Annotated in this window: 49 protein-coding genes; 31 read left to right on the forward strand and 18 right to left on the reverse strand. The window is 73.8% G+C overall.

Features of this window, described 5'->3' with window-relative positions; translation table 11 throughout:
* The first annotated feature begins 286 nt into the window (after positions 1 to 286).
* Positions 287 to 922, forward strand: coding sequence for a hypothetical protein (locus tag ACH499_RS31740; RefSeq protein ID WP_399020216.1), 636 nt, complete (start codon positions 287 to 289; stop codon positions 920 to 922).
* 104 nt (positions 923 to 1026) lie between these two features.
* Here ACH499_RS31740 and ACH499_RS31745 read toward each other — a convergent pair whose 3' ends face one another.
* Together ACH499_RS31745 and ACH499_RS31750 are read right to left on the reverse strand one after the other, a co-directional pair.
* Positions 1027 to 1815, reverse strand: a complete 789-nt coding sequence (locus tag ACH499_RS31745; RefSeq protein WP_356202278.1) for a hypothetical protein — start codon at positions 1813 to 1815, stop codon at positions 1027 to 1029.
* Positions 1816 to 1989: 174 nt separating this feature from the next.
* On the reverse strand, positions 1990 to 3690 hold the full coding sequence (locus tag ACH499_RS31750) for a PucR family transcriptional regulator ligand-binding domain-containing protein (protein WP_356202277.1): 1701 nt from the start codon (positions 3688 to 3690) through the stop codon (positions 1990 to 1992).
* 284 nt (positions 3691 to 3974) lie between these two features.
* On the opposite strand from ACH499_RS31750, the gene ACH499_RS31755 reads away from it, so the two are divergent.
* The 5 genes from ACH499_RS31755 (at position 3975) to ACH499_RS31775 (ending at position 10716) form a co-directional block, all read left to right on the forward strand.
* Positions 3975 to 4862, forward strand: coding sequence for a xanthine dehydrogenase family protein subunit M (locus ACH499_RS31755; RefSeq protein WP_356202276.1), 888 nt, complete (start codon positions 3975 to 3977; stop codon positions 4860 to 4862).
* Complete coding sequence (locus ACH499_RS31760; RefSeq protein ID WP_399020219.1) at positions 4862 to 5464, forward strand: (2Fe-2S)-binding protein; 603 nt, start codon at positions 4862 to 4864, stop codon at positions 5462 to 5464. Before ACH499_RS31755 ends, ACH499_RS31760 begins: the two co-directional genes overlap by 1 nt.
* Before the next feature lie 2 nt (positions 5465 to 5466).
* Complete coding sequence (locus tag ACH499_RS31765; RefSeq protein ID WP_399020221.1) at positions 5467 to 7851, forward strand: xanthine dehydrogenase family protein molybdopterin-binding subunit; 2385 nt, start codon at positions 5467 to 5469, stop codon at positions 7849 to 7851.
* 197 nt (positions 7852 to 8048) lie between these two features.
* Positions 8049 to 9515 (forward strand): NCS2 family permease, encoded by a 1467-nt coding sequence (locus ACH499_RS31770; protein ID WP_356202270.1) that lies wholly within the window; start codon positions 8049 to 8051, stop codon positions 9513 to 9515.
* Positions 9516 to 9567: 52 nt separating this feature from the next.
* Positions 9568 to 10716 carry an XdhC family protein gene (locus ACH499_RS31775; protein WP_399020223.1) on the forward strand — a complete coding sequence of 383 codons (1149 nt, stop codon included), beginning with the start codon at positions 9568 to 9570 and terminating at the stop codon, positions 10714 to 10716.
* 16 nt (positions 10717 to 10732) lie between these two features.
* Here ACH499_RS31775 and ACH499_RS31780 read toward each other — a convergent pair whose 3' ends face one another.
* The 4 genes from ACH499_RS31780 to ACH499_RS31795 all read right to left on the reverse strand — a co-directional run bounded on the left by ACH499_RS31780 (position 10733) and on the right by ACH499_RS31795 (position 15373).
* Complete coding sequence (locus ACH499_RS31780) at positions 10733 to 11173, reverse strand: SRPBCC family protein (RefSeq protein WP_356202266.1); 441 nt, start codon at positions 11171 to 11173, stop codon at positions 10733 to 10735.
* 157 nt (positions 11174 to 11330) lie between these two features.
* Positions 11331 to 14039, reverse strand: coding sequence for a M4 family metallopeptidase (locus ACH499_RS31785; protein ID WP_399020225.1), 2709 nt, complete (start codon positions 14037 to 14039; stop codon positions 11331 to 11333).
* Positions 14040 to 14187: 148 nt separating this feature from the next.
* Positions 14188 to 14469, reverse strand: a complete 282-nt coding sequence (locus tag ACH499_RS31790) for a hypothetical protein (RefSeq protein ID WP_399020227.1) — start codon at positions 14467 to 14469, stop codon at positions 14188 to 14190.
* Positions 14470 to 14569: 100 nt separating this feature from the next.
* A complete protein-coding gene (locus tag ACH499_RS31795; protein ID WP_399020229.1) occupies positions 14570 to 15373 on the reverse strand; it encodes a polysaccharide deacetylase family protein in 804 nt (267 codons plus the stop codon).
* A gap of 129 nt (positions 15374 to 15502) precedes the next feature.
* Between ACH499_RS31795 and ACH499_RS31800 the strand changes: the two genes are divergently transcribed.
* The 12 genes from ACH499_RS31800 (at position 15503) to ACH499_RS31855 (ending at position 28474) form a co-directional block, all read left to right on the forward strand.
* Positions 15503 to 16480 carry a UDP-glucuronic acid decarboxylase family protein gene (locus ACH499_RS31800; RefSeq protein ID WP_399020231.1) on the forward strand — a complete coding sequence of 326 codons (978 nt, stop codon included), beginning with the start codon at positions 15503 to 15505 and terminating at the stop codon, positions 16478 to 16480.
* 154 nt (positions 16481 to 16634) lie between these two features.
* On the forward strand, positions 16635 to 18275 hold the full coding sequence (locus tag ACH499_RS31805; RefSeq protein WP_399020233.1) for a carbamoyltransferase: 1641 nt from the start codon (positions 16635 to 16637) through the stop codon (positions 18273 to 18275).
* Positions 18272 to 19291 (forward strand): glycosyltransferase, encoded by a 1020-nt coding sequence (locus tag ACH499_RS31810; RefSeq protein WP_399020235.1) that lies wholly within the window; start codon positions 18272 to 18274, stop codon positions 19289 to 19291. The genes ACH499_RS31805 and ACH499_RS31810 overlap by 4 nt, the downstream gene beginning before the upstream one ends.
* Positions 19288 to 19884, forward strand: a complete 597-nt coding sequence (locus ACH499_RS31815; protein WP_399020237.1) for a D-glycero-alpha-D-manno-heptose-1,7-bisphosphate 7-phosphatase — start codon at positions 19288 to 19290, stop codon at positions 19882 to 19884. Before ACH499_RS31810 ends, ACH499_RS31815 begins: the two co-directional genes overlap by 4 nt.
* Entirely contained in the window at positions 19881 to 20870 is a 990-nt protein-coding gene (locus ACH499_RS31820; RefSeq protein WP_399020239.1) for a glycosyltransferase family 9 protein, read from the forward strand. Before ACH499_RS31815 ends, ACH499_RS31820 begins: the two co-directional genes overlap by 4 nt.
* Positions 20867 to 21817, forward strand: coding sequence for a glycosyltransferase (locus ACH499_RS31825; RefSeq protein WP_356202250.1), 951 nt, complete (start codon positions 20867 to 20869; stop codon positions 21815 to 21817). Before ACH499_RS31820 ends, ACH499_RS31825 begins: the two co-directional genes overlap by 4 nt.
* Positions 21814 to 23031, forward strand: a complete 1218-nt coding sequence (locus tag ACH499_RS31830; RefSeq protein ID WP_399020241.1) for a glycosyltransferase — start codon at positions 21814 to 21816, stop codon at positions 23029 to 23031. The genes ACH499_RS31825 and ACH499_RS31830 overlap by 4 nt, the downstream gene beginning before the upstream one ends.
* The gene (locus ACH499_RS31835) at positions 23031 to 23630 is read left to right on the forward strand and encodes an SIS domain-containing protein (protein ID WP_356202246.1); all 600 of its coding nucleotides are present in this window, start codon (positions 23031 to 23033) and stop codon (positions 23628 to 23630) included. The genes ACH499_RS31830 and ACH499_RS31835 overlap by 1 nt, the downstream gene beginning before the upstream one ends.
* Before the next feature lie 8 nt (positions 23631 to 23638).
* The gene (gene rfaE2, locus ACH499_RS31840; RefSeq protein WP_399020243.1) at positions 23639 to 25009 is read left to right on the forward strand and encodes a D-glycero-beta-D-manno-heptose 1-phosphate adenylyltransferase; all 1371 of its coding nucleotides are present in this window, start codon (positions 23639 to 23641) and stop codon (positions 25007 to 25009) included.
* Positions 25010 to 25635: 626 nt separating this feature from the next.
* Positions 25636 to 26634, forward strand: a complete 999-nt coding sequence (locus ACH499_RS31845; RefSeq protein ID WP_399020295.1) for a glycosyltransferase family 9 protein — start codon at positions 25636 to 25638, stop codon at positions 26632 to 26634.
* On the forward strand, positions 26631 to 27581 hold the full coding sequence (locus ACH499_RS31850; RefSeq protein ID WP_399020245.1) for a glycosyltransferase family 2 protein: 951 nt from the start codon (positions 26631 to 26633) through the stop codon (positions 27579 to 27581). Before ACH499_RS31845 ends, ACH499_RS31850 begins: the two co-directional genes overlap by 4 nt.
* Complete coding sequence (locus ACH499_RS31855; protein WP_356202240.1) at positions 27578 to 28474, forward strand: glycosyltransferase; 897 nt, start codon at positions 27578 to 27580, stop codon at positions 28472 to 28474. The genes ACH499_RS31850 and ACH499_RS31855 overlap by 4 nt, the downstream gene beginning before the upstream one ends.
* A gap of 70 nt (positions 28475 to 28544) precedes the next feature.
* On the opposite strand, the gene ACH499_RS31860 is transcribed toward ACH499_RS31855, so the two are convergent.
* The gene (locus ACH499_RS31860) at positions 28545 to 29468 is read right to left on the reverse strand and encodes a polysaccharide pyruvyl transferase family protein (protein WP_399020247.1); all 924 of its coding nucleotides are present in this window, start codon (positions 29466 to 29468) and stop codon (positions 28545 to 28547) included.
* Positions 29469 to 29692: 224 nt separating this feature from the next.
* Here ACH499_RS31860 and ACH499_RS31865 point away from each other — a divergent pair, with 224 nt between their 5' ends.
* Positions 29693 to 30799 carry a winged helix DNA-binding domain-containing protein gene (locus ACH499_RS31865; RefSeq protein ID WP_399020249.1) on the forward strand — a complete coding sequence of 369 codons (1107 nt, stop codon included), beginning with the start codon at positions 29693 to 29695 and terminating at the stop codon, positions 30797 to 30799.
* Positions 30800 to 31479: 680 nt separating this feature from the next.
* Here ACH499_RS31865 and ACH499_RS31870 read toward each other — a convergent pair.
* Together ACH499_RS31870 and ACH499_RS31875 are read right to left on the reverse strand one after the other, a co-directional pair.
* Positions 31480 to 34296 (reverse strand): AAA family ATPase, encoded by a 2817-nt coding sequence (locus tag ACH499_RS31870; protein ID WP_399020252.1) that lies wholly within the window; start codon positions 34294 to 34296, stop codon positions 31480 to 31482.
* Between the two features lie 159 nt (positions 34297 to 34455).
* Positions 34456 to 35292, reverse strand: a complete 837-nt coding sequence (locus tag ACH499_RS31875; RefSeq protein ID WP_356202232.1) for a helix-turn-helix transcriptional regulator — start codon at positions 35290 to 35292, stop codon at positions 34456 to 34458.
* A 124-nt stretch (positions 35293 to 35416) separates the two neighbouring features.
* Here ACH499_RS31875 and ACH499_RS31880 point away from each other — a divergent pair, with 124 nt between their 5' ends.
* The 3 genes from ACH499_RS31880 to gcl all read left to right on the forward strand — a co-directional run bounded on the left by ACH499_RS31880 (position 35417) and on the right by gcl (position 40725).
* Positions 35417 to 37090, forward strand: a complete 1674-nt coding sequence (locus ACH499_RS31880) for an AMP-binding protein (RefSeq protein ID WP_356202230.1) — start codon at positions 35417 to 35419, stop codon at positions 37088 to 37090.
* A complete protein-coding gene (locus ACH499_RS31885; RefSeq protein ID WP_399020255.1) occupies positions 37087 to 38694 on the forward strand; it encodes an AMP-binding protein in 1608 nt (535 codons plus the stop codon). The genes ACH499_RS31880 and ACH499_RS31885 overlap by 4 nt, the downstream gene beginning before the upstream one ends.
* Before the next feature lie 246 nt (positions 38695 to 38940).
* Positions 38941 to 40725, forward strand: coding sequence for a glyoxylate carboligase (gcl, locus tag ACH499_RS31890; RefSeq protein ID WP_399020257.1), 1785 nt, complete (start codon positions 38941 to 38943; stop codon positions 40723 to 40725).
* Between the two features lie 97 nt (positions 40726 to 40822).
* Here the strand turns inward: gcl and ACH499_RS31895 are convergent, their stop codons facing one another.
* From ACH499_RS31895 to ACH499_RS31915, 5 genes are all read right to left on the reverse strand, one after another.
* Positions 40823 to 41422 (reverse strand): TIGR04222 domain-containing membrane protein, encoded by a 600-nt coding sequence (locus tag ACH499_RS31895; protein WP_399020259.1) that lies wholly within the window; start codon positions 41420 to 41422, stop codon positions 40823 to 40825.
* 86 nt (positions 41423 to 41508) lie between these two features.
* On the reverse strand, positions 41509 to 41745 hold the full coding sequence (locus tag ACH499_RS31900; RefSeq protein ID WP_365604022.1) for a hypothetical protein: 237 nt from the start codon (positions 41743 to 41745) through the stop codon (positions 41509 to 41511).
* Positions 41746 to 42395: 650 nt separating this feature from the next.
* Positions 42396 to 43859 carry a catalase gene (locus tag ACH499_RS31905; protein ID WP_356202220.1) on the reverse strand — a complete coding sequence of 488 codons (1464 nt, stop codon included), beginning with the start codon at positions 43857 to 43859 and terminating at the stop codon, positions 42396 to 42398.
* A gap of 174 nt (positions 43860 to 44033) precedes the next feature.
* The gene (locus ACH499_RS31910; RefSeq protein WP_356202218.1) at positions 44034 to 44924 is read right to left on the reverse strand and encodes a 2-hydroxy-3-oxopropionate reductase; all 891 of its coding nucleotides are present in this window, start codon (positions 44922 to 44924) and stop codon (positions 44034 to 44036) included.
* 30 nt (positions 44925 to 44954) lie between these two features.
* Entirely contained in the window at positions 44955 to 45794 is an 840-nt protein-coding gene (locus ACH499_RS31915; RefSeq protein ID WP_399020262.1) for a TIM barrel protein, read from the reverse strand.
* A gap of 139 nt (positions 45795 to 45933) precedes the next feature.
* Here ACH499_RS31915 and ACH499_RS31920 point away from each other — a divergent pair, with 139 nt between their 5' ends.
* The 8 genes from ACH499_RS31920 to ACH499_RS31955 all read left to right on the forward strand — a co-directional run bounded on the left by ACH499_RS31920 (position 45934) and on the right by ACH499_RS31955 (position 53173).
* On the forward strand, positions 45934 to 46185 hold the full coding sequence (locus tag ACH499_RS31920; protein ID WP_356202214.1) for a hypothetical protein: 252 nt from the start codon (positions 45934 to 45936) through the stop codon (positions 46183 to 46185).
* On the forward strand, positions 46182 to 46550 hold the full coding sequence (locus tag ACH499_RS31925; protein ID WP_356202212.1) for a helix-turn-helix domain-containing protein: 369 nt from the start codon (positions 46182 to 46184) through the stop codon (positions 46548 to 46550). The genes ACH499_RS31920 and ACH499_RS31925 overlap by 4 nt, the downstream gene beginning before the upstream one ends.
* A 149-nt stretch (positions 46551 to 46699) precedes the next feature.
* Positions 46700 to 47206 carry a 2-oxo-4-hydroxy-4-carboxy-5-ureidoimidazoline decarboxylase gene (gene uraD / locus ACH499_RS31930; RefSeq protein WP_356202210.1) on the forward strand — a complete coding sequence of 169 codons (507 nt, stop codon included), beginning with the start codon at positions 46700 to 46702 and terminating at the stop codon, positions 47204 to 47206.
* Between the two features lie 48 nt (positions 47207 to 47254).
* On the forward strand, positions 47255 to 47656 hold the full coding sequence (gene uraH, locus ACH499_RS31935; RefSeq protein ID WP_356202208.1) for a hydroxyisourate hydrolase: 402 nt from the start codon (positions 47255 to 47257) through the stop codon (positions 47654 to 47656).
* A 7-nt stretch (positions 47657 to 47663) separates the two neighbouring features.
* Entirely contained in the window at positions 47664 to 48599 is a 936-nt protein-coding gene (pucL, locus tag ACH499_RS31940; protein WP_399020265.1) for a factor-independent urate hydroxylase, read from the forward strand.
* 64 nt (positions 48600 to 48663) lie between these two features.
* Positions 48664 to 50076: a nucleobase:cation symporter-2 family protein gene (locus ACH499_RS31945; RefSeq protein WP_399020267.1), complete on the forward strand. Its 1413-nt coding sequence runs from the start codon at positions 48664 to 48666 to the stop codon at positions 50074 to 50076.
* Positions 50077 to 50145: 69 nt separating this feature from the next.
* The gene (locus tag ACH499_RS31950) at positions 50146 to 51534 is read left to right on the forward strand and encodes an 8-oxoguanine deaminase (RefSeq protein WP_399020269.1); all 1389 of its coding nucleotides are present in this window, start codon (positions 50146 to 50148) and stop codon (positions 51532 to 51534) included.
* A gap of 250 nt (positions 51535 to 51784) precedes the next feature.
* Complete coding sequence (locus ACH499_RS31955; RefSeq protein WP_356202200.1) at positions 51785 to 53173, forward strand: nucleobase:cation symporter-2 family protein; 1389 nt, start codon at positions 51785 to 51787, stop codon at positions 53171 to 53173.
* 139 nt (positions 53174 to 53312) lie between these two features.
* Here the strand turns inward: ACH499_RS31955 and ACH499_RS31960 are convergent, their stop codons facing one another.
* The 3 genes from ACH499_RS31960 to ACH499_RS31970 are packed head-to-tail and all read right to left on the reverse strand — an operon-like array spanning position 53313 to position 55074.
* On the reverse strand, positions 53313 to 53738 hold the full coding sequence (locus ACH499_RS31960; protein WP_356202198.1) for an acyl-CoA thioesterase: 426 nt from the start codon (positions 53736 to 53738) through the stop codon (positions 53313 to 53315).
* A gap of 53 nt (positions 53739 to 53791) precedes the next feature.
* Positions 53792 to 54436 carry a hypothetical protein gene (locus ACH499_RS31965; protein ID WP_399020272.1) on the reverse strand — a complete coding sequence of 215 codons (645 nt, stop codon included), beginning with the start codon at positions 54434 to 54436 and terminating at the stop codon, positions 53792 to 53794.
* A 38-nt stretch (positions 54437 to 54474) separates the two neighbouring features.
* On the reverse strand, positions 54475 to 55074 hold the full coding sequence (locus ACH499_RS31970) for a histidine phosphatase family protein (protein WP_356202194.1): 600 nt from the start codon (positions 55072 to 55074) through the stop codon (positions 54475 to 54477).
* A gap of 165 nt (positions 55075 to 55239) precedes the next feature.
* Between ACH499_RS31970 and ACH499_RS31975 the strand changes: the two genes are divergently transcribed.
* Entirely contained in the window at positions 55240 to 56904 is a 1665-nt protein-coding gene (locus ACH499_RS31975; RefSeq protein WP_399020274.1) for a multicopper oxidase family protein, read from the forward strand.
* Positions 56905 to 56950: 46 nt separating this feature from the next.
* Here ACH499_RS31975 and ACH499_RS31980 read toward each other — a convergent pair whose 3' ends face one another.
* Entirely contained in the window at positions 56951 to 57619 is a 669-nt protein-coding gene (locus ACH499_RS31980) for a 1,4-alpha-glucan branching protein (protein WP_356202190.1), read from the reverse strand.
* Between the last annotated feature and the right edge of the window lie 52 nt (positions 57620 to 57671).

Genomic DNA, 57671 nt, shown 5'->3' on the forward strand with positions numbered 1-57671 from the left:
CCCGGGCCTGTACCCCGCCGGGCCGGCCCCGCCCGGGGCCCGGCGGCCCCCCCCCCCCCCCGCCCCCCGCCCCGCCCCCCCCCCCGGGGGCGGGGGGGGGCCCCCCCCCGCGCCCCGGGCCCGGGGGCGGGCACCGGCCCACCGACTCCGCCCCGCGCCGGCGCTGTCGCGGGGCGGATCCTCGCCCACCGGCGGGACCAGCCGCCCGCCGCCCACCGCCGTGCGATGCCCCCCCGGCACCGCACGGCCCCGCCCCGGCTGCCCGGACCCTGGAAGGAGGCACACCGTGGCCGGCGAGATACCGCAAGCCCAGCCGCCCCCGGAACCCGGACCCCGGCGGCATCCGTACGTCGCGCTGTGGCGGTGGCGACGCAACCCCCTGCGCCGGCGCACCGACCGGATGCAGGCGTGGATCGCCCTCGGGCTGCTGCTCGCCGTGCTGGCGGCGGCCCCGGCGGCGATGTTCGTCGTCGGCGACACCGCGTACCGGCACTACCGTGACACCGCGGCGCGCCAGGAAAGCACCCGGGACCACCTCCCGGCCGTCCTCGTGCACGACGCCCCGCGCCATCCCGAACCCGGCTCGGAGGAGGCGGAGAAGACCCGCTACCCGGTCGAGGTCCGCTTCACCGGCCCCGACGGCAGGCCCCGCACCGGGAAGGCCGACGTCGAGCCCGGACTGACTGCCGGAAGCACCGTCCACGTCTGGGCGGACTCCGCGGGCAGGATCACCGAGCCGCCCCTGGACACCGGGCAGATCCGCAGCCGCACCATGGGCTGGGCGATCCTCGCCTTCCTCGGCGTCGTCCTCACCGGTCTCGCCGTGCACGCGGTCACCGGCCTGGTGCTGCACCGGCGCAACCTCGCCCGGTGGGACGAGGCCTGGGCCACGACGGCACCGCGCTGGAGCAGGTTCCCGTGACCGGCGCGACCGGCGCGACCGGCGTGGACGAGGCACGCGATGCGACCGGTGCGGCCGGCACGGCTTCCGCGACCGCCGCCGGGCCCCGCCGCCCGGTCCGGCGCTCAGGCCGTCGCCGCACCCGCGGCGGGCGGCGCCAACTGGCGTGCCAGCCACGTCGGTACACCGCCGAGCAGGCGCAGCAGGCGGCGGGCCTCCTCCCGAAGCCGGGACGCCTCCGGCTCGGACTCCGTGTCGGCGAGCGACACCAGGGCCGGTGCCGTGCCGACGAGGTAGCCCAGTTCCTCACGCAGCCGGAGCGACTCGGCGAATCCGTGCCGCGCCTCCGTCAACTCGCCGTCCCTCAGGGCGAGTCCGGCAAGGTGCCGCCAGGTGGAGGACTGGAGCAGCGGATCGCCCTGCGCGGTCGCCCCGGCATGGGCCCGCCGGTACGCGGCGCGGGCGGCCTGCGGCGAGCGGGTGAGGTTCTCCGCGACCAGCCCGCGCCGGAAGTCCAGCAGCGCCCGCCCCCGCGAACCCGGCGCGATCAACGCCGCCGCGCGGCCCAGCGCGGCCCGCGCCTCGTCGGCCCGGTCGCGCACGCCGTGCACGGTGGCGGCGTAGGCGAGCTGCCCGCGTTCGCAGGCGGCGGCCCCGCGCTCCTCGTCGGTGTGGGCCAGCGCCTCGGCCGTGCGCAGCGCGTCCTCCGCCTCGGCCCAGCCCTGCTCGGTGTAGAGGCACCGTTCCACCAGCAGCGCCGCCCGCTGGAGCGCGACGGCCGCGCCGGCCGGTTGCAGCAGGGCCACCGCGTCGGCCCAGCAGGCGCGTGAGCGCAGCCGCCACACCGCGGTCTGGAGCGGATCGTCACCCTCGTTCGTTCCCCAACCAGCACCAGCCATGGCGGAATGCGCCACGTCGCCCTCCCCTAGCACGCCGTCGAGCCGTCGAGTGGTGGCGGCATCTCAGCATGAAACGGGGGCCCGGCCAAGGGGATGGGTGAAAAAATTCACAAAGTCGGGGGACTTCCGGCCGCGAACGCGGGGCGCGCGGCGCGCTGCCCGCCCCGCGCCGCGCGCCCTCTTCGCGCCTCAGCTCATCCGCAGCGCCAGGAAGAAGTCGAGCTTGTCCTCCAGGCGCGACAGGTCACGCCCCGTCAACTGCTCGATCCGCCCGACGCGATAGCGCAGCGTGTTGACGTGCAGGTGCAGCCGGGTCGCGCAGCGCGTCCAGGAGCCGTCGCAGTCGAGGAACGCCTCCAGGGTCGGGATCAGCTCGGCGCGGTGGCGGCGGTCGTAGTCGCGCAGCGGGTCCAGCAGCCGGGCGGTGAAGGCGCGCCGCACGTCGTCGGGGACGAAGGGGAGCAGCAGGACGTGCGAGGCCAGTTCCTGGTGTCCGGCCGCGCACACCCGGCCCGGGCGTGCCGCGGCGACCCGGCGCGCGTGCCGGGCCTCCTCGAGCGCGCCGCGCAGCCCCTCCGCCGAGTGCACGGCCGCGCTGACGCCGAGCGTGACGCGCCCGTCGCCGTCGAGGCCGGCCTCCAGCGGGTCCCGTACGGCGGCCAGCAGGGCGTCGGCGTGGATCCCGGTCTCGGAGCCGTCGTGCTCGGCGGAGACCGCGGGCAGCGGCACCAGCGCGACGGCCTCGTCGCCGGTGTGGGCCACGGCTATGCGGTCGGAGTGCTCGGGTCCGCTGGCCTGCGGGTCGACGAGGATCTCCTCCAGCAGCCGCTGGGCGACCTGGCCGTCCTCGCCCTCGCCGTCGTCCCACTCCACGCGGGCCACGACCACCTGCCAGTGCGGGGCCGCGCCGAGGCCCGGCAGCAGCACCGGTGCCGCGACCCGCAGCCGGGCCGCGATCTCGGCGGGCGCCGCGCCCGTCTGCACCAGTTCCAGCACCTCCTGCGCGAGCCGCCGGCGCACCGTGCGCGCCGCGTCCCGCCGGTCCCGCTCGACCGCGATGAGCTGCGTGACGCCCTGGAGCAGGTCGAGCCGCTCCTCGGGCCATTCCCCGGCGTCCGCCGACACGACCAGCAGCCAGTCCGACAGCACGGACGCGCGCACGTCGCGCAGCGTCGCCGGGGTCCGGCCCGCACCGGCCACCGCCGGGCGCGGACCGCCGCCCCGCACCGGGAAGAGGCTGTACGTCGTCGTGCCCAGCGTCACCCGGTGCGGGGCCCGGCGGCCCGCGCGGGTCGCGGCCAGATGCTCCGCGGCCAGTCTCGCGCACACCTCGGCGGGCAGCGCGGGGCCCGAGTCCTTGGGGCCCGCGACCGGCCGCCCGGTCGGCGACAGCACCCACGCCCGCAGGTCCAGGTCGGAGCCGAGCAGGTCCAGCACCACGTCGGGGCCGCCGCCCGCCGGGCCGGAGGTCATCATCCTGCGGTGCCGGTCCACCACGGCCGCGAGGTCCCCGGCGCGCTCGCCGGACACCTGCCGCACGACGTGCTCGGTGATGGTCGCGAACGCCACCGACTCGTGCACCGCGAACAGCGGCAGCCGGTGCCTCGCGCACGCCGCCACCAGATCGTCGGGCACGCTCCCCAGCTCGGCCTCACCGGCGGCGAGGGCGGCCACCCCGGCCTGCACCAGGATCCGTACGAACGGCTCGGAGTCGGCGGTGTCCCTGCGCCAGGCGAGGCCGGTGAGGACCAGCTCGCCGCCGGAGAGGTAGCGGCTCGGGTCCCGAAGGTCGGTGGTCATCACCCCCCGGACCGAACGGTCCAGCTCGTCCTCGCCACCGAGCAGCCTGAGGCCCAGCGCGTCGGTGTCCAGCAGTGCGCGCAGCCGCATTCTCGTCGCCGCCGTTCTTTGTCTCGAAGTGTTCCAGGTCACGCGGCTGTGTCGCCCGTTTCCGGAGGAAAGCGCGGAGGCCACTGAGGACTCCCGTTCATACGAATCTACAAGATGCCCGCCCTGGCCAGCCAACTCCTTCATGGTTTCTGCGACTGACCCTGGTGGAGCACCGGACGGTGTACTGAGCCCACTTCACGTAAACAGCACATGAACGAGCCGGGCCCGCCGCACACGGATTGGCTCAATCTGCATGCCCCACGAGACGAAGAAGAGAGCCGGTCATGGACTTCCTTCGCCCCGCCAGCTGGGAGGAGGCGCTCGCCGCCAAGGCCGAGCACCCCACCGCAGTGCCGATCGCGGGCGGCACCGACGTGATGGTCGAGATCAACTTCGACCACCGTCGGCCCGAGTACCTGATGGACCTCAACCGCATCGGCGAGCTGACCGAGTGGGAGACCGGCGAGGACTCCGTACGGCTCGGTGCCTCCGTGCCCTACACCAGGATCATGGAGAACCTGAGCACCGAGCTGCCGGGTCTCGCCCTCGCGTCGCACACGGTCGCCTCCCCGCAGATCCGTAACCGCGGCGGCGTGGGCGGGAACCTCGGCACCGCCTCCCCGGCCGGCGACGCCCACCCGGCGCTGCTCGCCGCCGGCGCCGAGGTCGAGGTCGAGTCGGTGCGGGGCAGGCGCCTCATCCCGATCGACGAGTTCTACAAGGGCGTGAAGCGCAACGCGCTGGAGCCCGACGAGCTGATCCGCGCGGTGCACATCAAGAAGGCCGACGGCCCGCAGCAGTTCTCGAAGGTCGGCACCCGCAACGCCATGGTCATCGCCGTGTGCGCCTTCGGCCTGGCCCTGCACCCCGAAACGCGTACCGTCCGCACCGGCATCGGCTCGGCCGCGCCCACCCCGATCCGGGCCACGGCCGCGGAGGAGTTCCTGAACGCGGCGCTCGAGGAGGGCGGCTTCTGGGACAACGGAAAGATCATCACCCCGTCGGTCGCCAAGCAGTTCGCGGACCTGTGCTCCGCCGCCTGCAACCCGATCGACGACGTCCGGGGCACCGCGAGCTACCGCCGCCACGCGGTCGGCGTCATGGCCCGCCGGACACTCACCTGGACCTGGGAGTCGTACCGCGGCGCCCGCCGCACGGAGGGAGCTGCGTAATGCGCGTCAACTTCACTGTCAACGGACGTCCGCAGGAAGCCGACGACGTCTGGGAGGGCGAGTCCCTGCTGTACGTGCTGCGCGAGCGGCTCGGCCTGCCCGGCTCCAAGAACGCCTGCGAGCAGGGCGAGTGCGGTTCCTGCACCGTCCGGCTCGACGGAGTGCCGGTCTGCGCGTGCCTGGTCGCGGCCGGACAGGCGCAGGGCCGCGAGGTCGTCACGGTCGAGGGCCTCGCCGACTACGCCAAGCAGCGCTCCGAGGGCTGCGCCACCGGCGCCTGCGGCGGCGCCGAGGGCAGGGGCGAGGGCACGACCCTCGACCAGGCCAAGCGCTGGCAGGCCAAGGGCACCGACTCACAGACCGGCGAGGCCGCCGAACTCGCGCCGATCCAGCAGGCGTTCATCGACGCCGGCGCCGTCCAGTGCGGCTTCTGCACGCCCGGACTCCTCGTCGCCGCCGACGAGATGCTGGAGCGCAACCCGAACCCGACCGACGCGGACATCCGCGAGGCGCTGTCGGGCAACCTGTGCCGCTGCACGGGCTACGAGAAGATCATGGACGCGGTCCGCCTGGCGGCCGCGCGTCAGTCCGAGGGGGTCTGATCATGGCTGCCAACGGCGCACCCACCAAGATCACGCAGGGTTCCAAGACCAAGGGCGGCATCGGCGAGTCCACGCTCCGCCCGGACGGCACCCTCAAGGTCACCGGCGAGTTCGCGTACTCGTCCGACATGTGGCACGAGGACATGCTCTGGGGCCAGATCCTGCGCTCCACGGTCGCGCACGCCGAGATCGTCTCGATCGACACGAGCGAGGCCCTCGCCATGGCCGGCGTCTACGCCGTCATGACCTACGACGACCTGCCCACCGACGTACGGCACTACGGCCTGGAGATCCAGGACACCCCCGTCCTCGCCCACGGCAAGGTCCGCCACCACGGCGAGCCGGTCGCCATCGTCGCCGCCGACCACCCGGAGACCGCGCGCCGCGCCGCCGCCAAGGTCAAGGTCGAGTACAAGGAGCTGCCCGTCATCACCGACGAGGCCTCCGCGACCGCCCCCGACGCGATCCTCGTCCACGAGAACCGCGACGACCACCACAGCGGCCACGTCCCGCACCCGAACATCGTGCACCGCCAGCCGATCATCCGCGGCAACGCCGACGAGGCCGCCAAGCGGGCCGACGTCATCGTCAAGGGCGAGTACTACTTCGGCATGCAGGACCAGGCCTTCCTCGGCCCGGAGTCCGGCCTCGCGGTGCCCTCCGAGGACGGCGGCGTCGACCTCTACATCGCCACCCAGTGGCTCCACTCCGACCTGCGCCAGATCGCGCCCGTGCTCGGCCTGCCCGAGGACAAGGTGCGGATGACGCTCTCCGGCGTCGGCGGTGCCTTCGGCGGGCGCGAGGACCTGTCGATGCAGATCCACGCCTGCCTGCTCGCGATGCGCACCGGCAAGCCCGTGAAGATCGTCTACAACCGCTTCGAGTCCTTCTTCGGCCACGTCCACCGCCACCCCGCGCGTCTGTACTACGAGCACGGCGCCACCAAGGACGGCAAGCTCACGCACATGAAGTGCCGGATCGTCCTGGACGGCGGCGCCTACGCCTCCGCCTCCCCGGCGGTCGTCGGCAACGCCTCCTCGCTGTCGGTCGGCCCGTACGTGATCGACGACGTGGACATCGAGGCCGTCGCCCTCTACTCCAACAACCCGCCCTGCGGCGCCATGCGCGGCTTCGGCGCGGTCCAGGCGTGCTTCGCCTACGAGGCGCAGATGGACAAACTGGCGAAGAAGCTCGGCATGGACCCGGTGGAGTTCCGGCAGCTCAACGCCATGGAGCAGGGCACGATCATGCCGACGGGCCAGCCCGTGGACTCGCCCGCCCCGGTCGCCGAACTCCTGCGCCGCGTCAAGGCGATGCCGCTGCCGCCCGAGCGCCAGTGGGAGTCCAGCGAGGGCGCCGACGTGCGCCAGCTCCCCGGCGGCCTGTCCAACACCACGCACGGCGAGGGCGTCGTCCGCGGCGTCGGCTACGCGGTCGGCATCAAGAACGTCGGCTTCTCCGAGGGCTTCGACGACTACTCCACCGCCAAGGTGCGCATGGAAGTCATCAACGGCGAGCCCGTCGCCACCGTGCACACCGCTATGGCGGAGGTCGGCCAGGGCGGCGTCACCGTCCACGCGCAGATCGCCCGCACCGAGCTGGGCGTCACCCAGGTGACGATCCACCCCGCCGACACCCAGGTGGGCTCGGCCGGCTCGACCTCGGCCTCCCGGCAGACGTACGTCACCGGCGGCGCCGTGAAGAACGCCTGCGAGCTGGTCCGCGAGAAGGTGCTGGAGATCGGGCGCCGCAAGTTCGGCTCCTACCACCCGGCCTGGGCGACCGCCGAACTCCTGCTGGAGGGCGGCAAGGTCGTCACCGACGGCGGCGAGGTCCTGTCCGACCTCGTGGACGTCCTGGAGGGCGAGACAGTCGAGGTCGAGGAGGAGTGGCGGCACCGGCCGACCGAGGCCTTCGACCTGCGCACCGGCCAGGGCAACGGCCACGTCCAGTACTCCTTCGCCGCGCACCGCGCCGTCGTCGAGGTCGACACCGAGCTGGGCCTGGTGAAGGTCATCGAGCTGGCCTGCGCCCAGGACGTCGGCAAGGCCCTCAACCCGCTCTCCGTCATCGGCCAGATCCAGGGCGGCACCCTCCAGGGCATGGGCGTCGCCGTGATGGAGGAGATCGTCGTCGACCCGAAGACGGCGAAGGTCAGGAACCCGTCCTTCACGGACTACCTGCTCCCCACGATCCTCGACACGCCCACCATCCCGGTCGACGTGCTCGAACTCGCCGACGACCACGCCCCCTACGGGCTGCGCGGTATCGGCGAGGCACCCACCCTGTCGTCCACGCCGGCGGTCCTGGCGGCCATCCGCAACGCGACCGGGCTGACGCTGGACCGCACGCCGGTCCGACCGGAGCACCTCACCGGTACGGCGTAGTGACTCTCCGGGCGGCGCACGGAACGTCACACACTCCGCGCCGCCCGGAGCCTTTCCAAGTTCCGCTCCGCTCGCGGTCCTTGAGCACCATCACCATGCGTTCGTCTCGGGCCGTCCCCCGGGTCGTGCACATCCCAAATCCCGCAGCCGCAAGGGCGGCTGACCGGGTGCCCCTTTGAACCTTGGGAGACGGCACCATGACCCAGCAGTCAGTGGAGCCCACGACCACCGCCGAGGACGCGGGTGCGGGTTCCCGCATCCCGGCCGGCCGGTCGTGGCTGGACCGCTACTTTCACATATCCCACCGGGGATCCACGGTCGCGCGTGAAGTGCGCGGCGGCGTCACCACCTTCATGGCGATGGCGTACATCCTGCTGCTCAACCCCGTGATCCTGTCCGGCGAGGACGTGGCCGGACACAGCCTGGGCCAGGAGGCCCTGATCACGGCGACCGCGCTCGGCGCGGCCTTCACCACCCTCCTGATGGGCTTCGTCGGCAAGGTGCCGCTCGCCCTGGCCGCCGGCCTCTCCGTGTCCGGCGTCCTCGCCGGCCAGGTCGTGCCCAACATGACGTGGCCCCAGGCCATGGGCATGTGTGTGGCCTACGGTGTCGTGATCATGCTGCTGGTCGTCACCGGCCTGCGTGAAATGATCATGAACGCGATCCCCTTGCCGCTCAAGCACGGCATCACCATGGGCATCGGCCTGTTCATCGCCTTCATCGGCCTCGTCAAGGCCGGTTTCGTCGGCCGCAACCCGGCGCCCGGCGGCGGTCCCGTCATCCTGGGCCCCGCGGGTGAGCTGGCCGGCTGGCCGGTGCTGCTCTTCGCCGGCACGCTTCTGCTGATCTTCGCCCTCCAGGCCCGCAACGTCCCCGGCGCCATCCTCATCGGCATCATCGGCGGCACCGTCGTCGCCGCGATCCTGAACGCCGCCGACGTCATCAACGCCAAGCAGTGGGTGAACGGCGCTCCGGAACTGCACGGCAGCCCCGTGTCGATGCCCGACTTCTCCCTCTTCGGCGACGTGTCGTTCAGCGGCTGGGGCGACGTGGGCGTCATGACCGTCTCGGTGGTCGTCTTCACCCTGGTCCTCGCCGGCTTCTTCGACGCGATGGCCACCATCATCGGCGTCGGCACCGAGGCCAACCTCGCCGACGACAAGGGCCGTATGCCGGGCCTGTCCAAGGCGCTGTTCATCGACGGTGCCGGCGGTGTCGTCGGCGGTGTGGCGGGCGGCTCCGGCCAGACCGTCTTCGTCGAGTCCGCGACGGGCGTGGGCGAGGGGGCCCGTACGGGCTTCTCCTCCGTCGTCACCGGCCTGTTCTTCGCGGCCTGCCTCTTCTTCACTCCGATCACCGCGATCGTGCCGCAGGAGGTCGCCTCGGCCGCCCTCGTCGTCATCGGTGCCATGATGATGATGAACGCCCGCCACGTCGACTGGGGCGACCGCGCCACCGCCATCCCGGTCTTCCTGACCGTGGTGATCATGCCGTTCACGTACTCCATCACCCCCGGAGTCGCGGCCGGCGTCATCTCCTACGTCGTCATCAAGGCCGCCCAGGGCAAGGCCCGGGAGATCGGGGCCTTCATGTGGGCCCTCACGGCGATCTTCCTGGTCTACTTCGCCCTCAGCCCCATCGAGAGCTGGCTGGGCGTGCACTAGCCGCTCCCACGGGAACCCCTTCCATATCACCGCTGGACAAGGAGACCGACACATGCTGGACATCGCCGAAGAGCTGCACCGGTGGGTCGAGCAGGGACGCGACTTCGCGGTGGCCACGGTCGTGGCCGTCGGCGGCAGCGCGCCCCGCCAGCCCGGCGCCGCCCTCGCGGTGGACGCGGAAGGCACGGCGATCGGGTCGGTCTCCGGCGGTTGTGTGGAAGGGGCCGTCTACGAGTTGTGCCGACAGGCGCTGGAGGACGGCGAGAGCGTCCTCGAGCGCTTCGGCTACAGCGACGAGGACGCCTTCGCCGTGGGCCTGACCTGCGGCGGAGTCATCGACATCCTCGTCACACCGGTCCGGGCGGACGGTCCCGCCCGGCCGGTGCTCGCCCCCGCGCTCGCCGCCGCCGCCCGTGGGGAGGCGGCGGCGGTGGCGCGGGTGGTGAGCGGTCCGGCGGAGCTGATGGGCCGCGCGCTCGTCGTCCGGCCGGACGGCTCGCACACCGGAGGCTTCGGCGCCCACCCCGAGCTGGACCGCACGGTGGCCGCGGAGACGGGCGCCTTCCTGGACGCCGGCCGCACCGGCACGCTGGAGATCGGAGAGCAGGGCTCGCGTTGCGGAGCACCGCTCACCCTGCTGATCGAGTCCTCCGTACCGGCCCCGCGCATGATCGTCTTCGGGGCGATCGACTTCGCGTCGGCGCTGGTCCGCGTCGGCAAGTTCCTCGGTTACCACGTCACGGTGTGCGACGCGCGCCCCGTCTTCGCCACCGAGGCCCGCTTCCCGGACGCGGACGAGATCGTCGTCGAATGGCCCCACGAGTATCTGAAGCGCACGGAGGTCGACGCGCGCACGGTGCTGTGCGTGCTGACCCACGACGCCAAGTTCGACATACCGCTCCTCGAACTCGCCCTGCGCCTGCCGGTCGCGTACGTCGGCGCGATGGGCTCCCGCCGCACCCACCTGGACCGCAACGAGCGTCTGCGCGCGGTCGGCGTCACGGAACTGGAGCTGGCCCGGCTCAGGTCGCCCATCGGCCTGGACCTCGGCGCGCGGACGCCCGAGGAGACGGCGCTGTCGATCGCGGCGGAGATCGTCGCGGCCCGGCGCGGCGGCAGCGGCGTCTCGCTGACCGGCGCCCACACCCCCATCCACCACGACGCGTCCTCGCCGGCCGGGCGGATCGGCTCCGTGGCCTGAGCGGGCCGGAGCCCGGTCAGGGGTGCCGGAGCAGACGGTTCACCGCCCGCCCGAACACGAACCGCCCCGACCGGCGCAGCAGGGGGTCGCACAGGCGCGGCAGCGCACGGACGCCCAGTTCCTCGCGCCACACGACGCGGGCCCGGCCGCCGGGCCCCGTCCCGACCTCGATCTCGGCCCACCCCCGCACCAGCCGGCCCCGCTTGTCCAGCCGGCACCGGCCCGGGGCGCCGTCGCGCGGGGGCTGCCAGACGGTGACCTCCATGGGGTCGGCGAAGGCGAGCGGGCCCAGTCCCGTGCGGGCGACGACCACCGTGCCCACGCCGGTGGGCGGGGGAGTGGACACGGTCACTCTGGTCAGCGGCACCGCGTCGCCGTGGCGGTGCCATGCGGTGAGCCGGCGCCATGCCTCCTCGGGGGAGAGCGGCGCGGTGCGCTGGAGCGAGAAGACGGCCACGTGACGATCGTAGGCGTGCGCGGCCGTCCGGCGCCGCACGCGGAGGCGCGGCCCGGCCGGGCGAATCGGCCGACTCGCCGTCGCCCACCGGGCCGTGCTCCGTTCCGCCGTCGTCCTCGTCAGGGACCGACGCCGGCCGAAGGGGCCGGGTACCCCGCTAGTCGCAGGTGCCCGCGAAGGTGTCGCGGGTGACGACGTCCGTCGCGGCGGCGGTGGTGTCGAGCCACACGATCCGCCGGCCGTCACCGAGGGACGGGGCCAGCTGGGAGCCGGAGGAGCAGGAGACGCGGATGAAGTCGTTCCCACCGGCCAGCACGTCGGAGGTCTTGGCGACCTTCACCTTCGTGGGGCCGCTCCAGGACCCGAGGGCGCCCCAGAGGTCGTACGTCGAGTACGCGAGGTAGGCGTCGCTCACGGAGAACTGGGCGACGAAGAGGCCCGTGGGGTGGCGCAGGTTCGCCATCCGGGTCACGTCGTCGGCGGGCGCCGAGCCCAGCGTGGTGCTCGGGATCAGGAAGCCGCCGGTCACACGGTAGAAGACGCGGTCCGAGGTGAGCTGGATGTCCGAGATGTAGTTGAACAGGAAGCCGGAGATCCGCTTGTTCTGCGTCGTGCCGGTCGCGATGTCGTGGACGTGGAGGTACGTCCCGTCGCCGCCGGCCCAGGCGATCGTGCCGTTCCTCATGGCGAGGCGGGACGCCTTGGTGCCCGGCTCGGGCGTCACCTCGACCGTGGTGCCGTCGGCCCTGCGGAGCATCACGTCCTGTTCGTCGTCGGGCGTGGTGCGGATGTAGGCGAGGGCGCCGTTCTCGGTGACCGGCTCGGTCTCGTCCGCGCCCGGTTCGTCGACCAGCCGCTTGATCTCGCCCTGGCCCTTGTCGCCGGCCTGGTAGACGCCGATGCCGTCGGCGGCGATCCGGGTGAAGACGACGCGGTCGCCGTCGAGGGACGGGTCGAGCAGGTAGGCGTCCTTCTCGGCCAGCTCGTGCCGCGGGTGCTTGGAGAAGCGGCCCACGGTGATGCCGAACGCGGCCCCGCCCCGGTCCCAGGCGATGGCGTCGCCGTGACCGATGGCGTAGACGTCGCCGCTGATCTGGGCGGCCTGCTCGTCGATGCCGCCGTAGACCTCGTAGGCGGGCAGGACGTCCGCGGCGAGGGTGGTGCCGTCGTGGGTGCCGCTCCTGTGCTCCCAGCCCTGCTCGATGCCGTGGTCGTCGAAGGCCTTGCCGATCGCCGCCATGTCGGCCTCGGAGACCTTCAGGGACTTCGCGGCCAGGGTGACGGCGTTGCGCATGTCGGTGAAGCCCGACAGCGGGGTGAGGTAGTTCTCGGCGGCCTGGTAGACGATCCGGTCCGCGAGCTTCGGGTCGATGGTCTTGCGCATGTCCCACAGCGCGCCGCCGACGATGGTGGAGTTGTAGTGCACTCCGCCGTTGTCGACGTCGAGCGTGATGGGCAGGTAGTCCTTCCGCGCGTCGCGGCCGTCGTTCAGGTCGCGCAGGGCGCACTCGTCCAGCGGCTCGGTGCCGTTGCAGAGGTACTCGCCGACGAGTCCGGACGTCGGGTCGCTCATGGCGACGCCCTTGTCGGCGGTCTCGATGGCGTTGCCGAAGTAGTCGGATATCGCCTCGTTGAGGGCGCCCGGCTGGTTGAGGTAGACGAGCCCGGCGGAGTGCTCGGTGACGCCGTGCGTCATCTCGTGGCCGACCACGTCGAGGCCCACGGACAGCGGTACGCCGTTCATGTGGCCGTAGACCATCTTGGAGCCGTCCCAGAAGGCGTTGGCGTAGTCCTTGCCGTTGGCGGCGACGTTGACGACGGAGTGGATGCTGCCGCCCTTGCCGTCGATGCCGTCACGGCCGAGCCGGTCCTTGAGGTATTCGTAGACCTTGGCGGCGTTGAGGTGGGCGTCGACCGCGCCGGAGGTGGTGTTCGCCCCGTCGAAGCGCTGGGCCGAAGACGTCACCAGCGGGACGTCGTCGGTGACCGGGCCGCCGGCGACGAGCGTGTAGTTCTTGCGCTGCGCGTCGTAGGTGCGTATCTGGCCGCCCGTCCGCGGGAACATGGCGCGGGTGGAGTCGACCAGCGTGTACGAGCCGTCCGCCTCCCGGTTGGCGTTCAGCGCCGCCTCGGTGCCGTCCATTCGTACGCCCGTCGCCGCCACGGGCGTGGCGTCCGCCGCGTCGATGCCGTCGTACGACAGGGCGATGCCGCCGACCCGCGCGTCGACGTACACCTCCTGGCGCACCGGGCTGCCGTCGGCCCGGGCGCCGGTCACGGTGAAGTGCCAGGCCAGTGTGCCGCCGTGCGCGTCGGGCAGCACGACCAGGCCGTGCTCGGCGGTCTTCGCCCCCTCGACGGCGCGCAGGCGCGCGTCCAGTGAGAACATCCGCTGCCTCGCGGTCGCCGAGGTGACCTTCGGGGCGGTGGAGACGGTCAGGCCGGTGTACAGGGTGCCGGTGGTGGACAGGACCTTCTGGCCGCCGTCGGCGGCCTCGGTCTGCACGGCGTACTGGGCCCCGAAGACCGGCACCCCGTGGTGCTTCTGCTGGAAGCGGACCGCGGACTGCCGGCCGACCGCGGTGGTCTTCAGCGTCTGGAGGTCGGAGACCGGTACCCGGTAGGTGTCCTGATGGGCCCTCAGGTGGGCGCGGGCCGCCTCGGCGGGGGTGCCGGTACGGGCGGTGCCGTCCAGGCCCTCGGTCATGACGGGAGCGACCGGCGCCTTGCCGGCGGTGGTGTCCGCCGGCCGCGGTGCGCCGTCATCGGCCCAGGCCGGTGCGGCCAGCAGCGACGCGCCGGTGGCCGCGGCGGCCACGGTCGTGGCCAGGAGTCGGCTGAGCCTTCTCGGTCTCGTGGGGAACACGGGATCCCTCTCGCTCGGGTACGGGAACGTGAACGCGCGCCGACGCACGGGGTGCAGGCATCGGGCGGTGGCCTCGATGGTTCGGTACGACCCGTTCCGCGAACAAGGGATCACACCGGACGCAAATACGCCTTGGCGTAAACACGCCTCAACTCCGCTGTTCCTCCACGTCGTTCGCGGGCTCCTCGTCCAGCCGGCCGGACCGCGCGGCGTACCGGCCGAGTGGGAAGCGGGTGGCGGCGCCGACCCGCGCCATGAGCGCCTGCAGGCGGCGCTGCACGATGCGGTGCCCCAGGCCGAGCTGACGGGCGATCGCCGCGTCGGTCAGCCCGACGTGCAGCAGGGCGACGATCCGCCGGTCGACGCAGTCGGGCCGACGTCCGCCGAGGTCGTCCGGGCCGGGACCGGCGCCGGGGAGCGCAGCCGCCACCCCTTCTCGAAGTGCGCCGTGCCGCGCCCGGCGGGCGGCGGTCCGCCCGGGGCGACGGCCGAGGGCGTGGTCCGCCCGGCCCGGCGGTGGCCGAACCGGCCTAGCGGTAGACCTTGCCGGGCTCGGCGCTGCCGGGCGCGAGGAGTTGGGGCACCGTCACGAACACGTAGCCCCGCGCCTTGAGCGCGTCGACGATCCCCGGCACGGCGGGCACGGTGCCGTCGTAGATGTCGTGCAGCAGGATGATCCCGTCGCGGGAGGACTGGTCGAGGACGCGCTCGGTGATCAGGTCGGAGTCGTTCGTCGTGTAGTCCTTGGCGGTCACGCTCCACAGGATCTCCGCGAGGCCCAGCTCGCGGCAGATGTCGTGCACCGTGTCGTCGGTGCGGCCCTGCGGCGGGCGCATCAGCGTGGGGCGCCGTCCGGTCAGGCGCTCTATCTCCTGGTTGGGGCGCTCCAGTTCCTCGCGTATCTCGTCCGGCTCGGCGTCGGTGAGGATCTTGTGCGTCCAGGTGTGGCCGGCCACCTCGTGCCCCTCGGCGGCCATGCGCCGGACCAGCTCCGGATAGGTGTCGATGTGCCGCTTGCCGAGCAGGAAGAAGGTCGCCGGGACCTGCTTCTCCTTGAGGATGTCGAGCAGACGGGCGGAGTTCTCGCTCGGTCCGGCGTCGAACGTCAGGGCTATGCACTTGGCCTTGCGGCAGTCCACGGCGCCGAACCCGGCCCGCGCCTGGGCGCCCGAGGCTCCCGCCGGTCCGGCCTTGTCCCGCGCGGAGCTGGGAGAGGTCGTCTCGAGCTTGGTGCAGCCGCTCAACGCCAGTGTCAGCGACGCGGCCGCGGCGAGAATCGCGGCTCCGCGCAACGTGGTCCCCGTTTTTGTCATCTTGCTGGTCAGCGAAGGCATGCGAGCACTATACACAGCGAGTATATACGCAGTGTATAGTGCTCGATCGAATGTCCGTTCGAGGTAGTCGGGGCTCCGGCCGGGTTACTCAGCCGACACGCACGTGTCGGCGAGAGTGAGGAGAGCCCCGTGAGCGAGAGCCCCCTGAGCGGACGCGTCTGGCGCCGGGCGCTGGTGACCGGCGGCGCCGGGTTCGTGGGATCCCACCTGTGCGGCCGGCTGCTGGAGAACGGCACCCACGTCGTCTGCCTCGACAACCTGGCCACCGGCTCCCGGAGCAACGTGGCCGAGCTGGAACGGCACCCCGGCTTCCGGTTCGTCCGGGCCGACGCGACCGACCCGAAGGCCCTGCGCGGCCTGCCCGGCCGCTTCGACCTCGTCCTGCACTTCGCCTGCCCGGCCTCGCCCGCCGACTACCTCCGGCTGCCGCTGGAGACCCTCGACGTCGGCAGCACCGGCACCCGCAACGCCCTGGAACGGGCCCGCGCCGACGGCGCCCGCTTCCTGCTCGCCTCCACCTCCGAGGTCTACGGCGACCCGTTGGAGCACCCGCAGCGCGAGAGCTACTGGGGCAACGTCAACCCGGTCGGCCCGCGCAGCGTCTACGACGAGTCCAAGCGCTTCGCCGAGGCCCTGGTCACCGCCCACCGCCAGGTGCACGGCACGGACACCGCCATCGTCCGCATCTTCAACACCTACGGCCCCCGGATGCGCACCGGCGACGGCCGCGCCGTGCCCACCTTCATCGCCCAGGCCCTGGACGGCGTGCCGCTCACCGTCGCCGGCGACGGCGGGCAGACCCGCTCCCTGTGCTACGTGGACGACACCGTCGACGGCGTCCTCGCCCTCGCCGCCTCCGGCGAGAGCGGCCCCATGAACATCGGCGGCGCCGACGAGATCACCGTGCTGGAGCTGGCCCGGCGCATCGTGGAGCTCACCGGCTCCGGCTCCCGCATCCGCTTCGTCGAGCGCCCGGTGGACGACCCCGGCCGGCGCAGGCCCGACACCACCCTCGCCCGGGAGCGCCTGGGCTGGCGGCCCCGGGTCGGCTGGGGAGAGGGCCTGGAGCGGACCATCGGATGGTTCGCCCACTCCGTCGCCGCGTAGACCCGGGCGGGCGGGCCCGGCGGATGCCGTCACGGTGAGTGACATGCCCTCTCTTGTCCGGAATTGAGCTGTTTCCAAGTGTTTGAGGCAGCCGCCCCGCGGCACCCGCGACACCAGAGAGACCACAGCAGTCCCCCGGGACGGAGCACACCCCATGCGCATCCTTGGTATCAACGCCCTGTTCCACGACCCGGCCGCCGCCCTCGTCGTCGACGGCCGGACCGTTGCGGCCGCCGAGGAAGAGCGCTTCAGCCGCCGCAAGCACGGCAAGCGGCCCGTGCCGTTCTCCGCGTGGGAGGTCCCGGAGCTGTCGGCGCGGTGGTGCCTGGAGCACGCCGGGATCCGGCCCGGGGACCTGGACGCCGTCGCGTACTCCTTCGATCCCCGCCTCGCCCGGCCGGCCCGCGACATGGGCCTCGACGACCCCTGGGACCCGCTGCGCGTCGAGTACGCCCGCAGGGCCCCCGAGTTCCTCGCCGAGGCGCTGCCCGGACTCGATCCCGACCAGGTCGTCTTCGTCCCGCACCACGTGGCGCACGCCGCCTCCGCCGGACCGGCCTCACCGCACCCGGACAACGACGTCCTCGTCCTCGACGGACGCGGCGAGTGCGCCTCCCACCTGGCCGGCCGCTACCGCGACGGCAAGCTCGACACCCTCGCCACCCAGGCCCTGCCGCACTCGCTCGGCCTGGTCTACGAGGAGCTGACCGAGCACCTCGGCTTCCTGCGCAGCAGCGACGAGTACAAGGTGATGGCCCTCGCCTCCTACGGCACCCCCCGCCACCTCGGCCTGCTGCGCGAGCACGTCCACGCCACCGGCGACGGCGGCTTCAGCGCCCACGGCGTCGACTGGGCGGCCCTCGCCCCGGCCCGCGCCAAGGGCGAGGACTGGACGAAGGACCACGCGGACCTGGCCGCCAGCACCCAGGCAGTGCTGGAGGAACTGCTCCTCGAACTCGTCCACTGGCTGCACCGCGAGGCCGGCGGCGAGGCCCTCACCATGGCGGGCGGCGTCGCCCTCAACTGCGTCGCCAACTCGAAGATCGCCGCCCGCGGCCCCTACCGGCACGTGTGGGTGCAGCCCGCCGCCGGCGACGCGGGAACGGCCCTCGGCGCCGCCCTGCACGTGTCCGCCGACCAGGAGGGCGCCGCGCCCGAGCCGATGCCCGGCGCCGCCCTCGGCCGCGGCTGGAGCGACGACGAGATCCGCGCCTGGCTCCGGACCGCCGCGATCCCCTACGAGGAACCGGACGACATCGCCGAGACGGTCGCCGACGAACTCGCCCGGGACGGCGTCGTCGCCTGGTTCCAGGGCCGCAGCGAGTTCGGTCCGCGCGCCCTCGGCCACCGCTCCCTGCTGGCCCACCCCGGCCGCGCCGAGAACCTGGAACGGCTCAACCACGTCAAGGGCCGCGAGGAGTTCCGTCCCGTCGCGCCGATGGTGCTCGCCGACCGCGCCGCCGAGATCTTCACCGGGCCCGTCCCGAGCCCCTACATGCTCTTCGTGCACGACGTGGCCCCCGCCTGGCGCGAGCGCATCCCGGCCGTCGTCCACGTCGACGGCACCGCCCGCATCCAGACCGTCGAGGAGCGCCGCGAGCCGCTCGTCGCCCGGATGCTGAACGCCTTCGAGAAGCGCACCGGACTGCCCGTCGTCGTCAACACCAGCCTCAACACCGCGGGCCGGCCCATGGTCGACGACCCGCGCGACGCGCTGGAGTGCTTCGGTTCCGCACCCGTGGACCTGCTGGCCATCGGCCCGTTCGCGGTGCGCCGGGGGAAGGCGTTCGCATGACCGGCGCCCCGCGGAGCGGCTACGCCGTCGTCGTCCCCACGCTCGCCCGCGACACGCTGGCCGACTGCCTGGCCGCGCTGGCCGCCGCGATCGGTCCCCCGCCCGACGAGATCGTCATCGTCGACGACCGGCCCGCACCGGACGCCGACCCGGGCGCGCTCGACCATCCGCTGAGCGTCCTCGGCGACCTGCGCGAACGCACCGTCGTGCTGCGCAGCGGGGGCCGGGGGCCGGCCGCCGCCCGCAACACCGGCATCCGCGCGGTGACCTCCCCGTGGACCGCGTTCCTCGACGACGACGTCCAGGTCGGCCCGCACTGGTGCGACCAGCTGGTCCAGGACATCTCCGAGGCCGCCCCCGACACCGGCGCCGTACAGGGCGTCATCGCGGTCCCGCTGCCCGGCGAGCGGCGCCCCACCGACTGGGAACGCGGCACCGCCGGTCTCGCACGGGCCCGCTGGATCACCGCCGACATGGCCTACCGCACCGACGTCCTCGAACGGGTCCGCGGCTTCGACGAACGCTTTCCGCGCGCCTTCCGCGAGGACGCCGACCTGGCGCTGCGCGTCCTCGACGCCGGCTGGCGCATCCAGCGCGGCCGCCGCACGACCCGCCACCCCGTACGCCCCGCCTCCCGCTGGGTGTCCCTCGGGCAGCAGCGCGGCAACGCGGACGACGCCCTGATGCGGCGCCTGCACGGCCCCGACTGGTGGTCCAAGGCGGTCGCTCCCCGGGGCCGCATCCGCCGCCATTCCGCGATCACCGCCGCCGGGGCCGCCGCCCTCGCCCTCGCGGCCGCCCGCCGCCCCCGGGCCGCCGCGCTCGCCGCGCTCGGCTGGGCCGCGGGCACCGCCGAGTTCGCCTGGGCCCGCATCGCGCCCGGGCCGCGCACCCGTCACGAGGTGACGACCATGCTGGTCACCAGCGTCCTCATCCCGCCCGTCGCCACCTGGCACCGGGTGAGCGGACTGTGGCGGCACCGCGGCGCCCGTGCCTGGCAGGAGGTGGCCGCATGAGCCCCGTCAAGGCCGTGCTCTTCGACCGCGACGGCACCCTCGTCCACGACGTCCCCTACAACGGCGACCCGGACCGGGTCCGGCCCGTCGACGGGGCCCGCGAGGCGGTGGCGCTGCTGCGCGCGCACGGCATCCGCGTCGGCGTCGTCACCAACCAGTCGGGCATCGCCCGCGGCCTGATCACCGGCACCGACGTGCGCCGCGTCAACCGGCGCGTCGACGAACTGGTCGGCCCCTTCGACGTCTGGGCGATCTGCCCGCACGGCCCCGACGACGGCTGCCGCTGCCGCAAACCGCGGCCGGGCCTGGTCCGGTGGGCCGCCGCACGCCTGTGCACCGCCCCCGCCGACTGCGCCGTCGTCGGAGACATCGGCGCCGACGTCGAGGCCGCGCACCGGGCGGGCGCCCACGGCGTCCTCGTCCCGAACGAGCGCACCCGCCCCGAGGAGACCGCCGCGGCACCCCACGTCGCCCCGGACCTGCCGACCGCCGTACGGGAACTCCTCGACGGCCCGCCGGAAGCCGGCGCGTCAACCGGCGCGGGCGCCGCCGCCGTGGCGCGCGACGCCCAGAGCCCCGGGAGGCCGCTGTGAAGGCCCTGGTCACCCGCCTCGACAGCTTCGGCGACGTTCTGCTCGCCGGGCCCGCCGTGCGCGCCGTCGCCGCCCGCGCCGACCACGTCACCCTGCTGTGCGGGCCGCGCGGCGCGCCCGCCGCCCGGCTGCTGCCCGGCGTGGACGAGGTCATGGTGTGGGACGCCCCCTGGGGCGGTTTCCGGCCGCCCGACGTCAGCCGGGCGGACATCGACGCCCTGGCGGACCGGATCGACGCCGACACCGCGCTGGTCCTCACCTCCTTCCACCAGTCCCCGCTGCCCACCGCCCTGGTGCTGCGCCTGGCCGGCGTCCGGTACATCGCCGCGGACAGCATGGACTACCCCGGCTCCCTGCTCGACCTGCGCCACCGGCGCGCCCCGCACGCCCACGAGGCCGAGGCCGCCCTCGACCTCGCCGAAGCGGCCGGGTTCCCCCGGCCCGACGACGGGCGGCTGCGCGTCCGCACGCCACCGCCCGCCGACGCGCTGACCGGACCCGGGCCGTACGTCGTCCTGCACCCCGGCGCCAGCGTCCCCGCCCGCGCCTGGAGCCCCGAGCGCAGCGCCGAGGCCGTGCGCGAACTCGCCGCCGCCGGGCACCGGGTGCTGGTCACCGGCGGCCCCGGCGAACGCGACCTCACCGCCTACGTGGCCGGCGAGCACGGCACCGACCTCGGCGGCCGCACCGAGGCCCCCGAACTGGCCGGCGTCCTCGCGGGCGCGTCCGTCGTCGTCACCGGCAACACCGCGCCCGCCCACCTCGCGGCGGCCGTCGGCACCCCGGTCGTCTCCCTCTTCGCCCCCGTCGTACCGGCGGAGCGGTGGCGGCCCTACGGCGTGCCGTACGTCCTGCTCGGCGACCAGGACGCGCCCTGCGCCGGCAGCAGGGCCCGGGACTGCCCCGTACCCGGCCATCCCTGCCTGGACACCGTCACCGCCACCGACGTCGCCGCCGCCGTCGAGAAACTCCTGGGGGAGGCATGAGGATCCTCATCTGGCACGTGCACGGGTCGTGGACCACGGCCTTCGTGCAGGGCCCGCACACCTACCTCGTCCCGGTCACCCCGGACCGCGGCCCCGACGGCCTCGGCCGCGCCCGCACCTGGGACTGGCCGGAGTCGGTGATCGAGGTCCCGCCGGACAGGCTCCGGGACGAGCACGTCGACGTCGTGATCCTCCAGCGCCCGCACGAACTCGCCCTGGTCGACCAGTGGCTCGGACGCCGGCCGCCCCTGGTCTACCTGGAGCACAACGCCCCCCACGGCGACGTGCCCGACACCCGCCACCCCGCGGCGGACGTCCCCGGCGTCACCCTCGTCCACGTCACCCACTTCAACCGGCTGATGTGGGACGCGGGTACGGCGCCGACGACCGTCGTCGAGCACGGCATCGTCGACCCCGGCCACCGCTGGACCGGCGAACTGGACCGCGCGGCCGTCGTCGTCAACGAGCCCGTCCGGCGCGGCCGCACGACCGGCACGGACCTGCTGCCCGCGTTCGCCCGCGCCGCCCCGCTCGACGTGTTCGGCATGCGCACCGAGGGACTGGCCGAGCACATCGGCGTCGACCCCGGCCGCTGCCGCACCCAGGACGTCGTCCAGAGCGACCTGCACGCCGAACTGGCCCGGCGCCGCGTCTACGTCCACCCCGTGCGCTGGACCTCACTCGGCCTGTCCCTGCTGGAGGCCATGCACCTGGGCATGCCCGTGGTCGCGCTCGCCACCACCGAGGTGACCGAGGCGGTGCCCCCGGGCGCCGGGGTGGTCTCCAACCGCATCGACGTACTGACCGACGCCGTACGCGACTTCCTCGCCGACCCGCTGCACGCGCGGACCGTCGGCGACGGCGCCCGTGCGGCGGCCCTGTCCCGTTACGGGCTGTCCCGCTTCCTGGACGACTGGGAGCGGCTGCTGAAGGAGGTGACCCGATGAGGATCGCCATGGTGTCCGAGCACGCGAGTCCGCTCGCCGCGCTCGGCGGCGTCGACGCCGGTGGACAGAACGTCTACGTGGCCCGTCTCACCGAGGAGTTGGCCCGGCGCGGCCACGACGTCACGGTCTACACCCGCCGTGACTCGCTGGACCTGCCCGACCGGGTGCCGCTGCCCGGCGGCGGGATCGTCGAGCACGTGCCGGCCGGACCGGCCGAGGTCGTGCCCAAGGACGACCTGTTCCCGCACATGCCGACCTTCGGCGCCTACCTGGCACGCGCGTGGAGCCGCGAGCGGCCCGACGTGGTCCACGCCCACTTCTGGATGTCCGGCATGGCGTCCCAGATCGGCGCCGGACCGCAGGGCATCCCCTGCGTGCAGACCTTCCACGCCCTCGGCACCGTCAAGCGGCGCCACCAGGGGATGCGGGACACCAGCCCGTACGAGCGCATCGGCATCGAGCGGCAGATCGGCCGCACCTGCGAACGGGTGCTGGCCACCTGCACCGACGAGGTCGTGGAACTCGGCGACATGGGTGTGCCGCCCCGCCAGGTGTCCGTGGTGCCCTGCGGCGTGGACGCCGGGCACTTCCGGCCCGGCGCCGCCTCCGGCCGCACCCCCGCCCGGAGCCGGCGCCACCGCCTGCTCGCCTGCGGCCGGCTCGTCCCCCGCAAGGGCTACGACCAGGCGATCCGGGCACTCGCCGACGTCCCCGACACCGAACTGCTGATCGCCGGCGGCCCGCCGTCCGACGCCGTGGACGCCGACCCCGAGGCACGGCGCCTGACCGCGCTCGCCGGCCGCGTCGGCGTCGGCGACCGGGTCCGGCTGCTCGGCGCGGTCGACCCGCGCGACATGCCCGCCCTGCTCGGCAGCGCGGACGTCGTGCTGAGCACCCCCGTCTACGAACCGTTCGGCATCGTGCCGCTGGAAGCCATGGCCTGCGGCGTGCCCGTCCTCGCCACCGACGTCGGCGGACACCGCGACTCCGTGGCCGACGGGGTCACCGGCCGCCTCGTCCCCCCGCAGGACCCGGACGCGATCGCCGAGGCGGCCTGCGAACTCCTCGCGGACGACGAACTGCGCCGCCGGTACGGCTCGGCGGGCCGCGAACGCGTCCTCAAGCACTACACGTGGCGGCGCGTCGCCGACGGCGCGGAGCAGGTCTACCGCATGACACTCGCCGACCACGCGCTGTCGAAGGAGGTGGCGTGATGACCGTGCACCCGCCCGTCGTCGGGCACTGCGACGAACTGCGCGACGCGCTGGGGGCGTTCCGCGCCTCCGCGCACGTCACCGAACGCTGGGGCGAGCGGCTCGCCGACGTCCTGTCCGGCGGCGGCAGACTGCTGGCCGCGGGCAACGGCGGCAGCGCCGCCCAGGCCCAGCACCTGACCGCCGAGATCGTCGGCCGCTACCGCGACGACCGGCCGCCGTTCTCCGCGATCGCCCTGCACGCCGACACCTCCAGCACCACCGCGATCGCCAACGACTACGGCGTCGACGAGGTGTTCGCCCGCCAGGTGCGCGCCCACGGCCGCGAGGGCGACGTCCTGATGCTGCTGTCCACGTCCGGCGCCAGCGCCAACCTGCTGTCCGCCGCCGACGCGGCCCGCGCGAGCGGCGTGCGGGTGTGGGCCCTCACCGGCTGCGCGCCCAACCCCCTGATGGCGGGCAGCGACGAGTCCCTGTGCGTGGACGCCCCCTCGACGGCCACCGTCCAGGAGATCCACCTGGTCGCCGTGCACATGATCTGCGCGGCTTTCGACGCCGCCCTCGACCGGGGGACGCCGGGCGGGGGGACGCCGAGGTGAGCGGACGCATGGCCGACAGGACCCCGCTGGTCGTGGTCGGCGACGCCCTGCTCGACCGCGACCTGGCCGGCTCCGCCGACCGGCTCGCGCCCGACGCGCCCGTGCCGGTGGTCGCGGAGTGCGCCGAACGCGTACGGCCCGGCGGCGCCGCGCTCGCGGCCTACCTCGCCGCCCGCGACGGCCGCGAGGTCACCCTGGTCGCGGGCGTCGGCGACGATCCCGCGAGCCGGGCCCTGCGCGAACTGCTCGAACCCTGGCTGAGGCTGGTGCCGCTGCCCCTGTCGGGGACCCTGCCCGAGAAGACCCGCGTCCTCGCCCAGGACCGGCCCGTCGTCCGCCTCGACAGGGGCGGCGGGCGGGCCCGCGAGGCCACCGACGAGGCGCGTGCCGCGCTGCGCTCGGCCCGGGCCGTGCTCGTCTCCGACTACGGGCGCGGCGCCGCCGACGCCCTGCGGGACGTGCTGGCCGCACGTCCGCCGCTGGTCTGGGACCCGCACCCGCGCGGCGGGCCGCCGGTGCCGGGCACCCGGCTGGTGACGCCCGCCGAGAAGGAGGCGCACGGCTTCGCACCCCAGGACGGCCGTGCCGGCGGCGGACTGCGCGCCGCCGCGCACAACGCCGCCGCCCTCGTGCGCGACTGGCGGGTGGCCGCGGTGACCGTGACCCTCGGCGCACGCGGCGCGCTGCTGTCGTACGGGGAACACCCGTTGCTCGTGCCCGCGCCCGCCGCCCACCACGGGGACTCCTGCGGAGCGGGCGACCGGTTCGCCGCGACCGCGGCCGGGCTGCTCGCCGACGGCGCGCTGGTGGGGGAGGCCGTGGAGGGCGCCGTGGGCGCCGCGACGGAGTTCGTCGCGGCGGGCGGCGCCGGTGCCCTGCCGCCCGCCGGCTCCGGCCCGGCCGCGGACCCCCGGCCCGACACCGACGACCCGCACGCCCTGGCCGCCCGCGTCCGCGCCCAGCACGGCACCGTCGTCGCCGCGGGCGGCTGCTTCGACCTGCTGCACGCCGGACACGTGGGCCTCCTCCAGGCCGCGCGCCGGCTCGGCGACTGCCTCGTGGTGTGCGTCAACTCCGACGCCTCGGTACGCCGCCGCAAGGGCGACGGCCGCCCCGTCAACCCCCTCGCCGACCGGGTCCGCGTGCTGCGCGCCCTCGCCTGCGTGGACGCGGTCGCGGTCTTCGACGAGGACACCCCCGAACGCCTCCTCGCCGACCTGCGCCCCGACGTCTGGGTCAAGGGCGGCGACTACGCGGGCGCCGACCTGCCGGAGGCGGCACTGCTCCAGGAGTGGGGCGGCCAGGCGGTCCTCCTCCCGTACCTCGACGGCCGCTCGTCCACGGCCCTGATGGCCCGCGCGGCGGAGGGCGTCCGATGACCCCCGACAGGCGCCCTGCCGCGACCGACGCCCCGCCCGCGGCGACGGGCGGTCCCGCACGGGCACCGGAGTCCGGTCCCGCGCACCGGCCGTCGGGACGCCCCGCGCCCGTGCCGTCGGGGGACGGCCCGGTGGTGGGGGAGCCGATGCATCCGGCGTCGGCCGGTCCCGTGCCGAGCCCTTCGGCAGTCGCGGCACCTCGACCGCGGGGACGTCATGGGCCCGCGTCCCCCTCCGGGGGCGGTCCTGTGGCGGGTGACTCCGTGCACCCGCCGCCGGCCGGGTCCGTACGGTGGCCGAAGGCCGGCCCGTCGGCTCGCCGTGCGCCGAACCCCTCCGCCGCCACGACAGCTCGGCCCTCCGGGCGGCCTGCGCCTGTGTCCTCCGCGGGTGTCCCTGTGGCGGGTGACCCCGTGCACCCGCCGCCGGCCGCCTCTGTGGCGGGGCCGTCCGGCGGTGCCCCCGAGGGGGCCGGACTCCCGGCGTGGTCTTCGGCGGGCGGTCCCGTGACCGGCGACCCCGTGCATCCGCCGCCGGCCGGTTCCACGTCCGGGGGTCCGGCGCCCGTCGACGCCGGGGCGTCCGTGGCCCAGCGGGCCGGGGAGGCCGGGCCCGAGGTGTCCGGCGTGCCGTGCCCCGGTGCCGGGCCGGAGGGCCGGGAAGCCGGGGCGCGGCCGCGGGTGCTGGTGCTGCGGGCCCTCGGGCTGGGGGACCTGCTCGCCGGGGTTCCCGCGTTGCGGGCGCTGCGGCGGGCGTATCCGGAGCACGAGATCGTGCTCGCCACCCCCGCCGAACTGGCGCCCGTCGTGGCGGTGACCGGTGCCGTGGACCGGGTGCTGCCCGCCGCCGAGCCCGGGCGCGCCGTGCCGCGCGACCTCGGATGGACCGGGCCGCCCCCCGAGGTCGCCGTCGACCTGCACGGCAACGGCCCGCCCAGTCACCGGCTGCTGACGCGGCTGCGTCCGGGGAAGCTGCTGGCGTTCGCGCATCCCGGGACACCGGAGGTCGAGGGCCCGCCCTGGTACCCCGAGGAGCACGAACGGGACCGCTGGTGCCGGCTGCTGACCGCGTACGGCATCGACGCCGACCCCGCCGACCTGCTGCTGCCCCGCCCGGCCGGCCCCTCCCCGGCGCCCGGCGCGATCGTGCTGCACCCCGGCGCCGGCGCCCCCTCGCGGTGCTGGCCCGTCGAGCGGTACGCCGCGATCGCCGGGGCCCTGCGCGAGCGCGGCCGGCGGGTCGTGGTGACCGGGGGAGCGGACGAGGGCGACCTCGTGGCCAGGCTGGCCAAGCTCGCCGACCTGCCCGACACCGACGTGTTCTCCGGCGGCCTGCCCTACGACCGGCTCTCCGCCCTGGTCGCCGGCGCCCGCGCCGTGGTCAGCGGCGACACCGGCATCGCCCACCTCGCCGTCGCCCACGCGACCCCCACCGTCACCCTCTTCGGCCCCGTCCCGCCCAGCCGCTGGGGCCCGCCCGACCACCCCCGCCACCGCGCCCTGTGGCACCCGGGGCCGGACGGCGACCCGCACGGCCGCGCGACCGACCCCGCGCTGCTGCGGATCGGCACCGACGACGTCCTGACCGCGCTCGACGCCCTGGACGCCCTCTGCGAGGCACCATGAACCACGGCACCCCTCCCGGACCGGACCACGCGACGCGCCACGGACCGGTGACCACCCGCGAACGACCGCGCACCGGCCCCGCCGGGCACGCCCCCGTCGGCGTCGTCATCGCCACCCGCAACCGCTCCGCGAGCCTCGCCGTCACCCTGCGCCACCTGCTCGCGCTCCCCGAGCGCCCCGAGATCCTCGTCGCCGACAACGCCTCCACCGACGGCACCCGCGCCATGCTCGCCCGCGACTTCCCGAGGGTCCGCGTCCTCGCGCTCCCCCTCAACCGCGGCGCCCTCGCCCGAACCCACGGCGTCCGCGCGCTCGACACGCCGTACGTGGCGTTCAGCGACGACGACTCCTGGTGGGCGCCCGGCGCGCTCGCCACGGCGGCCCGCCTGTTCGACAGGCACCCACGGCTCGGCCTGCTGTCCGCCCGCACCCTCGTCGGCCCCGCCGAGGAGGCCGACCCGCTCAACGACCTGCTCGCCTGCTCCCCGCTCGGCCGCGCCGCCGACCTGCCCGGCACCCAGGTGCTCGGCTTCCTCGGCTGCGCCGCCGTCGCCCGCCGCGAGGCCTATCTCGACGCGGGCGGCTACCACCCGCTGCTGTTCTTCGGCGCCGAGGAAACGCTCCTCGCCTACGACCTGGCCGCCCGCGGCTGGGGCGTCACCCACTGCCCCGACGTGGTCGCCCACCACCATCCGGACCCCGGCCCCCGTACCGGCCGCCCGGCCGTCGTGCGGCGCAACGAACTCCTCACCGCCTGGCTGCGCCGCCCCCTGCCGCACGCCCTCGCCCGCACCCGCGCCCTCGCCGCCGACGCCCGCCGCGACCCGCACGCCCGCCGCGCCCTGCGCGAGACGCTCACCCGGCTGCCCTCCGCACTGCGCGCCCGCAGGCCTTTGCCCCCGCACGTGGAGCGGGGCGCCCGCCTCCTGGACGGAGCGAGCTCATGACCGACCCCCGGACGACCGTCGTCGTCATCACCCACAACCGGCGCCCGGAACTCCTGCGCACCCTGGACCGCCTCGCCCGGCTTCCCGAGAAACCCCCGGTGATCGTCACCGACAACGCCTCCACCGACGGCACCGCCGCCGCCGTCGCCCGCCACCACCCCGGCGTACGGCTGCTGCGCCCCGGCCGCAACCTCGGCGCCGTCGGCCGCAATCTGGCCGTCCGCCAGGTCACCACGCCCTACGTCGCCTTCTGCGACGACGACTCCTGGTGGGCGCCGGGCTCGCTGTCCGGGGCCGCCGACCTGCTCGACCGGTATCCCGCGGTCGGCTCGGTCACCGCCCGCATCGTCGTCGAACCGGACGGCACCGAGGACCCGATCGTCCGGGAGCTGCGCGAGTCGCCCGTGCCCCGCCCCGACTGGCTGCCGGGACCGGCGCTCGGGTCCTTCCTGGCCGCCGCGACCGTCCTGCGCACCGACGCCTTCCGGGCCGCCGGCGGCTTCCATCCCCGGCTGTGGCTGGGCGGTGAGGAGGAACTGCTCGCCGCCGACCTGGCCGCCGACGGCTGGTGGCTGACGTACGACGACGACCTGACGATCCACCACCACCCCTCCGTGGTGCGGGACGCGACGCTGCGCCGCGCCCACGGCATCCGCAACACCCTGTGGTTCACCTGGCTGCGCCGCCCGGCCGGGTACGCCCTGCGCCGCACCCTGCACCTGGCCAGGACCGTCCCGCGCGACACCGCGTCCCTGCGCGCCTTCGCGGAGGCGGTGGCCGCCCTGCCGTGGGTGCTGCGCGAACGCCGGGTGCTGCCCGCGGAGGTGGAGGCGCGGCTGCGCGCCCTGGAACCGGCCCAGCGCGCGTCGACGGCGCGCAGCTACACGGGCTGACGGACCACACGCACCCGGCCCCCCGCCGAGGGGACGAGGGGCCGGGTGCGTGTGCCGCGGTCCCCCGGGCCTACGAAGGGACCCGGCGCCGGGGCCCGGCGTCCGGCCGGTCCGCCGGCCGCGCCCCGAGCGCCGCCACGAGACCGTCCGCGCCGTCGGTTTCCCGGTCCGCCCGGAACCGGGCGCCGATCCGCCGCGCGGCCTCCCGCCCGTCGGCCAGGCACCACCGCCACCAGCGTTCCAGCGCGTCCGTGCCCAGTGCCTCGGCGGCCACCAGCGCGGGCCAGCCGCAGGCGCGGGCCTGCGCCGTCACCTTCGCGCCGCCCGCGACCGGGTCCACCGCCAGCACCGGAGTGCCGGCCCGCAGCGCGAGCACCAGCCCGTGCAGCCGGTCGGTGACGACCAGGTCCAGCCGGGACAGCACGGCCTCCAACTGGGCCGGGGTGCCGCACAGCCGCCAGTCGTGCGCGTCGAGCCGGGTCTCCAGCTCCAGGCGCGCGCAGTCCTTGCCGGCCAGCCAGCGCGTCAGCGCCCCGGCGACCTCCTCGTGCCGCCGCTGCGCCCCGTACTCGTGCTGCCCGTGGGTGAGCACCACCGCGACGACGGGCCTCGCGGGCAGGGCCGGGGCGCGGGCCGCGAGGTCGAGGGACGGCGGGGCCCCGGCGGCGTCACGGGCGAGGACGCGGTCGAAGCCGGTGACGGCGGGGGAGCCGGCGTCCACGACGGACACGCCGACCGCGATCCGCACGCAGTGCGCGAACCGGCGGTGCAGTTCCTCGACCTGCGGCCCGTGCGCGGGTCCGCACACGAACACCAGATGGGAGTAGGCCGCCGGGTCCACGTCCGGGAAGTGGAGCGCGTCCGCCCGGAAACCGGGGCTCCAGACGACGTCGTGGGCGATCCCCGCGTCGCGCAGCACCTCCTCGACCCGGCGCAGCGCGAGGACGTCGCCCGCGGTCGCCTCTCCGTGCAGGAAGCTGAACCACCCGGTCACCAGGACCCGGTCCGGCCCGGGGCCGACGCGCCTGCTTGGTCCGCCATGTCCGTCATGTGCGTGCACAGTGGCCCCGGGTGCCCGTCCGGCCGGAGGGCAATCACCGTGTCCCCCGCCCGGCGTGGGCGCGCCTCGTCCCGGTGCCCTCCGGCCGCGGCACCGGGGTCCACGCGGAGAGGCGTCGCGGACAGAAGCTGTCCGCGAGCGGCGCTACCGTGCGGAGCATGACGTCCAAGGCATCCACGACGGCCCCCGTGCTCGGCACCCGCGCCCTCAACCGCGCCACGCTGGCCCGGCAGTTGCTGCTGCGCCGCGCACCGATGTCCGCCGAGGACGCGGTCGCGCACCTCGTCGGGCTCCAGGCCCAGAACGTGAAGCCCCCGTACTACGCGCTCGCCGCCCGCCTCGACGGCTTCACCCCCGAGGACCTGTCCGCGCCGATGGCCGAACGCCGGGTCGCCCGCCTCGTCACCCTCCGCTCGACCATCCACACCCACACCGCCGACGACTGCCTGTCCCTGCGCCCGCTGGTGCAGGCCGCCCGGGACCGCGAGCTGGTGAACTTCCGCAAGGGGCTCGTCGGCGTCGACCTGGACCGGCTCGCCGTCCTCGCCCGCGAACTGGTCGAGGCCGAGCCCCGCACCATGAAGCAGCTCCGCGAGGCCCTGCTCCTCCACTGGCCGGACGCCGACCCGCAGGCCCTGGCCGTCGCCGCCCGCTGCCGGCTCCCGCTCGTGCAGGTGACACCGCGCGGTCTGTGGGGCCGCGGCGGACAGGTCGAGCTGACCACCGCCGAGCACTGGTTCGGGCGCCCCGCGGAGCCGGTGCCGGCACCGGACGGCACCGTTCTGCGCTACCTCGCCGCGTTCGGCCCCGCGTCCGTGAAGGACATGCAGACCTGGGCCGGTCTGACCCGGCTGCGCGACGCGTTCGAACGGCTCCGCCCCCGCCTGCTCACCTTCCGGGCCCCGGACGGCACCGAACTGTTCGACCTCCCGGACGCCCCGCGTCCCGACCCGGACACCCCGGCGCCGCCGCGCTTGTTGCCCGAGTACGACAACCTGCTGCTCTCCCACGCCGACCGGGCCCGCCTGGTCCCGCCCGAGCACAGGGGCCGCACCTGGCGGGGGAACCAGGCCTACCGCGTCCTGCTCGTCGACGGCTTCGTGGCCGGACTCTGGAAGCTCGAGGACGCCACCCTCGTCGTCGAGCCCTTCGGCCGGATCACCGGGGCGGGGCGCGACGAGATCGCCGCCGAGGGGGAGCGGATGCTGGCGGTGATGCATCCGGGGGAGGCGTACGACGTCCGCTTCGGCACCGTGCGCGACTGAACGGTGGGCGGCGGAACGGGCCCGGCCAGTCGGCCTTCGGGCATGGAGAGGGGGCGCTGCGGGCCGCTCGTGGTGGCTCGCAACGCCCCCTGGTTCTTCCCTGAGGGGTACTCAGGAGTCCTGCCGGGGCGCGGTCCTCGCCCCGGGAAGTGATCCCTGCCAGGACGCCCCGGTGAAGGGGGGTCCGCCGCCGTCGCCCTGGCAGGAGTGCTGGGCGCCGGAGGTGGATCCGGCGCACGGAAGTCGCCCGTGCCGAAGTCGGGGCCGTGGGAGGCGGCGCGGCCCGGGTCTCTCACGCCGACGGCCGGCCGGCGCGCGGTGTCGGCGGTGGGGGCGGGCCACGGCTGGGGCCGCCGGACTGGCGCGGGTGAGCCCGAACATGAGTCTCCTCAAGATCTGCCGGTGGGGGGTCGCACGGGTGTGGGGGGTAGCACGGGGGCCTCGGGACAGACCCCCGTGTGCCCGGGCGAGCGGCACGCCCTCACGCTAGGACCGGCGGCACCGGCCCCCCAATGAGGGAACCCCCTAAGGGAGGCGGGCAGGGATAACCCTCGATGCCCGGCCGTCAAACCCGGCCGTTTCTCCCGGCCGCCGTCCCGCGTTCACCGGGCCGCCGCCCTCCGGGCACACGGACGGGGCCGTTCACCCCGCCGTGGCGCCCTCCGGCCCGTGCCGGCGGATCACTCGGCCCGGCGCCCCGCCGCCAGTCTCACGATGTCGACCCGCGACCGGATCCCGAGCTTGCGGTAGACCCGGGTGAGCGTCGCCTCCACCGTCTTGACGCTGACGAACAGCCGGGAGGCGATCTCCCGGTTGGTGGCGCCCTCCATGACCAGTGAGGCGACCTGGCGCTCCATCGCGGCGAGGCCCGCGAGGCAGTCAGGCTCGGCCCGCCGTGCCGGGGCGGGACCGGCCGCCCGCGCCGCGACCGCGGCGTCCACCAGCCGCAGCCAGGGCAACGCCCGGCAGCGCCGGAAGAGCCGCGCCGCCTCGTCGTACGTCGCCGGACCCGGCCGGTCCGCCCGCAGCTCCGCCAGCGCGAACACCGTCCGCGCCTCCTCCAGGCCGTACCCGAGCTCCGCGAGGCGGTCCCGCGCCGAGACCAGCCGGGTGAGCGCGGCCCGGTGCTCGCCCCGCGCCGCGCGCACCCGTGCCTCCGCCCGGTCCAGCACCGCCAGCACACTGCCGCGCCCCAGCCGCACCGCGTGGGCGCGGGTGGCCTCGACGACCTCCTGCGCCTCGGCCGGCTGCCCGGTCCGCACCAGCGCCTCCGCGAGATCGCCCTGCCACCGGCCGCGCGCCGGGTCGAAGATGCCGGCGCCGGCCTCCAGCTCCCGTACGCGGCGCAGCGCGTCCACGGCCGCGGCGGCGTCGCCCGACATCAGGCGGGCGTGCCCGAGCGCCGCCAGGCTCCGCGACAGGTACACGGCGTCGCCGTCCTCCTCGGCCCGCCGCACCGCCTCCCGCGCCAGGGTCAGCGCCCGCTCCACGTCACCGCCCGCGGCCTCGGCGAGCGCGGCCTGCATCGCTCCCGCGGCCTCGCCGATGCCCGCGTCCCGCGCCAGCGTCAGACTCTCCCGGGCCAGTTCGAGGGCCCGGCCGCAGTGCCCGGCGTTCAGTTCGGTCTCGGACAGCAGACGCAGGTAGTGGACCTCGCTCTCGGCCATGCCGCGCCGCCGCACCTCGCGCAGCAGGCCCATGACGGTGGTCCGCGCCTCGGCCAGGCGGTCGCTCATCAGCAGCCAGCGGAACCGGGAGGAACCGGCGCCGTTGTGATGGCACGCCACCCGCGGGTCCTGCGGCTCCTGCCGGGCCCGCTCGATGGTCGCCGGGGCGTCCGGGTGCCCCATCAGGGTCTCGGCCTGGGACTGGAAGGAGAGCGCCATCAGCTCGGTGCTGCGGTCCCCGGCCCGCGCCGCCAGCCGGGCCGCGTGCGCGGCCTCCTCCCGGCCCTGGGCGAAGTCGCCCTGCACCACCAGGCCGCGCCAGGCGAGCTGGTAGTGGACCAGGGCGAGCAGCCCGGGGTCGTCGCCCGCGTCGGCCAGGGCCTGCGGGAAGACGGCGTCGACCTCGCCGATGGCCTGCCCGGCCGCCTCGATGACCACCATCCACGCCCGTACGCGCTCGCCGGGCGCGGTGGCCCGGGTCAGCACCTCCCGGGCGACGTCCCGGGCGAGGTCCACCTCGCCGGCGGTGATGGCGTCCTCCGCGGCCTGGAGCCGGCGCTCGTCCGGCCCCGGCGTGCTGTCCGCCGGGGTGTGCCGGGCCGCGAGCAGCCCCAGCGAGGCGGCCACCGACGGCGCGCCGCGGTCCCGGGCCAGCGCGGCGGCCTCCGCGAGCGTCGCCGCCACGTCCGGGTCGGTGCCGGTGGTGGCGAGCGCCAGGTGCCGGGCGCGCTCGATCGGGTCCGAGGCCGCCGTGGACAGCGCGGCGTGCGCGGCCCGCCGTTCGCGCGCCGGTGCCTCGGCGTACAGCGCGGCCGAGATCAGGGGGTGCGCGAACCGTACGGTGGGGCCCTCCGGGTCGGTCGCGAGGAGGCCCAGTTCTGCGGCCTGGGCGGTCTCGGCCTCGGCGTTCTCGCGGCCGGCCGCGTGCAGCAGGGCGGGGGTGGGGCGGGCGCCCGCGCTGGCCACCAGCAGGGTGCGGCGGGCCTCCTCGGACAGCATCTCCAGCCGGCTGAGCACCAGGGCGCGCAGCGAGGTCGGCACGGGCAGCGGCTCGCCCGGCCGGGGCGGGGTGGGGTTCTCGGCCAGGGCGCGGCCCAGCTCCAGGGCGAACAGCGGGTTGCCGCCGCTGGTGCGGTGGATGTCGCGGACCGTGGAGCGGGGCAGGCCGGTGAAGCCCCGCTGGTCGAGCAGGGCCGACACCTGGTCGCGGGTCAGCGGGTCGAGGCGTACGGCGCGGGTGTCCGGCGGGGAGGCGCGCAGATGACGGTCGTACTCCTGGCCGTACTCCTGTCCGTCGGTGCGCACCGCGCTGAGCAGGCGCACCGGGGTGTCGCCCAGGCGGCGGGCGGCGAAGCCGAGCAGTTCGGTGCTGGCGGGGTCCAGCCACTGGAGGTCGTCGGCGACGACGAGGACGGGGCCCTCGGCGGCGAGGGCGCGCAGAGCGGACAGCACGGCCAGACGCAGGGCGAGGCCGTCGCGCTGGAGGGTGGACTCGCCGCGGCCGGTGAGCGCCGACTCCAGCGCGGTGCGCTGCGCGCCGGGCAGGACGCCGGACACCTCGTCCAGCACCGGTCCGAGGAGGTCGGCCAGGGCGAGGAAGGGGAGATGCGATTCGGACTCGGTCGCCGAGCAGCGCAGCACGGTGCGCGTCGTGGGGGCGTATTCGGCGGCCAGTGTCCGCAGGACGGTCGACTTTCCGATTCCGGCCGGCCCGTGCAGGAGCACACTGCCGCCACGGGTGAGCTGCTCACGGGCCGCGGCGAACGGTGCCTCCCGGCCGATGACCAGGTCGGACCCGGACCCGGCAGGCTCCGTGAAGTCCCGTCGCACGGTGACCGCTCCCCTCCAGGCGTCGTGTCCGGGCCAATATTAGGCATTGGCGCATTGCATGACGGACGGCCGCGGAGGTGAGGGAAATAACAAGGGGGCAAAGACGCAATGCGAAGATCCCCCGAAAACCCGGCCGCCACGTTGGGCGAACAGCACCGGCTAGGGAAGCCACCCCGCGCGACGGGCCGCGACGACTGCCTCGCCCCGGGTGCGGGCGCCCAGTTTGCGCATCGCCGACCGGAGATAGCCCTTCACCGTCTCCGCGCCCACCCCCAGCCGCTCGGCCGCCGCCGCGTTCGTCGCCCCGGCCGCCACGCACGCCAGGACGTCCACCTCGCGCGGGGCCAGCCGCACCCCGTCGCCGGGACCGCCGCCCGCGGCCAGCATCCCGCAGGCGCGCAGCAGCTCGTCCCGCAGCGCCGGGTCCGTGATCCTCGGAGCCAGCGCCCGCAGCGCCGCGTGCGCCTCCCGCACCTGCTCCCACGCCGCCGAGCCCGCCGGGTCGCGGGCCGGTTCCGGCCGGGCCGCCGCCAGCAGCTCGCCCGCCTCCTCCCGCAGCAGCAGCGCCTGCTCCACGTCCCGCGCCGCGTCCACGGCCGCGCCGAGCGTCCGGTCGCCCAGCGGCTGGGCCGTCCGCAGCGCGCCGTAGAGCACCCCGCGCACCCGGCGCCGTACGACCACCGGTACGGCCAGCACCGAGCGCAGGCCCTCGGCGGCGACGGGCAGGTCGTACTCGTGGCTGATCTGCCGGGAGACGGAGTAGTCGGTGACGGCGCACGGCCGGGTCAGCAGGACGGCCTTGCCGCCGAGGCCGTTGCCGGAGGTCACCGCCAGCGCGCTGAGCGCGGCCGTCGCGGTGCCGCTCAGCTCGCTGATGCGCACCCGCTGCCGGCCGGCCTCCACCAGCCCGCCGAACGCCACCGGCAGCCCGGTGGTGCGCCGCAGCCGCACCAGCGCGCTGCGGATCTCCACCACGTCAGCCGCGTCCACCGCCACTGCGCTCACTCCTTCGCGGCCCGTTCCGTCGCGCACACCCCCGTTCGGGGGTAGTGAGACCTGCATCACGGAGTAAACGATGGCAGAGAGCCGCCCGGCAATGGTCCGGCACCGAGGAGGACAGATGACGACGGCGACCGAGCTGTTCCGCAGCGCACGCGATTTCCTGCTGGAGCACCGTACGGACTACGCCACCGCGTACGAGGGGTTCGCCTGGCCCCGCCCGGAGAACTTCAACTGGGCGCTGGACTGGTTCGACGTCATCGCCGAGGGCAACGAGCGCACGGCGCTGCACATCGTGGAGGAGGACGGCTCCGAGGCGCGGGTGTCGTTCGCGCGGATGTCGGAGCGTTCCGACCGCGTGGCCAACTGGCTGCGTGAGCGGGGCGTCCGCGCCGAGGACCGCATCCTCGTCATGCTCGGCAACCAGACCGAGCTGTGGGAGACCGCCCTGGCGGCGATGAAGCTGCGCGCCGTGGTCATCCCGGCCACCACCCTGCTGGGCCCCGCCGACCTGCGCGACCGCGTCGACCGCGGCCGGGTGCGGCACGTGATCGCGCGGGCCGAGGACACCGGCAAGTTCGCCGACGTGCCCGGCGACTACACGCGCATCGCGGTCGGCGGCACCACGGAGCCGGGCTGGCAGCCGTACGAGGACGCCGACGCGGCCCCCGCGGGCTTCACCCCGGACGGCCCCACCGCCGCCGACGACCCGCTGATGCTCTACTTCACCTCCGGCACCACGGCCCGCCCCAAGCTGGTCGAGCACACCCACGTCTCGTACCCCGTCGGGCACCTGGCGACCATGTACTGGATCGGCCTGAAGCCGGGGGACGTGCACCTGAACATCTCCTCGCCCGGCTGGGCCAAGCACGCCTGGTCGAACCTGTTCGCGCCGTGGAACGCCGAGGCGACGGTCTTCCTGCACAACTACACGCGCTTCGACGCCGCCCGGCTGATGCGCGAGATGGACCGGGCCGGGGTGACGACGTTCTGCGCACCGCCGACCGTGTGGCGCATGCTCATCCAGGCCGACCTCACCCAGCTCGCCACCCCGCCGCGCGAGGTCGTCGCCGCCGGCGAGCCGCTGAACCCGGAGGTCATCGAGCAGGTCCGCCGCGCCTGGGGCGTCACCATCCGGGACGGCTTCGGGCAGACCGAGACCGCAGTGCAGGTGTCCAACAGCCCGGGGCAGGTGCTGAAGACCGGGTCCATGGGCCGGCCCAGCCCCGGCTACCGCGTCGAACTGCTCGACCCGGTCACCGGCGCGCCCGGCGCGGACGAGGGCGAGATCGCGCTCGACCTGTCCGAGCGTCCCGTCGGTCTGATGACCGGCTACCACGGCGACCCCGACCGCACCGCCGAGGCCATGGCCGGCGGCTACTACCGCACCGGCGACATCGGCGCCCGCGACGCCGACGGATACCTGACCTACGTCGGGCGGGCCGACGACGTCTTCAAGGCGTCCGACTACAAGATCTCCCCGTTCGAGCTGGAGAGCGCCCTGCTGGAGCACGAGGCGGTCGCCGAGGCGGCGGTCGTACCGGCCCCCGACGAGCTGCGGCTCGCGGTGCCGAAGGCGTACGTCGTCCTGGCGGCGGGCTGGGCGCCCGGACCGGACACCGCGAAGGTCCTCTTCGAGCACTCCCGCGAGACCCTCGCCCCCTACAAGCGCGTCCGCCGCCTGGAGTTCGGCGAACTGCCCAAGACCGTCTCCGGCAAGATCCGCCGGATCGAGCTGCGCGAGGCCACCGCCGCGGGCTCCGAGAACGAGTACCGCGAGGAGGACTTCCGGTGACCGCCCCGTCCTACGCCCACGGCACCAGCGAGACCCCGCTCCTCGGCGACACCATCGGCGCCAGTCTCGACCGGGCGATCGCCGCCCACCCGGACCGCGAGGCCCTGGTCGACGTGCCCTCCGGCCGCCGCTGGACCTACGCCGAGTTCGGTGCCGCCGTCGAGGAGGTGGCGCGCGGACTGCTGGCGAAGGGCGTCACGAAGGGCGACCGGGTCGGCATCTGGGCGGTCAACTGCCCGGAATGGGTCCTCGTCCAGTACGCCACCGCCCGCATCGGCGTCATCCTGGTCAACGTCAACCCGGCCTATCGCGCCCACGAGCTGGAGTTCGTGCTCAAGCAGTCCGGCATCGGCGTGCTCATCGCCTCCCTGGCCCACAAGACCAGCGACTACCGGGCGATCGTGGACCAGGTCCGCGGCAGGTGCCCCGCGCTGCGGGAGACCGTCTTCATCGGCGACCCGTCCTGGGACGCGCTCACCGCCGGCGCCGCCTCCGTGCCGCGCGAGCGGGTCGAACAGCTCGCCGCCGAGCTGAGCTGCGACGACCCGGTCAACATCCAGTACACCTCGGGCACCACCGGCTTCCCCAAGGGCGCCACCCTCTCCCACCACAACATCCTCAACAACGGCTACTGGGTGGGCCGTACGGTGGGCTACACGGAGCAGGACCGGGTCTGCCTGCCCGTCCCCTTCTACCACTGCTTCGGCATGGTCATGGGCAACCTGGGCGCCACCTCCCACGGCGCCTGCATCGTCATCCCCGCCCCGTCCTTCGACGCGAAGGCCACGCTGGAGGCGGTGCAGCGCGAGCGGTGCACGTCCCTGTACGGCGTCCCGACCATGTTCATCGCCGAGCTGAACGACCCCGGCTTCGCCACGTACGACCTCTCCTCGCTGCGCACCGGCATCATGGCGGGCTCGCCCTGCCCGGTCGAGGTGATGAAGCGGGTGGTCGCGGAGATGCACATGGAGCAGGTGTCCATCTGCTACGGCATGACCGAGACCTCCCCGGTCTCCGTGCAGACCCGCATGGACGACGACCTGGAGCACCGCACCGGCACCGTCGGCCGGGTGCTGCCGCACATCGAGGTGAAGGTCGTCGACCCGGTCACCGGCGTCACCCTGCCCCGCGGCGCCGCCGGTGAACTGCGCACCCGTGGCTACAGCGTGATGCTCGGCTACTGGGACGAGCCGGAGAAGACCGCCGAGGTGATCGACGCCGGCCGCTGGATGCACACCGGGGACCTCGCGGTGATGCGGGAGGACGGCTACGTCGAGATCGTCGGCCGCATCAAGGACATGATCATCCGGGGCGGGGAGAACATCTACCCGCGCGAGGTGGAGGAGTTCCTCTACGGCCACCCGAAGATCGCGGACGTGCAGGTCGTCGGCGTGCCGCACGAGCGCTACGGCGAGGAGGTCCTCGCCTGCGTCATCCCGCGCGACGCGGCCGACCCGCTCACCCTGGAGGAACTGCGCGCCTACTGCGAGGGACAGCTCGCCCACTACAAGGTGCCCAGCCGCGTCCAGAACCTCGAGGCCTTCCCGATGACCGTGTCGGGGAAGGTGCGCAAGATCGAGCTGCGGGAGACCTACGGCACGTAGGTCTGCCGGGGAGGAAGAAGCAGGGCCGGCCGGCCGTGGCGTCCAGCGCCACGGCCGGCTCCTTTGTGTCCGGCCGGCCGCGGGGACCGCGTCGCGGCTCGTCGTCTCTTGACGGCTTCCGGCCACCCACTTACATTACTTCCAGATCGTAGAAATCAAATTTCGCTATACGGAAGTTGCTACGGAAGAGACTCACCGCGGGGCGCGACGGGAGTGCGAATCCGACAGCCGAGGCAGGAGTACTCGATGGCTCGTATGACCGCTGCCCGAGCGGCAGTTGAGATCCTCAAGCGCGAGGGCGTCACCGACGCGTTCGGTGTGCCGGGCGCGGCGATCAACCCCTTCTACGCGGCGCTCAAGGCCTCCGGCGGCGTCAACCACACCCTCGCCCGTCACGTCGAGGGTGCCTCGCACATGGCCGAGGGGTACACCCGTACCCGGCCCGGCAACATCGGCGTCTGCATCGGCACCTCCGGTCCGGCCGGCACCGACATGATCACCGGCCTCTACTCGGCGATCGGCGACTCCATCCCGATCCTGTGCATCACCGGCCAGGCGCCGACAGCGGTGATCCACAAGGAGGACTTCCAGGCCGTCGACATCGCCTCCATCGCCAAGCCGGTGACCAAGATGGCCGTCACCGTCCTGGAGGCCGCCCAGGTCCCCGGCGTCTTCCAGCAGGCGTTCCACCTGATGCGCTCCGGCCGTCCCGGCCCGGTCCTGATCGACCTGCCGATCGACGTCCAGATGACGGAGATCGAGTTCGACCCGGACACCTACGAGCCGCTCCCGGTGTACAAGCCGGCCGCGACCCGCGCCCAGGTCGAGAAGGCGATCGGCATGCTCAACGCCGCCGAGCGCCCGCTGATCGTCGCCGGCGGCGGTGTCATCAACGCCGACGCGGCCGACCTGCTCGTGGAGTTCGCCGAGCTGACCGGCACCCCGGTCGTGCCGACCCTCATGGGCTGGGGCCTGCTGCCCGACGACCACGAACTGAACGCCGGCATGGTGGGTCTGCAGACCTCGCACCGCTACGGCAACGCGACGTTCCTGGAGTCCGACTTCGTCCTCGGCATCGGCAACCGCTGGGCCAACCGCCACACCGGCAAGCTCGACGTCTACACCGCCGGGCGCACGTTCGTCCACGTCGACGTCGAACCCACCCAGATCGGCAAGATCTTCGCCCCGGACTACGGCATCGCCTCCGACGCCAAGGCCGCGCTGGAGCTGTTCGTCGAGGTCGCGAAGGAGCTGAAGGCGGCCGGCAAGCTGCCCGACCGCTCCGAGTGGGCCGCCTCCGCCCAGGAGCGCAAGGCCACCCTGCAGCGCCGCACGCACTTCGACAACATCCCGATCAAGCCGCAGCGCGTCTACGAGGAGATGAACAAGGCCTTCGGCCCGGAGACCCGGTACGTCTCCACCATCGGCCTCTCCCAGATCGCCGGCGCCCAGATGCTGCACGTCTACCGCCCGCGGCACTGGATCAACTGCGGCCAGGCCGGCCCCCTCGGCTGGACGGTCCCGGCCGCGCTCGGCGTCGCCAAGGCCGACCCCGAGGCGCAGGTCGTGGCGCTCTCCGGTGACTACGACTTCCAGTTCATGATCGAGGAACTGGCCGTCGGCGCGCAGCACAAGATCCCCTACGTGCACGTGCTGGTCAACAACTCCTACCTGGGCCTGATCCGCCAGGCGCAGCGGGCGTTCGACATCGACTTCCAGGTCAAGCTCGAGTTCGAGAACATCAACTCGCCCGAGCTGGGCGTCTACGGCGTGGACCACGTCAAGGTCGCCGAGGGCCTGGGCTGCAAGGCGATCCGGGTGACCGACCCGAACGAGCTGGGTGCCGCGCTGGAGCAGGCCAAGAAGCTCGCGGCCGAGTTCCAGGTGCCGGTCGTCGTCGAGGCGATCCTGGAGCGCGTCACGAACATCTCGATGTCGGGCACCAACGACATCAGCAACATCGTGGAGTTCGAGGAGCTCGCCACCGAGCCGGAGCACGCCCCCACGGCGATCCGCACGCTGAAGGTCTGACCCCGGCACAGAGGTCTGACCCCCGAGTACCGCGAAGAGAGCGGCCCGTCCCCGAGGACGGGCCGCTCTTCCGTGTCCCCGTGCCCGCCCGGCGCGGCTAGTCGGACCCGGTGCCCCCGCTGCCGCAGGAGTACAGCGAGCCGCCCCCGCCACCGCGCGGGGAGTGCCGGAGGAGGCCCTTGCCGCCCACCTCCACCCGCTCGACCAGCCCCGCCCGCAGGGCGAAGCGGGGCAGCAGCACGCGCAGCGCGGCCGTGTCGTGCAGGGCGACGGCGAGCAGCCGCTCCTCGGCCGTCAGACCGCGCCGGCCGGCGGGCAGCGGATGCCGCTCCCGCAGCTCCCGCACCCGGCCGCGGGCGCCGCGGGTCGGACCGAGCAGCGGGTAGCGCAGCAGCCCGGCCTCCGCGAGCGGGATACGCATCAGGGCCACCGCCAGGCGCACGTCCGTGTGCCGGGTCAGCCGGCGCACGCCCATCGGCTCGTCCAGGCACCCCCGTACCGCCTCCGCCAGAGGACTGAGGGCAGTCGCCCCCGCCCCCGGCTGCGACGGCAGGGCCCGTACGGTGCCCGGCGGGCCGGGCTCCACGGCGCCGCGCAGATACAGGTCGACCACGGCGACCGTCACGGCGGCGCGTGGACCGCCGCGCAGCAGCGCGACCTCGTGCGGTGCGAGCGGGATCCGGACCTCGTCCTCCATACGACCACCCCCGTGTACGGGGGTTGCCCGTGCGACCGCCCCCGTGTGCAGGGGTTGTGCCCGCTGCCGCGCCCGCTCATCCCCGTTCAGTCGCCGTGGTGCTCGTGCAGTCCGGGCCAGTCGTCCGGGCCGCCGCCCTGCCACTCGACGAGGTCACTGGAGGCGACGTCCGTCACGTACAGGTCGGCCAGGCGCAGGATCTCGGCGACGTCGTCGAGGTGCGAGGCGACACCGAGCGTCTCGTCGCCCGAGGTGACCCGGCGGGAGCCGTCCAGAGCCGCGGGGCGGACCACGATGTGCGGATGCTCCGGTGGATGTGCCATGACACCAGCGTGCTGCGGACCGGTCACGGCCGCACCTCCACGACCGGGGCACGGCGGCCGTCGTGCCCCGGGGCCCTCCGCACCCGGACACGGAGAAGCGGGGGGGGGGGGGGGGGGGGGGGGGGGGGGGGGGGGGGCCCCGGGCGGGGGGGGGGGGGGGGGGGGGGGGGGGGGGGGGGGGGGGGGGGGCCGCGCCGCCCCCGCCCCCGCCCCCCCCCCGCCCCCCCCCCCCCCCCCCCCCCCCCCCCGCCCGCCCCCCCCCCCCCCCCCCCCCCCCGCTTCTCAGCCCGGTGAGGGTCTTCTCGGTGACGAGGGTTTCCGGGTGGTGCCCGTCCGGCGGTGCGAGGCTGGGCGCGACAGGTCATTCGCGCCGCCGGACGGAGTCAGTGGGGCCTTTCGGCCGGTGGGTTCGCCGTGGGGCGAGTGGCTGGGACCGCGGCGGTACGCGACGGGACCGGGTGACTCCTCCCCTCAGGTCGTAGGAGGAGCCCCGTTCCTTTCACCACCGCACTGGCTCGCGGGCCGCCGCGGTCCTGGCACTGGCCGTCCCGGCACCGGGCGGCCACCCCTCATCCGGGCCGCTCCGGTGCCTTCGCCGGCCGCGCACACGGTCCCGGCCTCCCCGCCGGATCCGTGCACGAGCTGGTGGATCAGTCCTCGCGCAGGGCGCGGACCGCCTCCTCCACGCGCTTGCCGTACTCCGTGTCGGCGGCGTGGAAGTGCGCGAGGTTCTTCTCGATCACGTCATTGCGGGAGACCTGGGACAGGCCGCCGGCGATGTTCGCGATCAGGCGCTTCTTCTCGTCCTCGGACATCAGCCGGTACAGCTCACCGGCCTGGAAGAAGTCGTCGTCCTTGGTGTGCAGCGGTGCCGCGTGGGTGCCGGTGTGGCCGGAGACGGGCAGCGGGGCGGCCAGCGGCCGGCCGGTCTCGACCGGGCCGTCGTACGAGTTGGGCTCGTAGTTCTTCGCGTGGCGGCCCTGCGAGTTGGACGCCATCAGACCGTCGCGGCCGTAGTTGGCGGCACCGCCGGCCACGCCCTTCGGCGCGTTCACCGCCAGCTGGGTGTGGTTGACGCCCAGGCGGTAGCGGTGCGCGTCCGCGTAGGCGAACAGGCGGCCCTGGAGCATCTTGTCGGGGGAGGGGCCGATACCCGGAACGAAGTTGTTCGGGGAGAACGCGGCCTGCTCGACCTCGGCGAAGATGTTGTCGGGGTTGCGGTCCAGCACCAGCCGGCCCACGCGGCGCAGCGGGTAGTCGCTGTGCGGCCACACCTTGGTCACGTCGAACGGGTTGAAGCGGTAGTTCGCCGCCTCGGCCACCGGCATGAGCTGCACGTACAGCGTCCAGGACGGCAGCACGCCGCGCTCGATCGCCTGCACCAGGTCCGTCTGGTGCGACGTCGGGTCCTGGCCCGCCAGTTCCTGCGCCTGCTCGGCGGTCAGGGTGCGGATGCCCTGGTCCGTCTTGAAGTGGTACTTGACGAAGAAGGACTCGCCCCGGCCGTTCGTCCACTGGTAGGTGTGCGAGCCGTAGCCGTTCATGTGGCGGTACGAGGCCGGGATGCCGCGGTCGCCCATCAGCCAGGTCACCTGGTGGGTCGCCTCGGGGGCGTGCGCCCAGAAGTCCCAGACGTTGTCCGGCTCCTGGCGGCCCGTGAAGGGGTCGCGCTTCTGCGAGTGGATGAAGTCGGGGAACTTGATCGGGTCCTTGATGAAGAACACCGGCGTGTTGTTGCCGACGAGGTCGTAGTTGCCCTCCTCGGTGTAGAACTTCACCGCGAAGCCGCGCGGGTCGCGGACGGCGTCCGCACCGCCGAGCGCGTCGGCCACGGTGGAGAAGCGCACGAAGACCTCGGTGCGCTTGCCGACCGTGTCGAGGAAGGCGGCGTGCGTGGCGTCCGTGACGTCGTCGGTCACCTCGAAGTGGCCGTAGGCGCCGGAGCCGCGGGCGTGCACCACGCGCTCCGGGATGCGCTCGCGGTTGAAGCGCGCGAGCTTCTCCAGCAGGTGCTGGTCCTGGATCAGGAGCGGGCCGCCGATGCCGGCGGAGGCGGAGTTCTGGTTGTCGGCGACCGGGGCGCCGGACTCTGTCGTGAGCACGCGCTGCGACATCGGGGACCTTCCATGCGAGGGGTCAGCGGAAAACTGTTTCCGCTTCGTGGAGCCTAGGTATGAGGGCTGAGCACGTCAACAGATTGTTGAAGTGGTTTCCGGGCGGCGCCGCCGCTCGGGCGCGACAGGACAGGTGTCAGCGGCGGCGCCGCCCGGAGGTCTCGGGACGGGGCGTCAGACCTGGGCGCCGGAGAGGCGCTCCACGGCCCGCAGCAGGGCCGAGTGGTCCAGGCCGCCGTCGCCCTGGGCGCGCAGCGACGCCACGAGCTGGGCGACCACGGCGCCGACCGGCAGCGCGGCGCCGACGTTGCGGGCGGCGTCGGTGACGATGCCCATGTCCTTGTGGTGCAGGTCGATGCGGAAGCCCGGCTTGAAGTCGCGGGCGAGGAAGTTGTCCTTCTTCCGCGTCAGCACGGTCGAGCCGGCCAGACCGCCGTTGAGGACGTCGAGGGCGGCCTTCAGGTCCACGCCCGACTTCTCCAGGAAGACGACGGCCTCGGCGCACGCCTGGATGTTCACGGCGACGATGAGCTGGTTGGCGGCCTTCACGGTCTGGCCCGAGCCGTGCGGACCGCACAGCACGATGGTCTTGCCGAGGGCCTCCAGGATCGGCTTGGCCTCGTCGAAGTCGGCCTGCTCGCCGCCGACCATGATGGACAGCACGGCCTCGATGGCGCCGGCCTCGCCACCGGAGACGGGGGCGTCCAGGACGCGGATGCCCTTGTCCGCGGCGGCCTTGGCGAGGTCCACGGAGGTCTGCGGGGTGATCGAGGACATGTCGATCAGCAGCGCGCCGGACCTGGCGTTCTCCAGGATTCCTTCGGGGCCGTAGGAGATGGCCTCGACCTGCGGCGACGCGGGAACCATGGTGATGACGACGTCGGCGTCGCGCACGGCCTCGGCGATCGAGCCGGCCACGGAGCCGCCGGCGGCGGCCAGGCGGTCCAGCTTCTCCTGCTCGAGCGTGTAACCGGTGACCTGGTAACCCGCCTTGATCAGGTTCTCGGACATGGGGGAGCCCATGATGCCGAGGCCGATCCACGCGATCTTGGGAAGGTTGCTCATGATGGGGTGCCTCTCGAATGCAGGTGGTGATCAGCGGGCGGCGCGGGCTTCGCGGGGCAGCCAGTCGAAGGCCTCCGCGCTCGGGCGGTCGCCGGGCTTGTACTCCAGCCCGACCCAGCCCTCGTAACCGGCCTTCGCCAGTTGGCCGAGCAGCTCCTCCAGGGGGAGCGAGCCCGTGCCCGGGGCGCCGCGGCCGGGGTTGTCGGCGATCTGCACGTGGCCGGTCTTCGCGGCGTAGGCGTCGATCACCTGCGGGAGGTCCTCGCCGTTCATGGACAGGTGGTACAGGTCCATGAGGAACTTGGCGTTGCCGAGCCCGGTGGCCTCGTTGACCTTGTCGACGACCTCGACCGCGGCCGGCGCCGACACCAGCGGGTACAGCGGCGACTCGGGCTTGTTGAGCGCCTCGATCAGCAGGACGGCGCCGATCCGGTCGGCCGCGCGGGCGGCGAGGACCAGGTTCTCCAGGGCGAGCCGGTCCTGCTCGTCCGCATCCACGCCCTCGACGCGGTTGCCGTACAGGGCGTTGAGCGCCTTGCAGCCCAGCGACTCGGCGAAGCCCGCGGCCACGTCGATGTTGGCGCGGAAGCGGTCCGACTCCTCGCCGGGCACCGACAGGGCGCCGCGGTCGGGACCCGGAAGCCGGCCGGCGTAGAAGTTCAGGCCGGTGAGCTGGACGCCCGCGTCCTCGATGGCCTTCTTCAGGGCGTCGAGCTCGGACTGCTCGGGGGTCGGGGAGTCGATCCAGGGCCACCACAGCTCGACCGCGGTGAAGCCGGCCGCGGCGGCGGCCGCGGGGCGCTCCAGGAGCGGGAGTTCCGTGAAGAGGATCGACAGGTTGACGTTGAAGCGCTGGTCTGCGAATCCCATCGGGTGCCGCGCTCCCTTCCGTGTGTTGTGTTTCCGTATTACGGAAGTTCGTTTCTGCGTAATGGAAGATTGCCGTCAGGGTCGGGGCCTTGTCAAGAGGGGGCGGCGGAAACGGTCACCAGCGCGTTAGGTTGGCCGGGTGCGATTGAGAGTGGAGTTCACGACCGAGCCCTTCGACCTCGACGAGGCGCCCGCCCACGCGGTCGTCGCCCGGGAGGTCGTCGAGGCGGCGGAGCTGGACGAGGTGGACGTCGGCCCGTTCGGCAACACCGCCGAGGGCGGCGCCGGCCCGGTGCTCGCCGCCGTGGACGAGCTGCTGCGCCGCAGCCTCCAGGCCGGCGCCACCCGGATCTCCCTCCAGATCAACGTGGTCGAGGAGGGCGAGCGGTGACCGGCTCCGGCGAGGAGGACTTCATAGCGGCGGTGAAACCACTGGTCGACGCCATGGGCGGGGAGATGCTCCCGCCGGACGAGGCGGACCGCGAGGACGTCGTGCTCGCCTGGCGGGGCGCCGACGTCGTCGCCGTGCGCCTGCCCCAGCTCGCCGACTCCCTGGACCACATCCTCGCCGCCATGGAGCGCCGGCAGGGCCGCCCGCTCGCCGAACTGGACCGCAGGGCCAAGCAGGAGGTCGTCCGCACCCTGGAGGCGCGCGGCGCCTTCTCCGTGCGGCACGGCGTGGAGACCGTCGCGAGCGCGCTGGGCGTCAGCCGCTTCACGGTCTACAACTACCTCAACCGCGAGAAGGCCACCTGACCTGCACCGGGGTCTCACCCAAGCCGCCGCCGTCCGTTAATCGGACGGCGGCTTTTGTTACCCCGAATTTTCAACAAAGTGTTGACGGGTTGTTTCCGAGGGCGTTAGCTATCGGCACGCCCGTTCAGCACAAGGCCACGGAGGCTCCCGTGACGTCCACTCTCGCGTCGGGCCTGGCCCGATTCAACGCTCTGGAGGAGTCCGCGGCATTCGCGGAACTCCACGAGGCGTGTGCCTCCACGGCGTGGGCCCGGCGACTGCTCAACGCTCGTCCCTTCACCACCCCCGAGGACCTCTACACCGCGTCCGACGCCGCCATGGCCGACCTGACCGCGGCGGACCTGGAGGAGGCGATGGCCGGGCACCCGCCGATCGGCCGCCCCAAGCCCGGCGACCCCACCTCCTCACGCGAGCAGGCGGGGATGGCCGGGGCCTCAGCCGAACTCAAGGCGGAGATGCTCGAACTGAACCTGGCCTACCAGGAGAAGTTCGGCCACGTGTTCCTCATCTGCGCCACCGGCCGGACCGGCGAGCAGATGCGGGACGCGGTCAAGGAACGGATCGGCAACTCGCCCGAGCAGGAACGGGAGATCGTCCGCACCGAACTGGGGAAGATCAACCGTATCCGGCTGGCCGGGCTGCTCGACGCCGCCTGAGCGGCCCCCAGCCGACCGACGCCGCCGCACACCGCAAGAGGACTTCGCATGAGCACCGAGACCACCGCTTCCGTGTCCACGCACATCCTGGACACCAGCGTCGGCCGCCCCGCCGAGGGCGTCGCCGTCCACCTCTCCGCCCGCGGCGGACCCGAGGCGGACTGGCAGACGCTCGGCGGCTCCGCGACCGACGCGGACGGGCGGTGCAAGGACCTGCCGGCACTGCCGGAGGGCACCACACACGTACGGCTCGACTTCGACACCGAGACGTACTTCGCCAAGAAACAAGCCGCGGCCCAGCAGGACGCCCCCGCGCTCCGGGACAGCGAGAACGACCGGCCCGTGTTCTTCCCCGAGGTCACCATCACCTTCGCGGTGGTGCCCGGCGAGCACTACCACGTTCCGCTGCTGCTCAACCCGTTCGGCTACTCCGTTTACCGAGGGAGCTGACCGACACATGACCCGTTTCGTCCTGGGACAGAACCAGTACGGCAAGGCAGAGAACCGCGTTGTCAAGATCACGCGTGACGGCGACACGCACCACATCAAGGACCTGAACGTCTCCGTCGCCCTGTCCGGCGACATGGAGGAGGTCCACCGCAGCGGCTCCAACGCGAACGTCCTGCCGACCGACACCACCAAGAACACGGTGTTCGCCTTCGCCAAGGAGCACGGGATCCAGAGCGCCGAGGACCTCGGCGTCAAGCTCGCCCGCCACTTCGTGGACAACAACGAGCCCATCCACCGGGCCCGCATCCGCATCGAGGAGTACGGCTGGGAGCGGATCGAGACCTCCAAGGGCGGCGCCCGCTTCGTCGGCTCCGAGGAGATCGCGCACTCCTTCGTCCGCAAGGGCCAGGAGACCCGCGTCGCGCAGATCACCTACGACGGCCACGGCATCCAGGTGCTCTCCGGGTTCAAGGACCTGACCGTCATGAACTCGACCAACTCCGAGTTCTTCGGCTTCCTGAAGGACAAGTACACCACCCTTCAGGAGGACTACGACCGCATCCTCGCCACCACCGTCTCCACCTGGTGGCGGCACAACTGGGACGGCATCGACTCGCACGCCCCCGACTGGGACCGCTCGTACAGCGGTGTGCGCAAGCACGCGCTGCAGGCGTTCGCCGAGACCTACTCGTACTCGCTCCAGCAGACCCTCTTCGAGATGGGTGTGCGGGTGCTGAACTCCCGCGACGAGGTCGACGAGATCCGCTTCTCGATGCCCAACAAGCACCACTTCCGCTCGGACCTGTCGCCCTTCGGGATCGACAACGAGGCCAAGGACGGCGCTGTCTACTACGCCGCCGACCGACCCTACGGCCTGATCGAGGCCACCATCCTCCGGGACGGCGCCGAGCAGCTCATCCCGGTCGACATGACCAACCTCTGACGCGGTAAGCGCGCCCCCGGCCGGCCTTCCGGACCCGGGGGCGCGCCACACCGGAGGGAACCCCATGGCACTGCCTGCGAAAGGGCCCGGCACAGGCCCGTGTTCCACCCCGCCCGAGCACTCCGAGGGCCCCGTCACATCCGTGCACCCGGTGGACGAGAAACTCCACCCCTCGCGGCTCGTCCCGGCCGCGCTCCAGCACATCGCCGCCATGTACGCGGGCGTTGTCACTCCTCCGCTCATCATCGGCCAGGCCTGCGGACTCGACATCGAGGCACGCACCCGGCTGATCGCCGCGAGCCTGCTGATCGCCGGCGTCGCGACCCTGCTGCAGACCCTCGGCGTCAAGGGCTTCGTGGGCAACCGCCTGCCCTTCGTCAACGCCGCCTCCTCGGCCGGCATCGCACCGATCCTCGCCATCGCCGAGACCAACAGCGAGGGCGACCAACTCCCCGCCATCTACGGCGCGGTGATGGTCGCCGGCGTCTTCTGCCTGGCCGTCGGGCCCTTCTTCGGCCGGCTGCTCAGGTTCTTCCCGCCCCTGGTGACCGGCGTCGTCATCACCCTGATCGGCGTCACCCTGATGCCCGTCCCGGTCGGCTGGGCCCAGGGCGGCGACAAGACCGCCGCCGACTTCGGCGCCATGCGCAACCTCGCGCTCGCCGCCTTCACCCTCGGCGTCATCCTCGTGATGCAGCGCTTCGGCAGGGGCTTCCTCAAGCAGGTCGCCCTGCTCTTCGGCCTCCTCGTCGGCACCCTGGTCGCCATCCCCTTCGGCATGGCCGACTTCAGCGCCCTGAAGTCCGCGCCGGTCGCCGCGCTGCCCACGCCCTTCGCCTTCGGCGCCCCCGAGTTCCAGCCCGCGGCCATCCTGTCGCTGTGCATCGTGATGCTGGTCCTGATGACCGAGTCCAGCGCCGGCATGCTCGCCCTCGGCGAGATCTGCGACCGCCGCGCCGACGGCAAGGTCATCACCCGCGGCCTGCGCACCGACGGCCTCGCCACCCTCGTCGGCCCCGTCTTCGGCGGCTTCCCCACCTCCGCCTTCGCGCAGAACGTCGGCGTCGTCTCCCTGACCCGGGTCCGCAGCCGCTACGTCGTCGCCGTCGCCGGCGCCACCCTGCTGGTCCTCGGTGCCTTCCCGGTCCTCGGCGCGGTCGTCTCCCTGGTCCCCATGCCGGTCCTCGGCGGCGCGGGCATCGTCCTGTTCGGCTCCATCGCGGTCAGCGGCATCCGCACCCTGTCCGAGGCCGGACTGGACGACAGCTCCAACATCATCCTGGTCGCCGTGGCACTCGGCGCCGGCATCATCCCGCTGGCCGCGCCGACCTTCTACGCCGACTTCCCCGCCTGGGCGCAGACCGTGCTCGGCTCCGGCATCAGCGCCGGCGCGCTCGTCGCGGTCGGCCTCAACCTGTTCTTCCACCATCTCGGCACCCGGAGCCGCACCGCGGTCCCGGCACTCAAATCCTCCTAGGGTCCTGCCGTGCCCTCCCCGTGGGTACCCACCCCGCCCACGGGCCGCACTGAAAGACAAGGAACCAGCATGGCAGCATCATCGGCAGCCGAGCGCACAGTCATCGAGAACTGCGCGATCGCCACCGTGGACGCGGGCGACACCGAGTACGCCTCCGGCCACGTGGTGATCGCCGGCAACAGGATCGAATCCGTCGGCGCGGGCCGGGCCCCCGAGGGCCTGGAGAACGTCGTACGGCGGATCGACGCCACCGGCCACCTGGTCACGCCGGGCCTCGTCAACACCCACCACCACTTCTACCAGTGGATCACCAGGGGCCTCGCGACCGACCACAACCTGTTCAACTGGCTGGTCGCGCTGTACCCGACCTGGGCGCGCATCGACGAGCCGATGGCGTACGCGGCGGCCCAGGGGTCGCTCGCGATGATGGCCCGCGGCGGCGTCACCACCGCCATGGACCACCACTACGTCTACCCGCGCGGCTCCGGCGACCTGTCCGGCGCGATCATCCGCGCCGCCCGTGAGATGGGCGTCCGCTTCACCCTGGCCCGCGGGTCGATGGACCGGGGCGAGTCGGACGGCGGGCTGCCGCCGGACTTCGCGGTGGAGAGCCTGGACGGCGCGCTCGCCGCCACCGAGGCCACCGTCAAGGAGCACCACGACGCCTCCTTCGACGCGATGACCCAGGTCGCCGTCGCCCCCTGCTCCCCGTTCTCCGTCTCCACGGAACTGATGCGCCAGGGCGCCGAGCTGGCCCGCCGGCTCGGCGTGCGGATGCACACCCACGGCTCGGAGACCGTGGAGGAGGAGAAGTTCTGCCACGAGCTGTTCGGCATGGGCCCGACCGACTACTTCGAGTCGACGGGCTGGCTCGGTGAGGACGTGTGGATGGCGCACTGCGTCCACATGAACGACTCGGACATCGCGGCCTTCGCCCGCACCGGCACGGGCGTCGCCCACTGCCCGTCGTCCAACGCCCGCCTCGCCGCCGGCATCGCCCGCGTCGCCGACATGCTCGCCGCCGGTGTCCCGGTCGGCCTCGGCGTCGACGGCACCGCCTCCAACGAGTCCGGCGAACTCCACACCGAGCTGCGCAACGCCCTGCTCATCAACCGCCTCGGCGCCCACCGCGAGGCCGCCCTCGACGCCCGCAAGGCGCTGCGCCTGGGCACCTACGGCGGTGCCCGCGTCCTCGGCCGGGCCGCCGAGACCGGCTCCCTGGAGGCGGGCAAGCTCGCCGACCTGGTGCTGTGGCGGATGGACACCCTCGCCCACTCCTCGATCGCCGACCCGGTGACCGCCCTGGTCTTCGGTGCCGCGGCCCCGGTGACCGCCTCGTTCGTCAACGGCCGCCAGATCGTCGAGAACGGCCGGCTGCTCACCGTCGACGAGGACGCCATCGCGCGCTCCACGCGGGACGAGGCCCAGCGCCTGGCCCGGATCGCCGCGCAGGGCTGACCGACCGCACAACCGAACACGTACAGGCCGCAACACAGTTGATCTCCGGCCGGGAGGGACGGCTCCCGGCCGGTAGCCGTGGACCCGAGCGGGGTCCACGGTGGCCGTCTCCGGGGTGCGCGCACCGCGCGCACCCCGGAACGGTGCCGTTCTCCCCGAACGGACCGTCCCGGTCCCGCACGACCACCTGCACCACCTCCCTGACACCCACGTCAGAGACCGACGTGTAACCGACCGGAGGGACGCCGCCGTGGCCGACCACCCTGTAGACGAAAAACTCCCGCCGCTGAAGATGGCGACGACCGGCCTGCAGCATGTGGCCGCGATGTACGCCGGAGTCGTCGCCCCGCCCCTGATCGTGGGCGCGGCCATCGGCCTGAGCGCCACCGAACTCACCTTCCTCACCGGCGCCTGCCTGTTCACCGCCGGCCTCGCCACCTTCCTGCAGACGCTGGGCATCTGGAAGATCGGTGCCCGGCTGCCGTTCGTCAACGGCGTCACCTTCGCGGGTGTCGCCCCCATGACCGCCATCGTCGCCTCCACCGAGGACAAGTCCGACGCGCTGCCGATCATCTTCGGCGCGGTCATCGTCGCCGGACTCCTCGGCTTCTTCGCCGCACCCGTCTTCTGCAAGGCGATCCGCTTCTTCCCGCCGGTCGTCACCGGCACGGTCATCACCCTGATCGGCATATCCCTGCTGCCCGTCGCCTTCGGGTGGGCGCAGGGGGCCAGTCCCACGGCCGACGACTTCGGTTCGGCGACCAACCTGGGGCTGGCGGGCATCACGCTCGTCATCGTGCTCCTGCTGCGCCGTTTCACCCGCGGCTTCGTCAAGCAGATCGCCGTGCTGCTCGGCCTGGTCGCGGGCACGCTGATCGCCATCCCGTTCGGCGTGACGGACTTCGGCCCGGTCGCGGACGCGAGCATCGTCGGCTTCCCCACGCCGTTCCACTTCGGCGCCCCGCAGTTCCAGGTCGCCGCGATCCTGTCCATGTGCGTGGTGATGGTCGTCTCGATGACCGAGTCCACCGCGGACATGCTCGCCCTCGGTGAGATCGTGGAACGTCCGGCCGACGAGAAGACCATCGCTGCCGGCCTGCGCGCCGACACGCTCGGCTCCGCGCTCAGCCCGGTCTTCAACGGCTTCATGTGCAGCGCGTTCGCGCAGAACATCGGCCTCGTGGCGATGACGAAGATCCGCAGCCGCTTCGTCGTCGCCGCGGGCGGCGGGTTCCTGGTCCTGATGGGCCTGTGCCCGATGGCCGCCTCGCTGATCGCCGTCGTCCCGCGCCCGGTGCTCGGCGGCGCCGGTGTCGTCCTGTTCGGCTCGGTCGCGGCCAGCGGTATCCAGACGCTGATCCGGGCGAGCCTCGACAAGGACAACAACGTCCTGATCGTCGCGGTCTCCCTGGCCGTCGGCATCATCCCGATCGCGGCGCCGGAGTTCTACCACGCCTTCCCGGAGAACGCGAAGATCATCCTGGACTCGGGAATCTCGACCGGCTGTGTCGCCGCCGTCCTGCTCAACCTGGTCTTCAACCACATCGGGGGCAAGGGCCGCGACGCCGAGGACGTGACCCATCCGATGGAGCCGGGGAAGGAGATCACCGACTCGTCCCGCGCCGCGGTCGCACCGTGACGCGTGAGCCCGCCCAGCACGGAGTGTTACGGGGGCCGGCGCCTCGAAGAGAGGCGCCGGCCCCCGTGTTCCGTGGACGGGGCCGGCGGGCGGTGACCCGTCGCGCGGGCCGGCGCACGAGTGCCGGCGGGGCCGTCCGTCACAGCCCGAACACGCCGGGGTCGGAGGCGAGTTCCTTGAACCGCTGCCGGGGATCGGCCAGCAGTCTGCGCTCGCGCAGGTCCATCAGCCCGCCGACCGCCTCGATCTCGGCCGCAACCGTCCCGTCGTCCGACCGGCGGATGTCCTGCCGCATCCGGAAGGTCTTGCCCTCCCCCCACTCGAAGGCGCACGTCACCTCGACCTCGTCACCGGCGAGCAGCTCGCGCAGGAACCTGATCGTCGTCTCCAGCGCCACGGGTCCGACTCCCCGGGCCACCAGGTCGGCCTGCCGGATGCCGGCCGCCCGCAGCAGCGACCAGCGGGCGTGCTCGGCGTAGTTGAGGTACACGGCCTGGTTGAGGTGGCCCTGCGTATCGGTCTCGTACCCGCGGACGGTCACCGGAACGGAAAACGGCTCGCTCACCACAACTGCCTCTCCTCGTGGACGTGTCGACGGACCCGATCCTGACACGGGCGTCACACCCTGCGCGGGGAGGCCAGCAGGCAGCGGGCGCGCGTGCGCGGCTCGGTGTGCTCACCGACCTGCCAGCCGGCCCGTTCCAGCGTCGCCGCGCAGGCGCGCAGCGCGTCGCCGTCGGCCTCGTACACGGCGACCGCCTCCGGCTGCGGCGTCGCGCGCACCCGGTACCCGTCGTCCCCGTCCGGACCGGCGGGACGGTGCCCGGCGGCCTCCAGCGCGAGTGCGGCGGCCCGCACGAGATGCGCCCGCTCCCAGCCGCACGGCCGGTCCACCGCCCCGTCCGGGTGGGTCATCCGGCGCAGCTCCAGCAGTCCCTGCCAGGCACCGCGCACCTCCCGCAGCCGCGCCGGCCCCGCGCCGCCGGGCACCTCCTCCTCGCCGCCCACGCGTGCGGCGAACACACCGTCACCGGCCGCCCGGCCGGGATGCGGGGCGGAAGCGGCGTCCGGCTCGGCGGGGGCCTCCCGCGCCCGGTGCCCGGCCGGGGTCAGGAAGCAGTCGTGCGGAGGCCGCGGATGCCGGAAGGCGAGTCCCCTCCTCACCAGCGCGGCGAGCTGCGCCTCCGTCCCCCGCAGGCGCCCGGTGACGGGATCGGCGGCGTCGATCAGGCGCCGCTGCGCGGCGGTCGGCGGTCGTGTCACGGCGTCCCCCCTTCCCTCGGCGGCGGCACCTTCGAAGGCTACGCCGGGGGTCTGACATTCCAGGCCGAGATCACCGGCCGCCCGTGCTCGGTGCCCAGCCGGCACAGCGCCCCGGTGCCGAGCTGGAAGAGGGCGCCGTGCGACGGCGGAAGGCCCAGGTGCCGTGCGGTCAGCACCCGCAGGAAGTGCCCGTGGGCGACCAGGACCACGCAGCCCTCGTAGTCGGCGAACGCCGCCTCCGCCTTGGCCAGCACCCGGTCGGCCCGCTCCCCGACCTGCTCCGGGCTCTCCCCGGGGTGCTCCGGCGGCCCCGGGGCGACGCCGTCCGTGAACAGGAACCAGTCCGGGCGGGTCCGGTGGATCTCCACCGTCGTGATCCCCTCGTACCCGCCGTAGTCCCACTCGTGCAGGTCCGGCTCGACGCGCACCGCGTGCAGTCCGATCAGCTCGGCCGTCTCCCGCGCCCGCTGGAAGGGGCTGACGAAGGCCGCCGCGATCCGGTGCGACCGGATCAACGGCACCAGTCCGCGCGCCTGCTCGCGCCCGTTCTCGGTCAGCGGCACGTCCGTCAGCCCGGTGTGCCGCCCGGACCGCGACCACTCGGTCTCACCGTGCCGCACAAGAAAAAGATCACCCATTCCTCCAGGCTACGGGCCGGTGCCCGCGGGCGGCCGTCCGGTGGCCGCGCCCCGTGCCCGGCGCGGTGCGCGTCTGTACGCCGGGAGGTGGAATACGTCGTCGGCCGGTGGGCATTTGGCCGCAGCGCCCGGGCCGCCCGGCCGTAGGGCATGTCTCATGCAGACATGATCAATCTCTCTCGGCGTACCGTGCTCCGTACTCCGATCGCCGCGGCCGGCGCGGGGCTCCTGGCGGCCTGCACCGGCTCGGGTCCGCGCCCAGGCACCGGTGCCGGTTCGGCCTCCGGTGCCGGATCCGGTTCCGGTCCCGGCTCTCGACCGACCGCCGGCGGGGAGAACTTCGTCCCTGAGGGACCCCGGGGTTTCGTCAATCCCTCCGACCCGGAGGTCCTCGCCGCCGAGCGGCTACGGGGTTCCGGCCCGGTGCGCAGCTTCCGGCTCACCGCCTCCGAGACCACGCTGGACCTTGGCGGGCGGTCCGTCCGGAGCTGGGCCTACGGCGAGGCGCTGCCCGGCCCGCTGGTGCGCGTCACCGCCGGGGACGTGCTCGACCTGACCCTCGCCAACCGGCTGCCCGCGGCGACCTCGCTGCACTCCCACGGCGTGCGGCTGCGCTGCGACATGGACGGAGTCCCCGGCCTCACCCAGCAGGGCATCCGCCCCGGGGAGGACTTCCGCTACCGGTACACCGCCACGCACCCCGGGACCTATCTGCTGCACTCCCACGCCGGGATGCAGCCCGACCGGGGCCTGTACGCGCCGTTGGTCATCGACGACCCCAAGGAGCCCCTCGCCTACGACGAGGAGTGGATCGTCGTCCTGGACGACTGGCTCGACGGCGTGGAGGGCTCCACGCCGGACGAGGTGCTGGAGCAGTTGCGGCCCGGTTCCGCGAGCATGGAGCACATGGCCATGGGTCCCGGCCGCGGCGGCCCGGCGTCCGGGTACCCGTCCCCGGCCCCGTCGCCGTCCAGGAGGACCGCGGGCCCGTCCCGGGTGCAGCGCGAGTCCCACAGCCGCATGCTGCACGGCCACGGCGGCAGCGTCGTCTACCCCCACTACCTGGTCAACGGCCGTGTCCCCGAGAACCCCGCGGTCTTCCGGTGCCGCCCGGGGGCCCGCGTCCGCCTGCGCATCATCAACGCCGGTGCCGAGACCGCCTTCCGCGTCGCGCTGGGCGGCCACGAGCTGACGGTCACGCACACGGACGGCTATCCCGTGCGGCACACGACGACCGACGCCCTCCTCGTCGGCATGGCCGAGCGGTACGACGTCCTGATCACCGCGGGGGACGGCGACTTCCCGCTGGTCGCGCTGCCCGAGGGCAAGGAGGGCGGGGCCCTCGCCGTACTGCGCACCGGCAAGGTCGGGCGGAGCCTGCCCCCGGTCGGCGTGCGCCCGGACGAACTCGACGGGAAGACCGTCCCCGCACGGCGTCTGGTGCCCGACGACTCCGTCGCCCTCGACGACCGGGAACCCGACCGGGAGATGCGCATCAGGATCACCGGGGGCATGGAGACGTACGACTGGGGGTTCGACCACCAGCCGTACTCCGTGCGGCAGCGCCACCCGGTGAGCGCCGGGGAGCGGGTGCGGCTCTCCCTCATCAACGCCACGGACATGTGGCACCCCATGCATCTGCACGGGCACACCTTCGCGGTCACCGGCCTGGACGGTGCGGGCGCCCGCAAGGACACCGCGCTGGTGCTGCCGCACCGCAAGCTGGTCATCGACTTCGACGCCGACAACCCGGGGCTGTGGATGCTGCACTGCCACAACCAGTACCACTCGGAGAGCGGCATGATGACGGTGCTCGGCTACCGCAGATGAGGCCCTGGGCGCCTCCCGGGCGGGTGGGCGTCCCCGCCGCAACGGGCTAGGCGGGGCCGCCGGAGCGCGAGACGGCGAACACGCCCCGGACGCGGGTGCCGTCCTGCGCCCGCCAGGAGCCGGTGATGTGCCCGCCGGCTCCCGGTCCGGTGGGGGAGGGGCCGTCCGGGGCGGCCCGCAGCACCCGGTGCAGGCGGAGGGCCGCGCCGTGCGGCGAGGTCAGGGTGGTGCCGTCCTGGTCGTCGGTGACGGCGAAGTCCGTGACGCCGGCGAAGACGGGGCCGTCATCGTCGCGGGAGACGACGACGTCCCGGTCGGGTAGGTCGCTGACGTTCTGGTCCTGGGCCTCGGCCCGCCCCTCGGCGAGGGCCGCCAACTGTGCGGCCAGCACCGGGTCGTGGCAGCCGTCGTAGGCCCAGCGCCTGCCCAGCACGCCGTGCTCCATGGTGCCGAGGAGCGCGTGCTCCGCGCCGTCGAGCGGGGCGCCGCGATAGGTCAGCGGCACCAGGTAGGCGACCGGGGCGGCCCCGCCGGCATCGGTGATCACCATGAACTCGATCCCCACCTCGCCCTGCGGATCGTCCAGCCGGAAACCGCCCGCCCTGGCCAGCGCGGGCTCGGCCCCGTCCCCCCGGTACCAGGGGCGGGACGGCAGCCAGGCCGCGAGCAGTTCCAGCTTGGTCGGCTTCAGGTGCGTACGGTGAATGACGGCCACGCCGCGGGTCCCTCCGTCGAGTCGGTGCGATCACGGCCACTCTCCCACCGGC

The organism is Streptomyces sp. NPDC018947 (assembly GCF_044390505.1).
In the GTDB taxonomy this organism is placed as follows: Bacteria; Actinomycetota; Actinomycetes; order Streptomycetales; family Streptomycetaceae; genus Streptomyces.

What these genes read in the sequence shown, in the direction of transcription:
- ACH499_RS31750 (WP_356202277.1), bottom strand. Translation starts at nt 3,690, where the DNA reads ATGCGGCTGCGCGCACTGCTGGACACCGACGCGCTGGGCCTCAGGCTG.
- ACH499_RS31755 (WP_356202276.1), top strand. Translation starts at nt 3,975, where the DNA reads ATGGACTTCCTTCGCCCCGCCAGCTGGGAGGAGGCGCTCGCCGCCAAG.
- ACH499_RS31760 (WP_399020219.1), top strand. Translation starts at nt 4,862, where the DNA reads ATGCGCGTCAACTTCACTGTCAACGGACGTCCGCAGGAAGCCGACGAC.
- ACH499_RS31765 (WP_399020221.1), top strand. Translation starts at nt 5,467, where the DNA reads ATGGCTGCCAACGGCGCACCCACCAAGATCACGCAGGGTTCCAAGACC.
- ACH499_RS31770 (WP_356202270.1), top strand. Translation starts at nt 8,049, where the DNA reads ATGACCCAGCAGTCAGTGGAGCCCACGACCACCGCCGAGGACGCGGGT.
- ACH499_RS31775 (WP_399020223.1), top strand. Translation starts at nt 9,568, where the DNA reads ATGCTGGACATCGCCGAAGAGCTGCACCGGTGGGTCGAGCAGGGACGC.
- ACH499_RS31795 (WP_399020229.1), bottom strand. Translation starts at nt 15,373, where the DNA reads ATGCCTTCGCTGACCAGCAAGATGACAAAAACGGGGACCACGTTGCGC.
- ACH499_RS31805 (WP_399020233.1), top strand. Translation starts at nt 16,635, where the DNA reads ATGCGCATCCTTGGTATCAACGCCCTGTTCCACGACCCGGCCGCCGCC.
- ACH499_RS31810 (WP_399020235.1), top strand. Translation starts at nt 18,272, where the DNA reads ATGACCGGCGCCCCGCGGAGCGGCTACGCCGTCGTCGTCCCCACGCTC.
- ACH499_RS31815 (WP_399020237.1), top strand. Translation starts at nt 19,288, where the DNA reads ATGAGCCCCGTCAAGGCCGTGCTCTTCGACCGCGACGGCACCCTCGTC.
- ACH499_RS31825 (WP_356202250.1), top strand. Translation starts at nt 20,867, where the DNA reads ATGAGGATCCTCATCTGGCACGTGCACGGGTCGTGGACCACGGCCTTC.
- ACH499_RS31830 (WP_399020241.1), top strand. Translation starts at nt 21,814, where the DNA reads ATGAGGATCGCCATGGTGTCCGAGCACGCGAGTCCGCTCGCCGCGCTC.
- ACH499_RS31835 (WP_356202246.1), top strand. Translation starts at nt 23,031, where the DNA reads ATGACCGTGCACCCGCCCGTCGTCGGGCACTGCGACGAACTGCGCGAC.
- rfaE2 (WP_399020243.1), top strand. Translation starts at nt 23,639, where the DNA reads ATGGCCGACAGGACCCCGCTGGTCGTGGTCGGCGACGCCCTGCTCGAC.
- ACH499_RS31850 (WP_399020245.1), top strand. Translation starts at nt 26,631, where the DNA reads ATGAACCACGGCACCCCTCCCGGACCGGACCACGCGACGCGCCACGGA.
- ACH499_RS31855 (WP_356202240.1), top strand. Translation starts at nt 27,578, where the DNA reads ATGACCGACCCCCGGACGACCGTCGTCGTCATCACCCACAACCGGCGC.
- ACH499_RS31865 (WP_399020249.1), top strand. Translation starts at nt 29,693, where the DNA reads ATGACGTCCAAGGCATCCACGACGGCCCCCGTGCTCGGCACCCGCGCC.
- ACH499_RS31880 (WP_356202230.1), top strand. Translation starts at nt 35,417, where the DNA reads ATGACGACGGCGACCGAGCTGTTCCGCAGCGCACGCGATTTCCTGCTG.
- gcl (WP_399020257.1), top strand. Translation starts at nt 38,941, where the DNA reads ATGGCTCGTATGACCGCTGCCCGAGCGGCAGTTGAGATCCTCAAGCGC.
- ACH499_RS31895 (WP_399020259.1), bottom strand. Translation starts at nt 41,422, where the DNA reads ATGGAGGACGAGGTCCGGATCCCGCTCGCACCGCACGAGGTCGCGCTG.
- ACH499_RS31900 (WP_365604022.1), bottom strand. Translation starts at nt 41,745, where the DNA reads ATGGCACATCCACCGGAGCATCCGCACATCGTGGTCCGCCCCGCGGCT.
- ACH499_RS31905 (WP_356202220.1), bottom strand. Translation starts at nt 43,859, where the DNA reads ATGTCGCAGCGCGTGCTCACGACAGAGTCCGGCGCCCCGGTCGCCGAC.
- ACH499_RS31910 (WP_356202218.1), bottom strand. Translation starts at nt 44,924, where the DNA reads ATGAGCAACCTTCCCAAGATCGCGTGGATCGGCCTCGGCATCATGGGC.
- ACH499_RS31915 (WP_399020262.1), bottom strand. Translation starts at nt 45,794, where the DNA reads ATGGGATTCGCAGACCAGCGCTTCAACGTCAACCTGTCGATCCTCTTC.
- uraH (WP_356202208.1), top strand. Translation starts at nt 47,255, where the DNA reads ATGAGCACCGAGACCACCGCTTCCGTGTCCACGCACATCCTGGACACC.
- pucL (WP_399020265.1), top strand. Translation starts at nt 47,664, where the DNA reads ATGACCCGTTTCGTCCTGGGACAGAACCAGTACGGCAAGGCAGAGAAC.
- ACH499_RS31945 (WP_399020267.1), top strand. Translation starts at nt 48,664, where the DNA reads ATGGCACTGCCTGCGAAAGGGCCCGGCACAGGCCCGTGTTCCACCCCG.
- ACH499_RS31950 (WP_399020269.1), top strand. Translation starts at nt 50,146, where the DNA reads ATGGCAGCATCATCGGCAGCCGAGCGCACAGTCATCGAGAACTGCGCG.
- ACH499_RS31970 (WP_356202194.1), bottom strand. Translation starts at nt 55,074, where the DNA reads ATGGGTGATCTTTTTCTTGTGCGGCACGGTGAGACCGAGTGGTCGCGG.
- ACH499_RS31975 (WP_399020274.1), top strand. Translation starts at nt 55,240, where the DNA reads ATGATCAATCTCTCTCGGCGTACCGTGCTCCGTACTCCGATCGCCGCG.